Here is a 57,671-nt window from a genome sequence, read left to right as displayed (position 1 = left end):
GGTCTATCACGCATCTTATTTTACTATTATATGAAAATTATCCGTATCATGCAACATACGGATAACCTCCAAAAAATATTTTACATTAGAGTAAAGCTTTGAACTGGATATTTGAATCTTGCTCAAAACAGTCATCAAAACCACGTGGGTGATGGTATTCTACCAAGTGTTGGTCTTGAGGATAAGTGTACTTACCACCTACTTCCCAGATAAATGGATGAAAGTTGTACTGCAAACGGTCTTTTCTCATCTTCCACAATTCTAAGATTTCATTTGTAGAAGCCATAAAGTTAGACCAGATATCATAGTGAACTGGGATAATGACTTTGGCACGTAGATTTTCTGCCATACGAAGAAGATCGATAGAGGTCATTTTATCTTGGATACCAACTGGGTTTTCACCATAGTTATTCAAAGCAACATCAATTCTAAAGTCTTTACCATGTTTTGCAAAATAGTTTGAGAAGTGAGAGTCTGCACCGTGGTAGATGGTGCCACCAGGTGTTTCAAAGATATAGTTAACAGCTTTTTGAGCCATTTCTTCATCAGTGACAGCCAAACCTGCCAATTCTCCACCTGTCTCATCAGCGCCGTTGACTGGTAATGTTACCAAACAGGTACGGTCAAAGGATTCAACAGCATGAATCTTCATGTCTTTAAGTTCAATCGTGTCACCCGGTTTAACTACAATAATGCGTTCTTTTGGAACTCCCCATCCTTCCCAGATAAGTCCGCAATGGTAAGGTCCGATAAATTTAACATGCTCTAATTTTGGATTGTTTAAAATCGCTGCTGCTGTGTAAGGATCAATATGATCGCTATGGAAGTGAGAAACCAAGTAGTAGTCTAACTCATTGATTGCAAATGGGTCAATCACCATCGGCTGTACACGCAAGTTTGGTTGCAATTTACGTACCCCTGCCATATTTGCCATTTGGTGCCCACGAACCATATCTTTCACTTTTTTAGTAGATTTTCCACGGTTTGACCAAAGGTCCATCACAACGTTAGCTCCACCAGGTGTCTTGATCCAAGTTCCACAGTTACCAAGCCACCACATTGAAAAGTTTCCTTCAGGGACGACTTCTTCTTCGATTTCTTCGTTGAGCCATGTTCCCCACTCTGGAAAAGTTGCTAGAATCCATGATTCTCTTGTAATTTCTTTTACGTTTGGCATTATGATGTCCTCCATATTTTGTTCAAGTATTGTTTTCATCCTTAGTATACCATCCCCCATGAGATTAAAAAAGACCAAGAAAAACACAGGTTTGTGTTCATCATTGGACTGTGGTATTATCATTCTTCAAAAAAGGACTGGATAACCAATTCTTGGTTAATAAGTGCTTGAATTTCCTCTTGTAACTTCACCGCAGCATGCTTGTCGGGTATATAAGTTGATATAATGGTTGATAAATTTTCACTAAAACTTCTGCCGTCCTTTCGAAAAACCTTGTATTTCAGATAATCGACGATACGCAAGATATCTTCTGCCTCTAGTATAGGATTGACCTTTAAGACAGGAAAGCGACTCTCGAGTTCATCATTTGTTGTAATCACCAAATCCACCAAGGCAATATCTTCGACACTTTTAAACTGTTCTGTTGTGAAAACTGCTCCGATTTGCTCATTTGGAAGATAGAATCGACATTGTTTGAGCAAAAGTTTGGAAACTCCCACTCCTTCATCACAAACAAGATAGATTTTTTGGGTGGTATTCCGAGAAGAGGGGGTATATTTCAAAAATCCGCCAACGTGAATCGTCAGATAAGCGATCTCATCGTCCGTCAAATGCACAAACCAGGCTTCCTCTAAAATCTCTGCACACTTTTTAGTGATGATAAAGAGATCACTATACTTGGAGCGAATTTGTTTTGTGAGAGGATTCTTAGAAAAAATTCCATAGGTTTTTCTAAACAACAAAGCTTTACAATGGATCAGCAGGTTACGTAACAAGTCTTCCTTGTTTTCAATTTCCATCTTGGTCTGCGATTCAAAATGCCAGATAAACTCTTCCAGGCTATTCCTTAACTGATGAAAATCTTTGCTTTCTGCATGAATGTCCCTATCCTTTCTATAGGATAGAAGGAGAATTGCTAGTAGGGAAACTTCAAGTTCTGATAAAGAAATCTCAAAACTTTCAAAAAGACGTTTACTCAATTTTTTAGACACTCGGTACTCTATCCTTCTGCGAATCAAAGAAAATTCTTGTTCAATATCCTGATGTTTCTCTTGATAGCGAGTGATGTTATCACAACTTAAAAGCAGATAGGGAAGCACACGTAACATAAAGGTAACTTCGTGATGGTTAATCTTTTTCCCTAAGTCCTGTTCAACTAGAGGCACCTGCTCCTTGAGAAACTGATGCATTTGTCTGGATAAGAGCAACTCTCCTTGGAATCTATCCCTAATCTTATCTTCAAGAATAGTAACAAAAGCCTCATTTCCTTCCATAAAGAGGTGGTATAAGAGAGATTGAAGATGCTGAATTTTATTTAAAGGATGGGCACTAAGATAATAACCTTGTGATTTACTTACTTGCAAGGTCACCTGATACTGTTCCAAACTTAACTGATAACGAATAGTGTTGAGATCATTTAAAACGGTGTTGCGCGAAACTTCTGTTAATTCCATAAGCTTTTCGATAGTGATGCGTTCTTTAGCAATTCCAATCCAAAACAACATCATCTGCATGCGTTCTTCCCCACTCATCACATAGTCGTAGGAGTCAACTTCGGATAAAAGTTGCTGACAAGCAAGTCTCTGCTCCTCTGTCAAATAGACACCGATACGAGGAAGACTAACAAGATGATATTCAGGATTGCCCAGCGCATCATTAATTTTATCAATATGATAGTAGATCTTTCTCCTTGATTGCCTCAAATCTTTGGAAATGGTCATAATCGTTTTGGGAGATTCTTGATCCATGAGGTACAGCAATAGCTCACAACTCGTTTTATCTAATACCATCTTCTCCTCCTATTATTCGGGACTAATCAATCAAACAGTCTCCCCATCATAACACTTTAATAAAAATATTTCAATGATAATATTTATCATTAGCTGGTTTGCTTTTCGGTTTCATTGCAAAGGGAGGCTTAGATATCTCCAAGCCTCTTTTCAATTGCTCGTTTTTTATTTTTGACCATAGTAGGCATTTGGTCCGTGCTTTCTTTGGTAATGTTTTTCCAGTATGTACTGTGGAGCTGGTTCAACTCTTGGATTGATTTGCTCTGTGAAGCGGTTCATCTTTGATACTTCCTCTAATACGACAGAGTGATAAACAGCATTCTCTGGATTTTTACCCCAGGTGAATGGACCGTGATTGCGTACAACAATTCCTGGTACTTCAACCGGATTGAGCCCACGACGGTCAAATTCTTCTAGAATGACTAAGCCTGTATCCTTTTCATAAGCTACTTCAACTTCGTCCTTAGTCAAGCTACGAGCACAAGGAATTGGTCCGTAAAAATAGTCGGCATGTGTTGTCCCATAAAATGGGATATCGCGTCCCGCCTGTGCCCAACCAACTGCCTCTGTCGAATGAGTGTGGACCACACTACCAATAGCAGGCCAAGCCTTGTATAACTCTACGTGGGTTGGCAGGTCAGAAGATGGTCTCAAATCGCCTTCAAGAACCTTCCCATCCAAATCTGTCACCACCATGTTTTCAGGAGTCAATTTATCGTAATCCACGCCAGACGGTTTGATAACAATCACACCTAGTTCACGATTCACTTCTGAGACATTGCCCCATGTGAATTTAACCAAGCCATGCTTAGGAAGAGATTGATTGGCTTCGCAGACACGCTTTCTCATATCATTGATTACTTGATTCATCTTACATCAAACCCGCTTTCTTTATTAATGGGTAGAGGAAATCTTGAGCTGCTTTGATAGCTGCTTTGGTTTCTTCTACTGTTTCACAGTTTTCAGACCACATCTCGATTAGGAAAGGACCATTATAGTTGGTCTTCTTCAAAATATCAAAAGCTGCTTCCCAGTTGACACAACCAGTCCCAAAAGGAACATCTCGGAATTGTCCTTTTGAAGTCTCGGTTACAGGATAGGTATCCTTAAGATGGAGGGCTGCAAGGGCATGGTGCCCGATATAAAATTCACTATAAACGTCATTATGCCAAGCTGAAACATTGCCAATATCTGGATAGACAAAGAGATAAGGTGAATCAATCTCTTTTTCAACAGCTAAGTACTTCTCAATGCTATTGATAAAAGGATCGTCCATAATCTCAATAGCCAAAATCACCTGAGCCTCCTCCGCCCAATCACAGGCTTGTCGGAGGTTTTTGATAAAGCGTTCATGCGTTTGAGGGGATTTCTCCTCATAATAAACATCATAGCCAGCTAGTTGAATGGTACGAACTCCCAAATCCTGAGCCAGTTCGATACATTTTTTCATCAGTTCTAGCGATTTTTTTTCTAAAACAGGATCGTTTGACCCCATTGGATAGCGACGATGGCCTGAGAAACAGATGGATGGGATTCGGATACCTGTTTCATAGATAGCTTTCACAATCTCCAAACGTTCTTCCTTGCTCCAATCTAGACGGACCAAACGTTCATCACGCTCATCAATCGACATCTCAACGAAGTCGAAGCCTAACTCTTTGGCAAAATTCAAGCGTTCTAACCAAGTAAAATGCTTGGGTGTAGCTTTTTCATAGATTCCAATTGGACGTGCCATGGTTTACCCCCAAATTCGTTTGATTTCATCCTTAAAGGCACGCGCTGCTCCTGCTGGATCCGCAGCCTCTGTAATTCCACGACCTGCGATAAAGGTAAAGACATCAACGCCTTCAAAGAGTTTGAGTGTATCCACATCCAGTCCACCTGTAACAGACACACGGAAGCCCATGTCAATGAGTTTTTTAACCTTATTAAGGTCTTTTTCACCCCAAGTTTCACCTGCAAGAAGGGCATCACGAGACTGGTGATAAATTGCTTGTGAGATACCTGCATCCAGCCAAAGCTGAGCTTGTTCAAAAGTCCAATCACCATAAAGCTCGATCTGAATTTCTCCTCGATCTCCACGTTCAGCCTTGATAGCCTTTAGAGCCGCTTCCATAGTAGGGATGGTTGCACAACAGATACAAGTCATCCAGTCCGCTCCACGAACGGCATTATTTTTGGCAACTGTTCCACCAGCATCGGCACATTTTGTGTCTGCTACAATAATCTTATCTGGGAAAAGGCTTCGCAAGACTTCAACCAGTTCACTTCCAACTTGTAATAAGCAAACAGTTCCAGCTTCGATAATATCTACTTCCTGACCAACAGAAACAGCTGCTTTAATCGCTCCTTGCAAGTCTGAATGATCTAATGCAACTTGTAAATTAGGTATTCTTTTTGTCATCTCTTTTTTCCTCTTTCTAACTTTCCAAATCCAATCCTTCGAGATAAGGGCTATCCTTAGATTCTTCAATCATCGCCAAGACATCTTCTTTAGTCTGGCAAGCCTGTAAACGTGCAATAGAATCTTCTAATTCAAATAAGGCAATGATCTGTGGAATGGCTACACTTGTGTGAATTTTTGAGCTTGTTGCTGCTAGTGCCAACAAAACAGATACCTCTTTCCCATCTGAAAATACAACCGGATTTTGTAAGGTAATCAGTGAAAAAGCATCACTTTGCACACCCGCTTCAGGTCTAGCATGGGGCATAGCCATACCTGGCATTAAAATATAGTAAGGGCCATACTCTTCAGTCGATTCAATGATAGCATCGTAATACTCTGGCAAAATTGCCCCACTTTCAATCAAGGGATCTACTGCTACCTTGACTGCCTCTTTCCAATCCTTAGCCTCTAAACCTAGTCGGATCGAGTCATTGTCAATTAAAGCTTGTTTTAAATTCATATCTGCCTCCTTTATTTAAAGAGGGAGAAGGACAGAAACGATAACTCTCAGTTTCTGTCCAGCCCCCTCCAACCTTTTACTGTAGTGCTTGACTGAGTTTTTCAGTGATTTCTTTATCATCCATCAAGTTGTCAAGCCCAATTAACTTCCCATTAGTTCGCCCTTCCAATTCTCGAATCAAATGAAGAGAAGCGATTACGATGTCATATCCTGCTGCTAAACCTTTAGCTTCACCGACACTGCATGAATTGACTGTAAAATCTGTTTGATTAAGCTTACGGAGAGCATTTTCAACCTTCATCTTGATAACCATAGATGAACCCATTCCATTTCCACACGCTGCTAATACTTTAACCATTTTATTTTCTCCTTTTCTAGAAACTATGCTTCTTCTTGAACTTCACCGTTGTAGTATTTTTCTTTATCTTTTGCTTTGGCAAATTGAAGTTGAGGAATAACAAGCAAGAAGAGACATACAAGTACATAACCAACAATACCGAGGTATTTGAAGATGTAGCCAAATCCAAGCCATGGGAATTCAAAGTCGATATTTCCATGGTAACCACCGTAAGATGCCAAGTCAAGAAGGGCTACACAGAGAGCACCGAGGGCAACTTGAAGCACACCTGAGATAAATGATAAGATAACTGCTGCTTTCCAACCACCACGTTTGTCAGCGTAAACAGCGATGGCTGCATTATCAAAGAATACCGGTATAAATCCTGTGATGATAAGGATAGGGTTTTTGAAGACAATAAGTAGAACGATTGTAATCAATTGACCAATCAAACCAAAGGCAAATCCAGACAAGACAGCGTTTGGAGATCCAAATCCATAAGAAGCTGCAACGTCGACCGCTGGGAATGAACCTGGCAACAATTTGTTTGAAATACCTTGGAAGGCATTTGTCAACTCAGATACGAACATGCGGACACCTTGCATCAAGATAAACAAGTAAACTGAAAAGGTGAAGGCTGTTTGAATAATGTACATGAAGAAGTCTTGCTTAGCAGGATTGAACAAAGTTCCTGAAGTGATGACTTCTTTATTTGACATGATTTCTGGTCCCAAGATTAAGAGAATAGCACCAAAGAAGACCAGCATCAAAGTTGCAGAGGCAACTACTGTATCGTGGAAGATAGAGAGGAACTTAGGTAATTTAAGATTGTCTAGACTTTCTTCCTTCTTACCAAAACGTCCTGCGATTTTATCTACAAACCAGATTGCAAATTGCTGTTGGTGACCAATCGCAAATCCGCCACCACCAGTCAAGCGTTGAGTCGCCTCAACAGTCATATTTGAACTAACTGCCCAGTAAAGTCCACAGATGATACCGATTGCTGCTGTACCGTAAGCATTGCGCAATTGTGGAACTAAGAATAGAACCATAAGAGATACAGTCGCAGCTTGTTGTACCATGATGTGACCAGTAATAAAGAGGGTTCTTACTTTCGTAATCTTGCGTAGAGCTACAAGCAAGATATTTACTCCAAAACCGATCAATAGAGCTGTAGTTGCAGTTCCAACAAAATCTGGAAACTCAGCTGCAATTTTGTTGTTTGCTGCAGCAAGTCCAAAGTAAGGGTCGATAACTGCCGCACCAATTTGGAATTTAAAGTTGAGTGCTGCCAAGATTGGACGGAAAGTTGTAACCAAACCACCAGCACCCACGTTAAGCAACATATACCCTACTGTTGCTTTAACAAACCCTGAAAAAACGTCATGGGCAGGTTTTTTCAAAAGTGCATATCCTATCAACACCAATAAACCTACGAAAAATGCGGGATTCTGCAAAATATTGCTAGAAAACCAATTTAGAACACTTGAAACGACTTCCATAATTGTTCTCCTTTTGAATTGTTTTTGTAAGTTTATTATATAATTTGAAAACGATAACAAAAAGACCAAGAATTACACAGCGGACTGTTCACTCTTGGACTGTACGATTTATGATATTTTTTGAGAAAGTTTACTTCCTCGTTCCCTCATAATAAGGAAGTAGGCGAATATAGGCTTCTTCTAATTTTTCCGATATCGCTTCTACTGACTGATTTTCAATGAGGGAAACATCTGACTTGACCAAAACTTTTCGGGCTTCCTGACTTCTCACCTTCTCGCATAAAGTATGACGATTCTCCTCAGTAGCCTCCACCTTATGACTTTCCCCATTTGAATAAACTAGATAATAAATTCCTTCTAGCACTGGAATTTCTAAAACCTTGGCTTGCTTGTCTAAGGTCTGCTCGTCTTTCTTACGCTCGATGAAACTGACCTCTAAAGAAATCCCATAATCAGCAGGTGTTCCACACAAACGTAAGGCCATCATAGGTTCTGTCACTTGTCCATCTCTCTGTAGATAGGCCCAGAAATGCGGTCGCAAACGCTGCGCTTGGTTCATCCACTGACTAGTCTGTTGCAGTTGCCATTCTGGATGACTAGCTTGAAAAGTTTTAGCCAATTCTGTAAAAGACCTCCGAGCCTCTTGACCTTTTTGCCGCAAGGCCAACATCTTTTCTCTTTCATCACCAGCTTTATCAGGATTACGGTACTGGACTCCTGCAAATGATAGGTATTCTCTAACTGCTTTCAGCATATCTGAATCTTTCCTTTCCTAGCAAAAAATCAGGATGAACCTGATTTTACTTTGCTTATTCTGCATCTACGACAACATAGCGATTTGGCTCGTCACCTTCAGAGTAACTCGTCACGCCATCCATGCGTGAAATAATGCGATGGATAATCTTGCGTTCGCTATTTGACATTGGATCTGTTTGTTGGCTACGTCCTTCTTCTAAAACGCGAGTCGCCAATTTTTGAGCGTAGGTTTGCAAGACTTCTGCACGGTGTTCAACGTAATCATTGACATTGATTGTGATGTAGAAGGTTCTTGAATAGCGATTGTAAAGGTAATTTTGCGCTAACAGTTGAAGAGCTTTCAAGACTTTTCCGTGGTAGCCGATAATCCGGCCTGGTTCATTAGTGTCAATTTGAAGATTGATGGTGCGGCGATTGTAGTCGCTTGAAATCGTACCTTCAACATCCATATCATCCACAATGGTTTGAACGTAGCTAGCTACTTCTGTTGCCACTTGTTCGGTATCATAACTTGGCTCTACTTTCAAGCCCAAGTCTTCCAACGATTGGCTCGCTACTTCTTGCGTTTCAACTTCTTTTTCTGGAGCAGCCTCAACTTCCTCAGTAGCATCTTCTGCTTGCAGTTCATTTAAAATTGAAATATGACCTGTTTCTTCCAAAATCGTGCTGGCATGCTTTTCATTTTTCAAGATTTCAGCCTTGACCTCTTCAGAGACACCTTTACCTTCTTCTTCAATCTTCTTAATCGCTTCAACTACATGCCCCAAATCAACCGTTGCTTCACTGACGGTTCTCACTGGTTCATTCTTTTCATTGACTTCTTTTGGAACACCCTTGACAGCCTGTTGATTGGCTTTAATCACTGTTGTTTCACTGATTGCTTCGATATCAACTTGAGCTGGCTTCTTACCAAACAAGCCCAAGAAACCTTTTTTCTCTTTTGAAACAACCTTGATGTGGGTCTTCATTCTTGGAATGTCTAATTCTTTCAACCCTTTTTGGATTGCTTCTTCAACCGTTGAACCTGTAAATAATACCATTACCAGATTCCTCCTTATTTTTTCTTTTTCTGTGCTTTCTTCAAGGCTCTTCTCTTCTTGCCTTCTAAATCTCTTTCTGCTTGGACTACCGCTTCTCTTTCAGCAATAATCTTGAAAGGATTGTTCAAGAAATAGGTTTGCAAAACTTGATAAGCATTGGATACTGCCCAGTACAAGGCGACTCCACTAGGCGCAGAGATGGCAAAGATAAAGATCAGTACCGGCATCCCGTACATCATCCCTGTCATAGCTCCACTTCTTTCAGGCAAAGCCTTATTTGATAACCAACTGCTCAAGAAGGTAAAGACTGCCGCCAAAATCGGAAGGATAAAGCTTGTATCTACTCCCCCTAGGTTCACCCATAAGAAATGCCCTGTTTTTAAAAATTCCACTCGACTCAAGGCTTGGAACAAAGCCAAGAGGACCGGCATTTGTATTAAAATTGGCCAGAGAGAGGATGAATGCTTGATCCCTAACTCTTTATAAACCTTGCGCATCCCCTGGTCTAGCTTGGTTCTACTTTCCATATCACGACCCGGATATTGCTCTCGCAAAGCCTTGATGCGTGGTTGAGCCTCTTGCATTTTTCTAGAGGCAACCATCTGTGTCTGAAAGACTGGTAATAGAATCGTCCGAATCAAGATCGTAAAGAGGATAATCCCCACTCCGATACTAATGTCAAAGGACAAAAAGCGGATAATTTCAGCAAAAAAATAGACGAATTTACTCCAAAAATCTGTCGAGTCTGCTGTTATATCGCTAGCTGTACTATTTGTTGCACAGGCCGTCATGATAAACAAGGACAAGCCCAACAAACTAGTCAACTGTAGTTTCTTTTTCACTCCCATTTCCTTCCTGGTAAATCTTTGATAACTTTAATACGTGGAGTAGATTTTTCTCCATCTCTGCATATTCCAAGGTTTCCACCCCTTTTCGGGCAATCACGACAAAATCGACATGCTCTACCAGACTCCCTTTTACACTTTGTAGAATGTGTCGGATCCGTCTCTTAATTTGATTTCTGGTAACTGCATTCCCCAGCTTTTTGCTGACGGACAGTCCTACTCGAAAATGGTTTTGCTGGTTTTCCAATTGGTAGACAACAAATTTTCGATTGGCAAAACTCGTTCCGTCCTTGAAAATCGCCTTAAAATCTTTCTCTCTTTTTACACGAAAGCTTTTCTTCAAAACTCAACTCCATCTATTAAATTACTACTATTATACCATATTTTTTAAAAAAGCCAATAACAGCAAGGTTTTAGACATTTTCTGCATAAAAAAAGCCGGAAAATCTCTTTCCCAACTTCTTTTCACAATCAAATTTTACGTGTATTTACTTATTTTTTCAAGCGTTCAACGTCACGGGCAATAACTAATTCCTCATCTGTTGGAATAACCAAGACACGGATTTTCGCTGCATCCGTTGAGATGTCTCCAGTCACACCAAAGACATTCTTTTCATCATCAACATCACAACCAAACCACGAAATTCCTGAGATTACATTACGACGGAAATTTGCTGCATTTTCACCAACACCTGCTGTGAAAACAATGGCATCTGCCCCATTTAAGACTGCAAGGTACTGACCGATATGTTTTTGGATACGGTCAACATACATTTCATAAGCCAAGCTGGCGTCGTGATTCCCTTCTGCTACAGCTACTTCTATATCGCGCATATCGCTAGAATTAGCAGAAACTCCCAAAAGACCTGATTCACGATTGAGAATGCGACTAATATCTTCTGGAGTATTGAAATCCTCTGTATATTGCATGAGATAAGGGATGATGGCAGGGTCAATATCTCCTGTACGAGTTCCCATCATCACACCGCCAAGTGGTGTGAATCCCATAGAAGTATCTACAGACTTCCCACCCTTAACAGCTGTGATAGAAGCCCCATTACCAATATGGCAGGTAATCAGTTTCAAATCTTCTAATGGACGTCCCAAGAGTTTTGCTGCTTCTCCTGCTACAAACTGGTGACTTGTACCATGAGCACCGTATTTACGAACCTTGTTTTCTGTGTAATATTTTGTTGGTAGAGGGTAGCGATAAGCTTTCTCTGGCATACTTGTGTGGAAGGAAGTATCAAAAACAACTACACTGGTAATGTCGGGCAACAATTCCTTGAAGGCACGAACACCTGCTGCATTGGCCGGGTTGTGTAGAGGAGCCAAGAGTCCCAACTCCTCAACTTTTTCTATCACATCTCCCTCAACAACTGTTGATTCTTTGAAATATTCTCCACCAGCAACAACACGATGTCCAACACCTGTAATCTCGTCATAAGCCTTGATAATATCGAAACGAATCAAGTCATCCAATAAAATTTTAACGGCTTGTGTATGATTTTCAATATCAAGAATTTGTTGTTCAGAACGGCCGTCAAATTTTACAGTTGAAATTGAATCTTTCAAACCGATACGTTCAATCAAACCTTTCGCCAATACTTTTTCTTCTGGCATTAAGTATAATTGCCATTTCAAACTTGAACTTCCTGCATTGATTGCAATTGTTTTTGTCATAAGATGATACCTCTTTTTTAAGCGTTTTCAACTATTATAACAAAATCTATTTTATATTTCAGTACCTTGAGTCCATTTTTGAAAATTTTCTTTAAAGGTCAACAATACTGACGGATCTTGCAAGCTAGTAAGAGGGTAAACAAAGGATTCTATTTCCTTGTCTCTTTTCTTCTGTAAGACAAAAATACTTTTAGCTTGGCTTGCAGTTGAGAAAATATCCTCTGGCAGAGTGATGATAGCAGCCAGACTCACTTCATCTTTGAGCCACCCTTTTAATAAGTCACTTTGAGGGCTGGTCAATAAATCACTCGGAGCTAGAAAAATAGCATAACCATCTGACTTAAGGTACTTGAGGCCTTGTTCCATGAGCAAATGGTGGGCATAGGTATGCTCTTGACTAGAAGCAACTTGATAGCGCGAAGCGGTGGCATCGTCTGGGTAATAGCCAACAGGCAAGTCGCTAATGACCACATCACTTTCTTTAAGCATTTGTGGACGAACGGCGTCGCCTTGGGCAAAACCAGCCTGCAAACCGATTACATCTGCCATACTAGCTGCCAAATCAATCAACAAGTCATCCACTTCGATTCCCAAGTAATCTACTTTTTTAGCAAGAGAAGTCAAGAAAGTAGCACCCAGAATTCCCATTCCAGAACCTATTTCAAGGATGCTAATTTCCTCTTGTTTAAACAACTCTTCTACAACAAGTACCAAGAGGAGGGAAATGGCATCTGGTGTAAACTGGTGATTGACCTGTAAGGGCTCCGTTTGGCCTGCCTTCATCAAGAGAAACTGGTAGGTCTTGAGCCATTCTTCTTTGCGTAGTGCTAAACGCTTAAGATCCTGATTGTTCTCCTTGATCTGATTTAGCTCAGTCTCACCATCCAAATAGATGCTGTTTTGCTCCACCAAGGCGTCATAAAAGTTGGTCGCCAAATCACTTTGGATGACTCGGATATTCTCTAGTAAATACATATAAGCTTGTTCAATTTTTTCAAAATCCATATTCCTATCTTATCAAATTTCCTTCCTTTTTTCCATCTGAAGAGAAAAAATCACTGCTTTAGTCAGCGAGTGATTTTTGGGCTACAGTTAAAAAGAGTTCTGAATAATTTCCTTGAAACAAGTCTTCGGCACTATAGAGAATCTGACTATGCAAAGATGAAAAACCATGCTCAATTAGCTTGTTTTCCAGTTCAGGCAATTCAAATCCATGATGGTTGGCCTCCGTCTTGGTAAAATCAGCAAGTAGGAGTTGTCCATCTTCCTTCAAATGTTGATGAAACAGTGAGATAGCCGCATCCAAATCAGGCATATGGTGAAGAACCCGACTGACAACAATCAGGTCAAATTGTTACTCCAAGGGATTTGCCAGTAAATCTTGCTCCAGAAACTGGATATTCTTGATTTCTTGTCGCTCCGCTTTCAAACGAGCTTGCCCCAGCATTTTCTCAGAAATGTCTACAAGAGTGACGAACTTGGCTTGTTTGGTCAGAGGTAAGGATAATAGCCCCGTCCCTCCACCGAAATCCAAAATTTCTTTGTCTGATAGAAGAGCAATCTGTTTCTCGACCGCTTGATAAACCAAGTTTGCTAGGAAGATGTTTTTAGGGGAATCAAAAGTTTCTGCTTTGTGGTTAAAATCATGTTTCATATTTTTAGTTTAGCACAAAGTAGCTTGGTTGGCTAGGGATTCTCTTTCTTTTCTGATTTTTTCTTCTCCACTTTTTCGCTTGAATCAGTCGCTACCTCTTCCTTTTTATCCGTTTTCTCTTCTTTGATTTTGACTGAAGGAAAGATGAAATCATATTGTCTCTTAGGCGTACGAACCGTCGTCACTAAGCTTGTTTTCGTATTTTGATACCTGACTTTTCCTAAGTTAAAGACTTGTTCTCCACTTTCTTGATCAGCCTTATCCTTACTTCGTTTGGCCATGGCAAAAGCTGCCAACTTTTCTTTGTTTAGGGCAAAGTCTTTGTAATGGGCTACTTGCCGATTCAAATAAAACTGCAACAAAAGACTAAAGATAGCTGCCATGGTAACTGCATATAAGAGAACGCCTGCCTTAACTTTTTGCTTTTTCCACACGATAGATGAACTCCCTTTCTAAGCCTTTTTGAAATTGGAAACGAAAGTGAACCAATTGATTTTCCTCTGTAATTTGAGCTGATTTGAGTCCATAAATCATAGGTTGATAGCCCCGTCCACTGGCATCGGTTTTCCGAAAATCATCCGATTTAGACTGACCTATAGAGATATCCTTTCCATCCTGTCTCATGTAGAGACGATTGCCTTCTACCTTGTCAAACTGCGAACGCTCTAACTCTGCCTCTAGCTGATCCACAAATAAGAGCCACTCCTTTTGCTCGCTTTGTTGCTGGTAGCGAACTTCTGAAATGAGGAGCTGACTCATAGCCTGAAAGAGGAGCAAGCCTCCGCTAATGACGATAAGGGCAATCAGAGATTCTAAAAGAGTGAACGCTCTTACCTTACTGCTCTTTAAGGTCGAGTAACTTCTCTGAACCATGATAAACCTCCACTCCTTTTTCACTAGCAAACACCTGAATCTCAACTCCGTTTATGTTTACCTGATTTTGACCTGTCTGCAGAGCCATCTTCGCCACACGTGAGACTTCTTCCTTTTGCAAGATTTCTGCCTCTTCTTGTCTCTTTTTTTGAATTTGTCCCAAAAGGAGGGTTGCAATGCTGGAAAACACAGCCAAAGCTACTACTGCTTCTAGTAAGATTACTGCCTTAATTTTTTGTTTCCTTAGTGCGTTTAATTTTTCCATTTCCTAGATATAATTGATAGCGAATCGCTCCTTTGCTGGTCTGAAATTCAACCTTAGCCAGGGACGAATTGCCCCCAGCTCGGTCAAATGCAATACTTTGACCTGATGGTGCCTGAATCCCTTTAGGAACTGTCAATTTTTGACTGCCATTGCTGATCGTCTGCCCATCTAAGTTTAGACTAGTCTTTTGCTGACTGGCTAGACTGCGTTTTTGGGTTTCCCGATAGAGTTCTTCAAACTCCATAAAGAAAATCTGCTCCTCTACCACCGCAAAAGTGGACTGGACAGAGTCAGACAAGCCCAAGGCAACAATACTCACAAGACCCAAAACCAAGAGACTTTCCAGCATGGTAAAAGCCTTAATCATTGACTTTACGATTTTTTCCTCCATTTTTTGTATAATATTCATTATAGGCTTTAGCCTGTTCTTTTGTGATTCGCCCATCGTCTTGTAACTTGCTCAGAGTAGCATCTTTATTTTTATCTAAGCTATAAAGTTCTGCCTGGCTTTCCACCACCTTAACAACAGCAGCTTTTCCTTTGTCGTTGACTGCTTCTTTTTGCTTGGTCAGATTAGGTACAAAGAGCAAGAGAAGTACGCTGATAATGAGCAAGACCACCAACATCTCCACAAGCGTGAAAGCCTTCACTTTCGCTTTTTTCAAGAATGTCATCATTTTTTTCATGTTAAAAATTCACCTCCATATTTTGATACATGGGCATGAGCATTGCCGCATAAAGTAAAACGATAATCAGTGCCACAAAGATAAAAACCAGTGGCTGCACCAAATTCATGGTGCGGTTGACTCGGGTAAAAAAGGCTTCCCAAGTTTTTTCAGCATAGATTTCCAACTCACTACCCAGCTTGGACTTAACTTCCCCATACTCGATAATGAGACTCAACTCCTTTTTAAAGAAAGAATATGTTGCTATGGTTTGAGAAAATTCACGGCCATTTTGCAGGGCTTGAGCCAAATCTTGACCGATTTCTTTAAAGAACTGGGAACCTTGTTCCTGCATGATTTGAAAAATCTGCGTCAGCTCCATTCCCTGTGAAATCATATTGCCCCATTCACGCGCGTAATAAGCTGTCAGATAGGTCTGGACAAAGATTCCCAGAAAGGGAATCCGTGCCAACATCGAGAAGAACCGCATCTTGGAACTTCTTTTGTAGAAAGTGAGGGCTAAAAGTAAAGATAGAGAGCAAACCAGCACTAGTCCCAGAAAAATTTGTGGCAGATTGCCGATAATTTGAGTGGCAATATTGCTACTATCCAGTTGTGGTAATAGATAGTTACGGAGTCCCAGCATAATTAAGAGAAGAAAACCCAGCAAAATCAAGGGATAGGTCGCTACTTCAATTAGTTTTTTCTTGACCTTGGCCAGATTATCCAGATATTCTTCTATCTTTCCCAAACTCAGGTGAAGATTTCCATGCACTTCAGCTAGAGATAATTGGGTCACAATAGCACTTGAAAAGCCCAAGCTGTTCATCATTTCTGAGAAAGATTTCCCCTGAGACAAGCCCTGGTGCATCTGGGCTACATAGTCCTTTTCCAGCAAGGCACTTCTCCCCAAGAAAGAAATAATTTCCACCAAATGAAAGCCACTGGAAAAGAGGTTGTTAAACAAGGTGATGATTTTCTTCTGCTTAGCTGTAGCTAATTTTTTCCGTTTCAGCCTGAAGACTTGTGATATGTCCATCTTTAAGAAGCTGGTCAATCTGCTCATTCCAGCTAGTTGGCTGGTGTTCTTGATAGTCTTTGTTTGCAAAGTCAACGATTCCTCCTCCCCCGATTAATCTCTGGTAGCAGACTCCTTGCAGAACAACTGCTAATTCATCCTCCGTCACACCCAACTCCAGAAGGCGTTCATAAACTCCTCGGATACTCTTGGCATGAATGGTTGAAAAGACTGTCGCACCTGTCAAACTGGCTCTGACAACTGCACGCGCTGTCTCGCTATCACGAATTTCACCGATAATCAAGAGATCAGGACGATGCCGTAAGGAAAGCTTGATCAGATTTTCATAGGTTAGTCCAATTGCTTCGTTCAACTGCAACTGGAGCATGTCGTCCTGCTTGATTTCAACAGGATCTTCGATGGACATGACCTGCTGTCCTTTAAAGAGGGACTTGGCCAATTCATGCATCAAGGTTGTCTTGCCACTGCCGACTGGTCCAGCAAAAAGATAAAGACCACGTTGCCTGTACCGCTCACCCAGTTCGTTCATATCCTGAAACCAGAAATGCAGTTCCTGCTCCTCATCGTGCAACAAACGAATGACCAAACTCTCATGTCCCCGATAATCTCCCACGGTAGACAAGCGCAGAGAAGACGCCTTCTCCCCATGCTGATAGTCACAAGACCCTAGCTGACTACGCCTCTTCTCTCCTACATTCATACCCGCCACAAACTTAAAATGACTAATCACAGCAGCTAAAACATCAAACTCATAGGAATCAACTAGACACCGCTCATCTCCAACCCTCATGTGAAGTTCATAGGACTTTTCCTTGGGGATAAAATAGATATCCTGAGCCTTCTTTTCTTTCGCAGTAGCAATAATTTTCTGTGCAATTTCTTGTACCATACCGCCCTCCTTATCTAACTATTCGCAAAAAATAAAAAAAGCAACTTAAAAAGTTACTTTTTTATCTCCATTTCATGCGGCAAGAACGGTGTTTTTCTTGACCTGTTTGTTTTTCATAACCTGGACGTAGCTTTTCATCGGGGATGACTTGCCCATCTTGTAAAAGAGCCAAAGAATGGTACTGCTGCAAATACTCATCACACTCATCACACCAGCGTTGGTCTGCAGGATCCCAAAAAATGGTCATCAAGTCACTTCTACTTTTATAAAGAGGGGATTCTTGTTCCAATCTAAACCAGCAAGTTTTATAGTATTTGAGAGCATCATAATACTTATCAAAAGATTGACTCATGAGGACATCTTCTTTCCAACCTTCTATGAACCACCACGGTTCAAAGTCCCCATACATTTCTATAACACGATACATTCTTACTACTTCCTTTGTACCGTATATTATATCTAATTTTTTAATACAAGAAAAGGATTTTGCTTATTTCCCCCATTAGAAACTTCTTTAAGCCTATTATTTTCATCTGATATTAAAAATAGGAGTCCTTTATTGACCCCTATTTTATCTTCTTATGCTTGATAACGTTTCACACCATCCAGGTAGGTTGCTACCAATTCCAAATCTTTATCTAGTACGATAAAGTCAGCATCGTAGCCTTCACGGATTTGGCCACAGACATCATCGATGTGAACAGATTTAGCTGGGTTGAGGCTGGCCATCATGACTGCTTCATGCGGATTCGCAATTCCCCATTCAACCACATTCTTCAAACCATCCTTGAGTTTGAGGATAGAACCTGCCAAGTTACCTGTCGATTTGAGGCGTGCAGTTCCATTGGCAACTACTACTGGGAATTCTCCCAACATGTAGTCACCGTCTTCCAAACCACCAGCTGTCATACAGTCTGTGATAAGGGCAATATTTTCAGTTCCCTTTTGTTTGAGCAAGATATCACAAGCCTTTGGATCTACGTGGTGACCATCACAGATCAACTCTGCATAGGTGTGTGGCAATTGATACATGGCTCCAACCATACCCAATTCACGATGAGTCAAACCACGCATTCCATTGTAAGCATGTACCCAAACACTCGCTCCAGCATCGACTGCTTTTTTGGCTTCATCAAAAGTCGCGTTTGAATGTCCAAGAGCAACCGTCACACCTTCGCCCGTAACTGTACGAACAAAGTCTTCTACACCTTCACGTTCTGGCGCAAGGGCAATTTTATTAAGCAAGCCATTTGCCGCTTTTTGCCAAGCACGAAACTCATCCATACGAGGATCTTTCATGTAGGCAGGATTTTGAGCCCCCTTGTATTTCTCTGTAAAATAAGGCCCTTCAAAATAAATTCCCCGAATCTTGGCTCCACTTGCTTCTTGGTAACGAGCACCGATATTTTCAGTTACCGCAAGCAACTGCTCGTAAGAGGAAGTCAACGTCGTTGGCAAGAAGCTGGTAACACCCGTGCTAAGCAATCCTTCACTCATAGTATGAAGGGTTCCTTCGATGTTATTATCCATGACATCCACACCACCAAATCCATGAATGTGGGTATCCACAAGTCCTGGGGCAATGTTATAACCGGTATAGTCAATCACCTCAGCTCCTTCAGGAATCTGCTCTACATGTTTCCCAAACTTGCCGTCCACAAGTTCCAAGTAACCACCTCGACGAACTCCGTGTGGGTAGAAAAACTGATCCGCTTTAATATAGTTAGGCATAATGTTAACCTCCTTAAAAGATTGATTCTACAATTTATTATGTCAATTACATTATAAACCTTTCTTTTTTATTTGTAAATGGTATAGACCTATTTTTTGGAGATATTTTAAAAGAGCTGGATTTCTCCAACTCTTTAATCTTATTTTGATTTTACAGGCAGTTCTTGAGCAGCCTTAACAGCAGCTGCAATCGTTTCTGCGTAAAGCTTAGCACCTTCTTCAATCATGTTGCTATCATTCCCAAAGTGGACTTGGTCAGTTCCAGCCCAGATTTCAGGGTGTTCCTTAGCGACCTTATTCCAGTCAGCGATGCTCACATATGGATTCTTTTCAGCTAATTCCCGTGCATAAGCCGCATACTGCTCCACTGATGTATAAGTATCCTTGCTCTTGTCTCCCTCATAAGGTGTCACCAGTATCAGATGGTGTCCTTTCGGTAGATTGTTCACGATACTGTCCAAATCATTCTCATAGCCTTCAGGATTGTTGACCCCCGTTGCAATGACAACTGTTTTTAAAAGCGCCTTGTTCTGGCTATTAAGAAGCATAATGTCATTGGCTTGCTTGTTCGTTCGACTAACCTGGGCATTGATATTCGCTTCAGGAAGTGCCTCTTTTAAGGCTGTATTGGCACGTAAAGTCACTGAATCCCCAATCAGACTCGTTCCCTCAGAAATTCCTAGGCGACTCAGTTCAGCTTGTTCAGCAAGAGTCTTTGTTTGTCCTATATTGGTCTGAGCTTGCTTGAAACCATTGACCATCAAGTCTGTCTCAAAAGCTCCAACTTGGGGAGCCACAGCTATGATAATCAAAGTAAGGAAGGAAAGGGCGCCCACAACACTAGCACTAATAGGTTTGATATGATGCAGTTTAGTGATTTTTCTAACTAAAGCGTTAGTCTTACCAGCAATCAATGGCTCAATCATATAGAAGGATAGAATAGCGAAGAAATAGGAAAAGATAACGGTTAAAATAACAGCTGGCAGATTACTCATCAACTGAGAAAAGATAATATAGAAAGGCCAGTGGAAGAGGTAAACCGCGTAGCTGGTATCCGCTAAAAATGTGATTATATGAGGTTCTTGTATCTCAGGCGTTTTCTCATGCAAAACACGCGCAGCAAAAATCATGGTCACTGCCGCTAAACTTGCCATTAAGAAACCGAATAGATAAGCAAACAGGTAGGTGAACTTGACAAAGAAGGTCAAGAGTACTAATACCAAGAGACCTGCAGCAAACACCAGTAGATTCTGACGAAGATTCCACGTCCGATCAAACTGCTTGACTAAATCGCTCGTCTGACGAACCCCCACAACTGTCGCCAAAATACTTCCTAAAAAGAAGGGATAGACATGGGTTAAACTTGAAAAGTAGACAGATGAATGGGAACTAGCCATTAGACTACCAATAAACATGGAGAAAAAGCTAATGATGAAAGCTCCCGCAGAAAGGAGAAAGACCATCCCTCTCAATTGACTACTAGATTTTGAACGTTTCGATAAGAACCAAACTGCCAATCCCCAGAGAATATAGTAGTGAACCTCAACAGCTAGACTCCAGTTGTGAACAAAGAGATGCGGAATGAACTGGGATTCGTAACTTCCCCCTGTTAACATTTCATAGAAGTTGGTCATAAAACCAAAAACTCCCGCGATCTGACCGCCAATTCCAGCAACATAGTCTTGGCGAACTAAGAGGGTAAAGGGCATGGTCACCAAAACCATCAAAACCACAGGTGGTACAATCCGATAAAAGCGTCTTCTAAAAAATCCTATCAAATCAATCTCATGATTTTTAGAAAATTCTTCGATGAGTAGAGCCGTAATCAAGAAACCTGAAAAAGTGAAAAAGACATCTACCCCAAAGAAGCCTCCAGGAAAGATTGTTTGAAAGAAGTGGTACAAGAGCACCAAAAGTAAACCTGTAATCCTAATCAAGGAAAACCATTTAATACGCATACAAGTTTATTCCTCACTCAATTAGATCGTAAAAACATCTAATTTTTATTCCATAATACACCTTATTTTATCAAAAAAAGAAGAAAAATCCTAAGAGAAAACTTAGGATTTCAGCATTCTATTTTTACACTTTAGAAATTGCGTCCTGACTTGTTGTAGCCATATTTTTCCACAAAATACTCACGGAATTCCAAGAGATTATCATCCATGATAGCTTGGCGCACTTGCTTCATCAGGTTAAGCAAGAAGTAAAGATTGTGGTAGCTAGTCAAGCGGATACCGAAGGTTTCATCAGCCTTGAGCAGGTGACGAAGGTAAGCGCGTGTGTAGTTCTTACATGTATAGCAATCACATTCAGGATCCAGTGGCGTAAAGTCCTCAGCAAACTGAGCATTTTTCACAACCAAACGTCCTTGACTGGTCATACAAGTCCCGTTACGAGCAATACGAGTCGGTAAGACACAGTCAAACATATCCACACCACGAATAACTCCATCGATCAAGCTATCTGGTGCTCCCACTCCCATCAAATAGCGAGGTTTGTTTTCTGGAAGGAATTGGGTTGTGAAGTCCAAGACTGCATTCATCTCTTCGTGCGTTTCTCCTACTGCCAAACCACCGATAGAGTAGCCTGGGAAATCCATGCTGACAAGGTCGTGAGCTGACTGACGGCGAAGGTCTTCAAATCCTGCCCCTTGCACAATCCCAAATAGCCCTTGGTTATGTGGACGACGGTGAGCCTTCAAACCACGCTCAGCCCAACGGCTAGTACGCTCGATTGATTTCTTAACGTAGTCGTAAGGTTGGTAAAACTGAGGACATTCGTCAAAGGACATCATGATATCTGAACCTAGATTGTTCTGAATAGAGATAGCTTTTTCTGGCGATAAGAACATCTTGGAACCATTGAGATGGTTTTTAAAGGTTACCCCTTCTTCTGTGATATTTCGGCTATCTGCTAAGGAATAAACCTGGAAACCACCACTATCTGTCAAGATAGGCTGGCCCCAATTCATGAACTTGTGGAGACCTCCTGCGCATGCGATGAGTTCATCTCCAGGGCGAAGCCAGAGATGATAAGTATTAGATAGGATAATCCCTGATCCCATTTCCTTCAATTCTTCAGGTGACTGAGTTTTGACAGTGGCTTGAGTCCCAACCGGCATAAACATGGGTGTCGGGAAGGTGCCGTGGGGAGTGATGATTTCTCCCAAACGAGCTCCCGTGTGTTTTTCTTTCTTAATCAAACGATATTTGATTGGCGAATCTGACATTTTTTACCTCCGAAGCTGGGAAAGACAGTCCCAGTTCATACTTTGTGCCCAAGGGCATACTGTATGATTTTATCAAAAAAAGCTGGAACTGTCACGAACTATGGTATAATGAGAGAATGAAATACCCAAAAATTGATTTAAAAACCATTCGTCTGCAAGCTAGACAATTTCAGGCTGAAAATCCCCGCCTCTTTCTCGTCTATCTCTTACCTAGCATACTGGTCATCTTATCAGGCTTTCTCAACCCCTTGGCTCGTCTCCAAGAAAGTGTTTTAGAGCAATCCTTTTTCAGCATGCTGGCACAAGTGCTCCAAGCCTATCTCTTCCCGTTAGTGGTTTCTTTTATGAGCACGATTTTTCTAGCAGGTGCTGCTTTTGCGACACTCCGACTCCTCAAGGATCCTGATACAGAACTTTCAGTAAAATCAAGCCTGACCCTCTTTGCTGAAGAGCGCTTCTCGCAAACCTTCCTAACTCTGCTCCTCAAACGTTTCTACCTCTTTTTATGGAGTATTCCAAACTTAGTAGGCGTTTATTTCCTCTTTTATAGCAATCTCTTGGCTCGGAGATTTGTCGCCCTACATCCAGAATTTCCAAAACTAGACCTCTCATCCATTGAAACGGAGCAGTTCCTTCTGACATTTGGCCTCTACTTTTTCGCGAGTCTCATCTTGATGATTGTAGGGAACAGCCTCTACGTTCCGCAACATTATGCCTACTCGCAGGTAGAATTCCTCCTCTGCGACACTCTGGATTTAGGACAGGCTAAACCAAGCCAAATCCTGAAAACCAGCCGTTTCTTGATGAAGGGTTACAAATTTCAACGCTTTGTCCTCGACCTACAACTACTCCCTTGGTACTTCCTCAATTGGATCACTTTTGGAATTGCTAGTTTTTCAATCCTTCCCTATATCCAGAACAATCACATCTTCTTTTACAGAGTCCTACTAGCCCGTAAACGTCGAAATGGATAAGAACCTACAAAAATCAGCATCTTTCAGGACGCTGGTTTTCTTATTTCAAAAGCAACATACTCAGCAGAGTCAAAATAGCAGACCCACCTTGCTTCAGAAGAATCTTCTTATCTGCTGTTAGAGAACCATAGGTTGCTGTACAAAGCACGAATAAAACAAATATGGTCACCCTTTCCAAACTTTGTGAGAAATAAATCCCGTACAAGAGAAAGACACTCATCAAGGCATTATAAATCCCTTGATTTTTAAAGAGTGAACTCACTGACGAACGAGCCAGTTCTTCTTTATCTACATTAAACACGCGACTAGTAGTATCTGATTGCGTAGCCACACTTTCCAGATAAAAAAATATAAAAATGCTCCAAAGCAACAATGGTTGCTGAAACAATTGTAAAAATAGACATATTCTTCTCCCTAAATTTCTATCTCTTCTAAGCCAGATATCAACTTTTCTAACAAGCGACTGAACTCTTCTCGCTCTCCTTTTGTAAGCACACTCTCCATCTGATTTTCTACGTTTATATGTTGTTGAGGAGGATTGGTTACTAGTTGTTCTCTCGCAAAGTCTGTAACTTCCACCAAAACCTCCCTCTGGTTTTCAGGATTCCGACGGCGTTTGACCAAGCCTCCCTTTTCCAGAATTTTAAAGTGCCGTGTCAAGGCAGCCTGATCAATCTTCAAACGTTCCTGAACCGCTATTTGATTACACGGAGACTGATCGATTAAGAAACATAAGATTTGATAACGAGTGAGACTAATTCCCAATTGTCGTTCGAATAGTGGTGTCATAGACTGATCTGCTAATCGTAATTGATACAGTAAATCTTGGATTGCTACCATAAACCGTCCTCCTCTAACGTTGATTTATCAATATTTGACTTATCAAGTCTAGTATGGACTAAAAAACAAATCAAGTAATATACTTACATTCTCTTGATTTATTAATCACTTCCCCATCTTTGTTCCTCTTATCCTGAAGGAATGACACAAAAAAAGCCCTCTCGGGCCTATTTAATAGAACTGTCTATTCCTTGTAACAAACTCGATTACTTGAAATAGTTTTAAAGTGCACGAAAAAAGAGACACAATCTTTTTATCGCTCAGCCTCAAAAATACGGAAAATATCTGCCAACTCTTGAATCCTGTGATTGCCTTCAAAAGAAGATTCTAAAAAGTTGATACTCGGAATCCCACTATTCTGGGCAAATTCTACATCCAGAGTCCGATCCCCTATATAATAGGTGTTATCAGGATTCAGCTGATACTTGTCTAACAGATAGGTAGCCGCTTCTGGACTTGGCTTCCGCGCAAAGCCACTCTGACTGGTTAAAATCTCTGTGAAATAGGATTCCACCCCCAAGTCTCTGAGAATGGTAAAAGCATTGTCCCCCTTATGAGTATAGACAAACTGCTGAATCCCTGCTTGGTCTGCCCAAGCTAGCACTTCAAGCGCACCTGGCATTAAAACTACCTGGGCATTTTTCTCAGACAGGCTCTGGGCACGCACCTGGTTGAGCACTTCCGCATCCAGATTTCTCTCTTCTGCCACTTGCTCCAGCAAATCCTGCACCGAAAATTTGAGGATAAACTCTCTCACTTTTTCCTTATCATAAGGAATAGAAAATTGAACAAAGGTCTCCTCAATCCCTGACAAAATCACTTCGTAAGAATCCAATAAAGTCCCGTCTAAATCCCAAATAAAAGCTGTTTTTTGCATCTTCTATCCTTTCAACATCATATAACGCTGGTAACGGTAACGTAGAAATAACCAACGGAAACCATTATCCAAAAGGGTTCCGGCCCAAATACCGGGCAAGCCCCAACCAAGCACAATTCCCATCAGATATCCTGTTCCAATGCGGATACACCACATTCCTATACTTGTCGCATAAAAGGGAAGCCGAGCATTGCCCAAACCCTGCCAGACTGCTGTATAGATGACTGTTCCTATCGTCATAGGAGTACCAAGTAGTGAAAACAGTGTCACTAGAACACTAGCCTCAACCGCTAGAGGATCAGTCGTATAGAGATGAGTTAGTGGTACACCCAAAGCATAGATACTGAAGGTCAAGGGGAACATGAGGACCAGAGAAAGCCAAAAGACTTGTTTACTCAAACTTGCGACTCTTTTCCGATCATCCTCTCCAACCGCTCGGGCCACCAGCATGACCGTTGCCGTAGCGACGCCAAAGGCAGGCATGTAGTTAAACTGGGTCAAGACTTCTCCGACCGCATTTCCCGCCACCGCCTCCGTTCCAAAAGAAACGACCAAGGCAATGATAACGACATCACCAGCCCGCATCATAAGCCGCTCTCCAGCTGCTGGCAAAGCTAAGGTCAATAGTTCCTTATCTAAACCAAAAGTCGGTTTCTCAAAAGGTAGCTTTAATTGCGACCACAAAATCACAAGACCAACCAAGCGAGACAAGATGGTTCCCCAAGCAACACCAGATATCCCCATATCAAGAACAAAAATAGCTAGACTGGAAAAGAGAATATTCAAAGCATTTGACAAGAGGCTGACATAAAGAGGCAGGCGAGGATTATGCGTTGCACGAATCAAGGCACCCAGACTGGTCATGAATCCCAAAAGAACGATCGAACCACCAACTAAAGATAGGTAGAGACCTCCACTCTCAGCTACATCTCTCTCCGTCCCCAAAAGTCCAATCACCTCTTGCCCAGCGAAGATGGACAAAGTTCCTAAAAGGAAACTTAATAATAATGTAATCTTCAACGCCTCAGTCACATGATAGGCTAACTTAGACTGATCCTTCTGCCCTAAACTTTTTGAAATAACACTGGAAATAGCCGCTCCCAGAGCAATGAAAATCGCCTGATAAATCGTGATAATATTACTTGCTACTGATACGCCTGAAATGGCTATCAATCCTAAATGAGCAACCAAATAACTGTCCACCATCCCCATGAGCATCTGCAAAAAGTTTTCGCCCATAGCTGGCAAGGCAATATTAAGAATATCTTTATTTTTCTTAAACAATCCTTCCTCCTGATGAAAAGAAACTCAGTTGGTTTCCCAACCGAGTTTACTCCCTCTGTCTTAAAGTCCTAGATAAGCCTCAACCGCTGCTTGCATATCAGCAGCTGCTACCCTTGTCTTGTGACGAACAGGAGCTGTCTCAAGCCCATCAACTGCAGGTGGCACAGCCACTCCTGAAATTTCATGTAATTGAGCCAAGGCTTCAAAGTCAGTTAAGCCTGTTTTTCCTGTTACCGCTTCTACGGCAACTACTGGGAACTTGTATGGACTAGCTGTTGAAGCAATCACTGTCTTAGTCGCATCACCAGTAGCAGCTTGGTATTTTCTATACACTGCTGAAGCAACCGCTGTATGAGGGTCCTCGATATAAGAATCTGACTCATAAACACGCTTGATTTCTGCTGACGTTTCTTCCTCAGTCGCATATTCAGCTACAAAGAGCTCCAAAATCTCTGCATCAAAGTCTGTCAACTCATATTGTCCTTGCGTGTTCAAAGCATTCATAAGTTCAGCTGTCTTTTCAGCATTATTTCCCAAAAGATGGAAAATCAAACGCTCTAAGTTTGAAGACACCAGAATATCCATAGATGGACTAGTTGTTACCTTAAACTCACGTTTCTTGTCGTAAACTCGTGTTTTAAAGAAGTCTGTCAAGACATTGTTGTCATTTGAAGCACAGATTAATTTACCAACTGGTAGGCCAATTTGCTTAGCATAAAAGGCCGCCAAGATATTTCCAAAGTTTCCTGTTGGTACTGTGAAGTTAATCTGTTCACCAGCCACAATCTCACCAGCCTTGACCAACTGAGCGTAGGCATAAACATAATAGACAATTTGTGGGACCAAACGACCAATGTTCATAGAGTTAGCTGATGAAAATTGCAACTTGTTGCTGGCCAATTTTTCCCGAAGAGCCACGTCGTTAAACATGTGCTTCACATTTGTTTGAGCATCGTCAAAGTTACCGTCTATAGCGATAACATGAGTATTATCGCCAGTCTGAGTAGTCATTTGCAACTCTTGTACCTTGCTGACACCATCCTTTGGATAAAAGACGATGATCTCAGTACCAGGTACATCCGCAAATCCTGCCATAGCAGCTTTCCCAGTATCACCAGATGTCGCTGTCAAAATGACGATTTTGTTCTCCAAGCCATGTTTCTTAGCAGCAGTCGTCATAAAGTATGGCAAGATAGACAAGGCCATATCCTTAAAGGCAATCGTTGAACCATGGAAAAGTTCCAAGTTATATTGCCCGTCTAATTTCACTAATGGTGCGATAGCTGGAGTATCAAACTTGCTATCGTAAGCATTGTTGATACAGTAGTCCAACTCCTCGGCTGTAAAGTCATCTAAAAATGCTGATAAAACTAACTTAGCCACTTCTTGGTAAGAAGCATCTTTCAATTTGTCAAAGTCCAAATCTACCTTTGGATAAGTAAGCGGTGTAAACAAACCACCGTCCGTAGCCAAACCTTGCAAAATAGCTTGGCTGGCAGTTACTGTATTGTTGGCATCACGCGTTGATTGATAAACTAATGTCATTACTCTCTATCCTTTATCTATAGTCTCTTCCATTATATCATGATTTTTCAGAAAATTCTCCCTTTATAAAAGAAATTATAGTCCCAATTCTTCTTTCAAAGGCTGTAAATAGCTCATTTCTTGCTTATTTCTCATCTTCAGCCCTTCCTCAGCTAGCAGGACTAAGTCTTTGGAAAATTCAATAATCGCAGTTTTTTCCTCAGCTATAAGATTTTTTTTAGAAAATTGCCGTCTTAAAAACTTATAATTTCTCCCAAATGCTTTAAAGAAAGGTGCTGTTTCTAAGTAAGCTTCTAACTTGTCTAAATGAACCAACAATCCCAAGTGAAAAACTGCTGAAGCGAAGGTGCTATCTAGAGGTTGAGTACACACACTACGAAACTCAACCGTTCCGCGAGTCGTCAAGTCCTGGTACTGGTAACTACGATGAGTTTCAAAATCCTTCTCTTGAGGGTAAATAAGAATCTCATCCCCATTAAGAGCATATGCTTGGATTTCAGATGTAGACAAATATTCCCTAGCCTGAATCGGATAAAAATAATAGGTTTGCCCATCACGTTCCGCAGTAAAAATTACAGAATGATCTAGATAGTCAAAAAAATCATCTTCATCATCAAAGAGCCTAGCATTGACACCGACGTTCTCTGGATAGATACCATGCATCGATTCTTCCCAGAAAATATCCCTTGAAATTTTCGTATCCCAATCCTCACCTGTAAACTCAGAGTTTGCAAATAAATAAGCCTTAGCCCCTTCAATTTGGGTAAAAGCATTAATCACTCGTAAGTAGTTAGACTTTGAAACATCCAACTGAACCTGACTCCCACAGATAAAAGCAGCATATTCAGGGAAATGATGTAAATCTGACTTAGTAATATTTCTACTCAAATTCAAATAATCCATCAACATCTGATAGCGTGGGGAAGCCACTGGTTGATTCTCGTTCTCCTCCCAGTATGGATGGATACCAGAACCAACAATTACATGATTAGATTCAACCAACTTTTTCTGAATCATAGCCATATAGAAGTTAAAGCGTTCTTCAACCTCCTGGGTAGATTCAGCCTTTCCGAATGCAATCTCAATTGTCGTATAAGAACCTCGAATAAGATCGTATCTTGGCTGACTGGATCAAGTAACTGAATTGGATTTCCAAAATCATCCACTTTTTCGATGGTAAAGCCCAGTACTGATGGTAAATATCGCAACAGCTCCCTAACAACCTCGATATCCGTAGCATTGCCCTCTAAATTCACAACAGGATACTCCAGCTCAATTTCCACAAATAAATCAGGCTTCTTTTCTAAGTAACGTTTCTTTAGTAATTCAACAGGCCGAGACATTAATCACCAAACTTTTTCATAATCAAAATAAATTGTGAATAAGTAATATTATAGCAAAAATCTAAGCAAAAAAGATTGGAATGGCACTCAAAAAAGAAAGGACGAAATTCGTCCTTTCTCGATCTTAGCTGACTTCAACCCACTACAGTTTACAAAGAGCCGAATTCTGAATGTCAGATAACTCGTTTTGTTCGCTTTTTATATTTGAGGTTAGACTTTTGTCTCAGTCTCTTCATCTTCTGTATAGTCAGCGTTGACTTCTACACTACTATAAAATATACTGTAGCACTTTTCAACTACCCTTTTGTACCACCCTTGGTTAATCCAGATACAAAGTTCTTTTGTAGGAAGAAGAATAGGATGGAAATAGGGACAGCAATTAGGATAGCTCCAGCTGCAAAGAGAGTTATTTTTTGATTTTTAGCATCAATAATAAACGTTTGAAGCCCGACGGCTACTGTGTAATTTTCTTGTGAACGAAGTAAGAATTTTGCCAGTATGAAATCACCAAATGGTCCCATAAATGCCCATAAGGCCTGTACGGCAATCATAGGTTTTACCAGTGGGAGGACGATTTGGTAGAAGGTCTTGAAATGCCCAGCTCCGTCCAGTTTGGCAGATTCATCAAGATCATAAGGGACAGTGTCAAAATACCCTTTCATGAGCCAAGCATTCATCGGAATACCACCGCCTACGTAAATCAGAATTAGGAACCAGTAATGATTAAGGGCATTGAAGAGCCATGCCATAACGAAGTAAGCAGTCAAAGCAGCCATGGTAGGAACCATTTGAATAACCAAGAAGAACAGCAAACTTTTCTTACGGCCGACAAAGTTATATCTACTGTAGGCATAACCTGTTAATGTAATAACAGTTACTTGAATGAGCATCGTGAAGAAGGCAACAATCAAAGTGTTCATATACCAACGACCATATAGAGTTTCTGTAAACAGTCTTCGGAAATTCTCTACCGTCCAGTCACCATCCAGAGTGAAAGTGAAGGAAGTGATATTACTTGGTCGAAAGGCTGAACTAACAGTTACTAAAATTGGAAACAGGATAATAATTGCCAGTAGAACAAGATAAGCGTAGGTAAAGAATTGAGTGAGAAATCGATTACGCTTTAGGGAACTTTTTTGAAACTTTCCTGTCATTTATCGGTCCTCCATATCAAATGCATTGAATTTTTTAAAGGTGATGAGGGATACAGAGATGACAATCAGTGAAATAATCAAGGTGACAGCAGACGCCATTGAAAATTGAGGTGAAGTCTGAGTAGTCAACTTGTAAATCCAAGAAATCAAAATATCTGTAGAACCTGCACCGCCACCAACGCTACCAGGTCCACCGTTATTAAAGAGGTAGATGATAGAGAAGTTGTTAAAGTTGAAAGTATATTGTGAAATAAAGGTTGGAGCGGCTACAACTAAAATCATTGGAAGTGTAATTTTCCAGAATTTTTGCCAAGCGCTAGCACCATCAATAATAGCTGCTTCATATAAATCAGATGGAATTGATTGTAGTATACCAGATACCAAAATATAGATATAAGGGAAACCAAGCCACCCCTGCACCATTACAACAGCTATTTTTGTCCAAGTAGGATCTGTTTTCCAAGGAACAATCCCAAAGTCAAGGAATGGTAATATTTTCTCAATGAAAGGTAAAACTTGCACATTCATTGCACCAATAGAGTCATTGAAAAAGTTTCCAAAACTCATAATAGAAATAAAGGCAGGCACAGCCCAAGGTAGGAGGAAAATAACCCCGAAGATACGTTTGAACTTGATGAATGGCTGATTTGCAATGATAGCAGTAAATACACCTAATACAATTTGTAAGGTAGAAGCTGCCAACGTCCAAATAAATGTCCAAGATAAAACAGACGAGAAGGCACTACGGAAGGTGCTTAGCCCGACCATATTCACAAAATTTTCGAAGCCAACCCAATCCAGTAATTTTTGTGGAGGGATATGTCTAAAGTCGTAGTTTGTAAAAGCGATAAAGACTGTAACCAATACAGGAAAGACAATAGCAAATGTCATGGCTAAGTAAGCAGGAATTGTCAATAAATAAGGGAAACTGTTCTCGTAAATTGTTTGCAGAGTTTCCTTGGCTGTCATAGGAACTTTCATTCCTTGATTGAGCATTTCAGCGGTCTTTTTTGCATCCCTCATACAAATAATATGGACGATAATCATTACAAGGAAGAGAATCAGCTGCATTGCACCCTTGATTAATAGGAATAGGGAGTGATCAATGACAGGTGTATCCCCGAGAGTGATTAATCCTTGGATAGCAGGGATACCAAAGGTAACTATTTCAATTAATTCAAGAAAGAAGACAGTAAGGAGGAAAGCTCCCTTCGCCTTCTGTTTGTTATAGAATTGCCCCAGTCCTAGAATGAGGGAAAGCCACATGGCTACCCGAGGGTTATGTTGTTTTTGTTCCATCGCGTCTCCTTTCTGAAACTACGTATTTATTCTTTTAATGTAACGGTGGTAGCCTTATCTTCTGTTTTAAAGCTGTTGTAATCGCTTTTCCATGCAACATTGCCATTGCTATCTTTCTTGACAAATTGATATTGAATGTCTGTGTTGCTTGGAAGGCTAACATCGTAGAACCAGTTAGGGTAACTCGCTATTGATTGTGTTTGGTTAAAGAGAGGCCCAATTGCTTTATTGACATCCCCACCACCTAATTCAGGAACATTTCCGACTAGATATAGCTGTTCTCCCCATGATGTTGATAAGTTATTGATTTTCAAACGTACAGGAACTTGTTTGCCAGACAACACTTCAAAGTTTGCGAAAGCGTTGCTGTGTGTACCTTCACTAATTGTTGCTGAAATAGCATAAGAACCGGCGGTTAGTTGAGGAACTTTCACTTTGATTAAAGTATTGTTCCACTCAAGCACTTGTGCGTTCGTATCGTTGAAGGATACAGTTCCAGCTTGTGTACCAAAACCTTGTCCTGTTAATACGATTGTGTTGCCAGGTAAGCCCATTGAGGTGTCTACATCGGCTAAGTTTAATTCTTGCCCTTTACCCTCAAAGGTCCAGACAGCAACTTCACCAGGAGATAATTCAAAGTCTTGAACAGTTCCAGATGAAGAAACGACTAATTCGGAACCGCCTAGGATGCCATCCAATTTATCTGAGTATTTTCCATCTGGTAAATCCGTATGTGCGCCTGTAATTTGGTAAGAACGAGATTGGTTTTTATTAACAGCAACCAACGCAACATGGTCACCGAATTTTCTCTCGAAAACAAGGACATCTTGGTTAATCCAACGTTCTTGCGTATTTCCGTAAGCCAGACCTTGATTGCTCTTGCGGAGTGGTGCTAACTTGCTGATGACTTGGTAAGCTACCGAATTTTGATCAAAGCTAGTCATGTCTCCGCGATTAGCTGGGTCATCCTCACCTTGTGCGTACTGCTCACTACCGTAGTAAAGATTTGGAACGCCTCTTGAGGTCAGCAAGAGAGCATAAGCCTGATGTACAGCTGTTTGATTCCCGTTAACTATAGTTGAAAAACGCTTCATATCGTGATTATCAATGAAGGTAACTTGGTCACTGACTTCTTCGTAATCGTTCTCTGTTACTTTTAAGACGTTGTAGAAATCTGTCATTGAGGCTGAAAGATTAGTATACAGATTTCGAACGGCATTTGCAAATCGGAAGTCAAGTAGACTCATACCACTAGTATTAGCAAACTGTGACATTGCTGGATCATTGTCAGTTCCTCCGACAAACCATTCACCAAAAGCAAACACATTATGCTTTTCATAGATGCTACTCAACCAGTTTTTCTGCCAACCAAGAGACATATGTTTAACAGCATCTACTCGAATACCATCTACTCCCATGTCTAACCACAATTGAATAGCATCCTTCATATAGTTATCAACTGTTGGATTGAGATTATTCAAGTCTGCGAGACCATAGAGGCTGTGATAAATGCCATTCTCTAAATCAGGTTTGTCTGACCAAGATTCATGATTGAAGATATTTTCGCTGTCGCTACTAAATTTCCCAATTAATTGTCCATCTCGGTAAAGAGCTCCATCTTCTGGAAATGTGAACCCTTGATATTCAGCAGTTGATGTGTGGTTAGGTGCAAAATCGATGACAATTTTGATACCATTTTGATGTGCTACGGTCACTAATTCTTTGAAATCTTCCATGCTACCAAAGTGTTGGTTTGTACGAAAAAAATCTTTAGCCCAATAACCATGATAAGCAGCACTTTTTGAAGATGGGTCAATAACTTCAATATTTTCTACAGGTGAAGAAATCCAGATTGCTGAAATTCCCATTTTGGTCAAATAGCCATCTTTAATTTTTGAGATAATTCCCTGCCAGTCGCCTCCGTGATATTTACGAGGGTCAGCCTTATCGAATAACTCTCCTTGTGCATTGTTACTAGTATCGCCATCAGCAAATCGGTCTGTGACAATTTGGTAGATAGAATCAGTTGAGAAGTCTGCTTTATTTGTGACGGCATTTGCTTCATCAGCTTGTACAGTACTAAAGAGAGTGGATAGTGCAATAGTTGCTAGAGCAGAAATGATGTATCTCTTATTTTTTTTTATAGTTGTTTTCTCCTAGAGAGATGATGAGTGTATTAAGAAACCATTTTTCTTTAATTTATTATTAGAGAAACCATTTTCTACAATCACATTTTCTGCATATACCCCGACCTCCTCTTCCTCTCCATTGTTTATGAGTAGTTCTAAGGTGTGCTCCTTAGAAGTCCGTTTTAGCGACAGGAGATTGCTGTTAGCAGTGATTGCTATGTCTCCAATTTGGATAAGGCTATTTTGTTTTAAGGTGATAATCTGCTTCATTTTTGATAACAGTTCGCGGTTCCAACTGGTTTCATCCCAATTAAAACCTCTACGGCAGTCAGGGTCATAGCCCCCTTCCATTCCTAATTCAGTACCGTAATAGAGGCAGGGGATGCCTGTAAAAGTAAAAAGAAGAGCGGTAGCAGCCAACAGTTTATCAACTGATTTGTTAACTTGTGTGAAGAAGCGGTGTGTATCATGTGAATCTAAGAGATTGAGATTCATACGATTGACCGCATCAGTATTTCTCATGAGAATGTGATTTAGTCGTTCCGCCATACCTTGAGAGGATAAGTTGTTGTTTGCAAAATAATCTAGGCAAGCTTTGGTGAATGCATAATTCATAATGCTATCATATTGGTCACCTTGTAGATACGGGTACGCATCATGCCAGTTTTCACCAATAATAATGAGATTTGGATTAATTGCTTTGACAGTTTTTCTAAATTGTTTCCAAAAATCGTGTGAGACTTCATCCGATACATCTAGGCGCCATCCATCTAATTGGAATTCTTGTGTCCAATAGCGCGTGATTGCTAGTAGGTAATCTTGGACTTCAGGGTTAGAAGTGTTCAATTTAGGCATTTGTGCCACTGCTCCAAAGGTTTCATAATTGAGATTCTCTTGATCTATGTGGTCGCCGTGAATCATGAACCAATCAAAATAGACAGATTTCCTCCCTTTAGAAAGGACGTCCTGAAACTCTGGGAGTAAGTCACTACTATGGTTGAAGACAGCATCTAAAACAATTTTCATATCTAGGGCATGCAAGTCGTCAATCAGTTGTCTCAAACTGAATTTGCTACCAAAATGTTTGTCTACACTATAGTAATCGTTGATATCATATTTATGATTACTGTTGGATTGGAAGATAGGAGTCAAATAAATTGTATTAACCCCTAATTCTTTGAGGTAAGATAATTTTTGGCGAATCCCTTCCAAATCCCCCCCAGCCAAACTAGTTGGCAATGGTTTAGCTGTCCAGGCCATGTTGATGTATGTATCGTCTTTCTCCATATCGCCACGGAAAAAGCGGTCAACAAAGATTTGATAAAAGACGGCACCATCTGCCCAATCAACTACCCGATGGACATCGACTGGATTGATGTAAGGCATTTGGAAAAAGTCATAAAAGGCATAATCAAAGTCATAGGTCTCTGTGATCCCACTTTCGCTAAAATAGTAGATTTTTCCATCCTCTTCAAACTTAAACACATAAGCTAAACGCAAATCTCTCAAGGTTAATTTTACTTCATAATAGGCATGGAGATGATCTATGTATTTGAGTGTCAGTTTTTTTTCTTCTTGTTCAAGATGGTAACGGTATTTGTTGCCATAAACGAGAGAAAAACGAAGATGTTTGTCTTCTTTAGCGACTCGTAAACGAATGACTACTTCGTTGTCGGAAGTGGCAAAACAATATCTAGAGTCTGGAATATGCAAAAATCCTGCTTTGTTCATAGTAGCCTTTCTTTTGGAACTGTTCAATCTTTTCTCTCCTAACTAAGGTAGTTTAGCAAAGAGAAAAAGCTGAACAAAAATATATCTGAATCAGCTTTTTGTTGGTAATACAGAACACTTGACTAGTGCGATGTCTTTACGAACTTATTCGGCGTATTTTTGTTCAATCGTTTCTTTAATAGCCTTTATTGCTTCCTTAGCAGCGTCTTTAGCAGCTTTCTGACCTGAAGCTACATCAAAGAACATTGTAGCTGCAGGGTTCCAAACTTCCGCCATTTCAGGAATGTTTGGCATTGGCTGAGCATCAGCAAATTGTGCGATAACAGCTGAAGTCAACTCATTTCCTTTTTCTGAAGCATAAGTGCGAGCAAGTGTGTTTGCTGGAATTTCTTGAGTATTGTCGTAGAAGGCTTTTTGATTGTCTTTGTTTGTTACGTAATCAAGGAATTTTTGAGCAACTTCCATGTTTTTGCTGTAGTTTGAAACAACCCAAGCTTTACCACCACCGAAGGCTTTGTATTTACCGTTGTTTGGAAGTGTTGGAATAGTTGCTACACCATAATTGACCCCTGCTTCTTTCAATGAAGCAGCTGCCCAAGGTCCGTCAATAATAGCAGCTGTTTTGCCTTTTGTAAATTGTTCAGTAATAAAATCCCCTGCCTTGGTAGGATCTTGCATACCTTGAGGCCACACATCATACCAAGTTTTAGCGTATTCAAGTCCTTTGATAGCACCATCGTTGCCAAGACCGACATCTTTAGGATCTGTACCATCTTTACCAAAGACATATCCATCATAACCGGCTAGCAATCCGTATGCAAAGTAGAAGTCAGTCCACTTTGCAAGGAAACCAGTTGCTTTACCGTCTTCACCTGCAAATGCATATTTTGAATCTTTTTGAAGAGTTTCTAACTCAGAAAATGTTTTGGGCGCTGCAGAAATCAAGTCCTTGTTATAGTAGAGAACAAGCGTCTCAATAACAGCAGGAGCTCCGTATACTTTACCGCCTAAAGTTACCAAATTTTGAGTTGTTTTATCAAACTGTTCTTTGTTGCCGAGTGATACTTCAGCAATTTGTCCATCTTTACCAAGTCCCCCAACGCGGTCGTAAGGAGCAATAAAGACATCCGGAGCTGCACCAGTTGGTCCATCAGTAGACAATTTGTCTAGAGTATCAATCATACCTTCTTCTTTTACGTTGATGGTTACACCATTGTCTTTTTCAAATTTTTCTTTGATACTCTTGATGTACTCAACGTATCCTTTGTCAACAGAAACTGTCAGAGTCTTAGAATCTGACTCAGCTTTTTTATTAGAAGAACTACCACATGCAGCAAGAGTTGCTACAGAAGCAAGAGATAGAGTGCCGACAGCTAATTTTTTCCAATTCATAATAATTGGACCTCCTATTATTATTAGAAATGCTTGAGCGGTAGCGCAAACATTTTCTTTAGATGACAATAGTATATCACAAGGAGAAAACGTTTGCAAGTGTTTTCTGATATTTTTGAAAATATTTTTTATAGCTACTGTCTTATTTCTTTTTTACTTAAAGCCCTTGATATACTTGACAAAGAGCCTTTTATTTTTATTTCACAGTTTCTTTCAAAGCATCTACTTTATCCAAACGTTCCCATGGAAGGTCAATATCTGTACGTCCCATGTGTCCATAAGCCGCTGTTTGACGGTAAATTGGACGTTTAAGATCCAGCATTTGGATAATTCCTGCAGGGCGAAGGTCGAAGATTTGACGCGCTGCTTTTTCAAGTTGGCTTTCAGCTACAGTTCCTGTACCGAAAGTATCGATGCGAACAGAGACAGGCTGCGCCACACCGATGGCATAGGCCAATTGTACTTCTACTTTCTTAGCAAGACCTGCTGCCACGATATTCTTGGCAATGTAGCGAGCCGCATAAGAGGCTGAACGATCCACCTTCGTCGCATCCTTACCAGAAAAGGCTCCGCCACCATGACGAGAATAGCCACCATACGTATCCACGATGATCTTACGACCAGTCAAACCTGAGTCTCCTTGAGGTCCACCGATTACAAAGCGGCCAGTCGGATTGATGAAGAATTTTGTTTGCTCATCTAAATAAGAAGCTGGAATAACCTCTTTGATGACCTTGTCAATCACATCTTTGTGGATTTGTTCATTAGTAGCTTCTGGGTCGTGCTGAGTTGAAATAACGACTGTGTCCACACGTACTGGACGATCATTTTCATCGTACTCAACCGTAACTTGTGATTTGGCATCTGGGCGAAGATAGCTGATTTCACCAGACTTACGAAGTTCTGCCAAACGACGAACCAGCTTGTGGCTGAGTGAGATTGGCAATGGCATGAGTTCTTCTGTTTCATCCACTGCAAATCCAAACATGAGACCTTGATCTCCAGCTCCAATCAAATCAAGCGGATCTTGATCCGCATTTCCACGGACTTCCAAGGCTTCGTTAACACCTTGGGCAATATCCGGCGACTGCTCAACAAGCGATGGATGAACTCCAACTGTTTCCGCAGAAAAACCATATTCTGCATTCGTATAACCAATCTCTGCAATGGTATCACGAACCACACGGTTGATATCTACATAAGCATTTGTAGAAATTTCACCAAAAACGTGGACAGAACCAGTGTATACAGCTGTCTCAGCAGCAACATGCGCCTCTGGATCCTTTGCTAAAATAGCATCCAAAATCGCATCTGAAATTTGGTCTGCAATCTTATCTGGATGCCCCTCAGATACAGATTCAGACGTGAATAATTTACGTTCTGACATAAAAATGTCCCCCCTTAAAAAATATTGTTATAGAGTTACAAAGTACTGATAGAAATTTCTACCATCTTATCGGGACTATATAACCTTATCATTATACCACTTTTTACTCATTTTTGCATTCTTTTCGATAACTTATAAAATAACGTTACAAAAAGGAGCCATTCAGCTCCAATTTTGTTCTTAAAATGTTTGGCGTTTAGCTTTTCGCTCTGCACGACCGCGAGCACGATTTTCCGCACGCTTTGTTTTACGACGTTTTTCATCAACCGCCCATTGAATCTTCTTCTTATAGCCCGGTTTGACTTTTTTCTTTTTCTTTTTGACCAAGCCAATCATTTCAATATCAAGTTTATCCTGCTTCTTTTCACGATTAGCACGACGATCACGGTCGTAGGTATCTTGAAACTCTCCGTCTTTGACCATCTTAGGATTAAACTTGATCCCTAATTTCTCCAACTCACGGATATCCGAGTCATCACTTGGCTGGTAAAGGGTAATAGCTGTACCAGGTAGACCGTTGCGCCCAGTCCGTCCAACTCGGTGTACAAAGAAGGACAAGTCTTGCGGAATGGCATCATTGATAACATGGCTGACACCTTCAATGTCAATTCCACGCGCTGCCAAGTCCGTTGCGACAATGTACTCAAAATCCAGATTTTTCACCTGATTCATGATCCGCTTGCGTTCACGAGGAGCAATCTCTCCATGAATCTTTGCTACCTTCAATCCTTGAGCAGTCAAGTAGGCATGCAATTCATCAGCACGTGTCTTAGTATTGACGAAAATCATTGCCAAATAAGGCTGCATCAATTGAGTCAATTCATAAATCTGAGTATTCTTGTCACGACCCTTAGTCGAAATCAACCAATTATCAATCGTATCTGAGATGACTGTCTTGGTCTTGATTTTCTCCATGACAGGATTTGACAAGTATTTTTTCAAGAATGGTTGCAACTTTTGTGGAATAGTCGCTGAGAAGACCATGAATTGCAGGTCTTTTGGAAGGCTGCCAGCAATCTTATCAACCGTCTCCAAGAATCCCATATCCAAGGTCATGTCTGCCTCATCGACCACAAAGGTCTTGGCCTTGTGAATAGCCAAATCACCGGATTTAACCAAGTCGTAGATACGGCCTGGTGTTCCAATAACAATATGAGGCTGATTGCTTGCCAATTTCTCAATCTGGCGCGCCTTATCCGTACCACCCACATAATTAACCACACGAACTTCCACTTCAGAGTGGGCAGCGATTTGACGGACTGCTTGGTAGATCTGAGTAGCCAACTCACGACTTGGAGCAGTAATGATCGCTTGCACACTATCGCTAGCTTCATCTAATTGTTGAAAAATCGGTAACAAGAAAGTATGAGTCTTACCCGAACCTGTTTTTGATTCACCGACTAGGTCACGACCTGCCAAAACAATAGGAATCAACTTATCCTGCACCTCTGTTGGAGCTGTAAATTTTAACTCCTCCAAGGCTTCTCTAATATAGTTCTTAAATTGAAATTTCGTAAATGACATAATATCCTCGATTCTATCTATCCTATCGATTATACCATATTTTATTTCATTTCAGTAGTCTCACTTATTTAGGCTATTTCCAATACCTTTTCTAGTCAGAAAAAGGCTGGACCTTCGCGATTCCAACCTCTTTTCAATCTTTATTTCCAGTTTAAAAGAGCATTCAAGCCATAGTGATCACTCACTTGTGGACTCTTATTACCATCAAATACGACATGTAAACTTTCCACCGCTAACTCCTTGGTAGTAAAAACATAGTCAATTCGAAGGGGTTCTGTATTCCCCTTCCAGCCATCAATTTCTGGTGGAACCGTATAGCTACCACTTTTCTCTTGAGCAACTTCAAAGGCGTCTTGTAAGCCTAATGGACTAGCTAAAATAGCTTGGTAGCCTTCCTGTCCAGCCGGATTGTTGAAATCTCCAGCTAGTAAAAGTGGCTTGCTCAATTCTTTCAAGACAGCCTCAAATCGTGCCCATTCTTCTTGGAACCCTTTATCCCACCAAGAAAGGTGAACACTAGCAACTGCAAGCTCCTTACCAGCAACTACAGTTTCAGCCAAGGCAACACGGCGAGTATGATAGTCTGTTGGATCATCCACATCTGAAACCAAAATTTCTCTGGCTTCAATCGGTGTTTTAGACAAGATAGCAACACCTTCATGGTAACGGTCATAACCGATATGGTTATAGGCCCAAGTCCAGTAGTAATCTTTCCCTTTCTCAGACAACTTTTCAACCAAGAGTCTAACATAATGGTCTTGATGAATAGGCTCTGCTGCTGGCAATACTTGATAAAAGTCGTTAACCTCCACCTCTGGCGAAGTGTTCTCCTGATTGATTTCTTGGAAACAAATCAAATCATAGTCCTTTTCAAGAATATCTTCAAGTAAAAGCTGGAATTTTTTCTCAGCTTCTTTTTCCATCCAGCTATGAGTATTGAGTGTTAAAAATTTCATGCTTTTCTCCTAAAACAAGAGGTTGGAAAACAGTTTCCAACCTCAAGTATATTACAATTCTACTTTAGCAACTGCTGTTTTAGCTGCAAGAGAACCTGTTTGTTCTAATTTAACTGATTTAATTGCGTCACCATTTGTGAAGACAACGACTGTTGAAGTTTCACGACCCGCTGCACGAATAGCATCCAAGTCAGCTGTAACAAGAAGATTACCTGCTGCAACTTTTTGTCCTTCCGCAACATGAACGGTAAATGGTTTTCCTTCAAGACTTACTGTGTCCAAACCAATGTGAACAAGCACTTCAAGACCTGCTTCAGTCACTAGACCAAGAGCATGTTTTGTAGGGAAGATGCTTGATACAGTACCTGTAACTGGAGATACAATATTTCCATTTGCAGGCTCTACTGCAAATCCATCACCCATCATTTTTTGAGCAAATACTGGATCTTTTACTTGTTCCAAAGCAACAACTTGACCGTCTGCTACTGAGTAAACTTCCTCAGTAAGACCTTTGAAGTGAACCGTGTTTTGTTGTGCTTCTGTCATTTGGCTTGGAAGAGTTTCAGGAATGATTTCACCTGAGTCAAGAATATCTTGGATATCAGATTTCAATACGTCAGCTTTTGGTCCGTAGATAGCTTGGACACCTTGTCCTTTCATAACAAGACCCATAGCTCCTTCAGCTTTCCATTGTTCCTCAGTACCAACGCAATCTGCATCTTTAACAGTTACACGAAGACGAGTCATACATGCGTCAACATCAACGATGTTTGCACGTCCACCAAGAAGGTTGATAATATTTACAGCTTGAGAACCTGCTGCAACTTTCACTTCACTGCTAGCTTCTTCTGAACCTTCAGCAGTTTCGTAGTTTCCGTTACGCCCTGGAGTTGCGTAGTTGAATTTTTGAATCATGAAGTTTGCAATAAAGTACATGATTACGGCAAAGAGAACAGTTACCCAAACGAAGTTAATGATATCCATACCGATACCAGCACTGATTGCAATAGGTGTCCGAGTCAAGAACTCGATTGAACCGAATGAGTGCATACGTAGGTTTACAACGTCAGCCATAGCGAAGGCAGCACCTTGAACAAGTGAGTAAACAAGATACATAGGTGTTGCGATGAACATGAACATGTATTCGATTGGTTCAGTAACCCCTGTCAAGAATGTTGCAAGAGCTGTTGCAATCATCATACCTTTGTATTTGTGTTTCTTGTCAGCATCGACATTACGGTAGATAGCCACAATCACACCCATCAAGATACCGAATGAACCGATCATTTGTCCAACTTTGAAACGAGCTGGATGTACTGTATCTAACAAGTGTTGGTATTGACTAGCATCAGTACCTTTAAGGTTTACAAGGTCTGTTACCCATGCAAGCCATAGTGGGTCTTGACCGAATACTTGAGTACCTTTAGCTGCACCAGTTAAAATGTCATAAGTACCACCAAGAGCTGTGTAGTTCATTGGGATTGTCAACATGTGGTGAAGACCAAATGGCAAGAGCAACCGTTCCAAAGTACCATACAAGAATGGTGCAAGGATTGGAGCAGTTTCTTGTGAGTTGGCAATCCAGATACCAAAGTTATTGATACCTGTTTGAACTACTGGCCAGAAGGCAGCAAGTAGAATCGCAGCAATCGCTGAACGAAGAATAACTACAAATGGTACGAAACGTTTCCCGTTGAAGAATGAAAGTGCATCAGGAAGTTTACGGAAGTTGTAGTATTTGTTGTAAGCAGTTGCCCCTACAAAACCTGAGATGATCCCTACGAATACACCCATGTTCAAGGCTGGAGCCTCAAGAACACTGATAAAGTAATCAGCAACTTTGATTGAACCACCAAAGAGAGTAGTTACCATAGCATCTGGATTTTTCAACATATCGCCTGATACACCAAAGATTGTACCAGTGATACGGTTAATCAATATGAAGGCAAGACCAGCGGCAAAAGCACCACCAGCACGTTCTTTAGCCCAGCTTCCTCCAATGGCTAGGGCAAACAAAATGTGAAGGTTACCGATAACCCCCCAACCGATTTGCTCAAGAATTCCACCTGTGATTACAAGTGGTGCAAAGGTTGGGTTAATCATCACGATAGACTTACCGATTGAAATCATCAAACCAGCAGCCGGCATAACCGCGATAACCACCATCAAAGCCTTACCGAATTTCTGCCAAAACTCGAAAGACAAGACATTTTTGAATGTATCTTTCATCATTCAAATCTCCTTTATTTTTATTTAGGCAAACGTTTTACGAAAACGTTTGTCTTTACTTGTTTATTAATTATACCACTTTTTTTTTTTGTAAAGGCTTTTATAAAAAATGCTCGTTTTTCTTAAATTGGTAATTTCTCAAAGTAACTTCCACTTTCTTGACCGAAGTGGAACTTAGTTTGGGAATTTAGCCAAGTCTTTGCTTTGACAGCATTAGGAGGATATGTCTCGCTGTTTTCGGATATAGTAATAAAGCTTTAGAATCACTGTTCCACTTGCCATCCCGATAGAAATGACCAGAGCCAACATAACTACTAGCGTTGCACTGGTAAGGGCATGGCTGTAATCGCCTGTCACAAAGAAAGCTGTCGTTCTATAGGATAGATAGCCGGGCACCAAGGGGGCAAGAATGGCCAAGACAAAGACCACTGCTGGCGTCTTATAGACAATACTTAAAATTTGGCTGATGCAAGAACCAACCACTGCTGCAATAAAGGTTGCAACAATAACATTGGTTGGTTCTTTGAGCACGAGGTAGAGGAGCCAGACACCCATTCCCAGAACACCACCAGGTAGGAGCATGGAGCGTTGAACATTCAGTACGATTAGAAAGGTGATAATGGCGAGTAAACTCGCTACTGCTTGGAGTAAAATACTTGTTAGAGTCATCTTATGTCATCAAAACTAGAGCGACGGAGGTACCGGCCCCTAAAGCGAGGGTAATGAGCAGGGATTCAAACATCTTGCTCATACCAGAGTTGATATGGTTGGTCATAATATCCCGAACTGCATTTGTCAGAGCAATCCCCGGAACAAAGGGCATGACGGCTCCCGCTATGATCAAGTCTGCCGTCGAAGGAAATCCTGTATAGCGGACCCAGAACTGGGCAATCAAGCCAAAAACAAAGGCCCCTGCAAAGGCGGTTACAAAAGGAATGCGGACAAACTTCTCCACATAGAGAGAGAAAGCAAAGCCAAGCAAGGTCGCAATGGCTGCACCAAAAGCATCATAGGTATTCCCCCCGAACATAATTGAGAAAAAAGGGGCACTGAGAGTTGCTGCAATAGTCACTTGGAACTTGGTATAAGGAAGAGCTTGATTTCTGATTTCCTTTAGCCTTTCAAAGGCTGTAGAGAGATCAATCTGCCCTCCGACAAACTCCCGTGATACTTGGTTCACATCGCAGACTTTTTCGATGTTGTAGGAGGAAGAAGTTACCCGTTTCATACGAGAAATATTGGTATTCTCAATAGAAAAGAAAATAGCTGCTGGCATGGCAAGAACGTTGCAATCCACTATTCCCTGTGAATGAGCGATACGGATCATGGTGTCCTCAACCCGATAAATCTCCGAACCGCTTTTTAAGAGAATGGTTCCAGCTAACATAATGACATCAATAACAGCATTCAACTCTCTTGATTCGTCCATTTTCTCCTCCTTTTCTGCTTCCTATATTTTATCACAAAAATCAATGAAAAAAACTAGGACAATAGTCTCTTATCCCAAAAAAGCAACGGATTTGCCGTTGCTTTTTTGCATGGTTACGATAGTCTTGGTAAAATAGAATTGCACAATACACCATTTAGAAAGGCTATCTCATGCATATTCACTATAACACAAATCAAACAACTTTACCACTAGAAATCCGTTTTTTCTTGCCACAAGACCATCTCGTCTTTGATATTGAAAAAGTGCTGAATACCTTGGAAGATAGTCCTTTCCCTCCTTCTATCATGCCTCTGCTCGCCCGTCTTAGCACCCTAAAATGCTTGTATCTACTCTTTTATTTGCCTCTTCACAAGGGATTTTCTCTGCTCGAAAAATTGAAAAAATGATGATTGAAAATCTCGCCATGCAGTACCTAACAGGGCAGTTGGTTGTTAGCTATCGCACCATCAAGCGTTTTCGTGTCGCCGAAGGGATGGAAGAACTCATTCGTGATCTTTTCATCGACCTCAATCTTCGTTTAAAAATGGAAGAGTTAGTGACCTTAGATTGTTTGTGTATTGACGGGACTAAGATTGAAGCCAATGCCAACAAGTATCGTTTCGTGTGGAAAAAGGCAAGGGACAAGTTTTCCGTCAAACTGCAAGAACAGATCCAGATGCCACTTTTATACGGATGAAAGAAGACCATATGAAAAATGGCCCACTCAAGGCTGCTTATCATCTTCAAATCGCTACTGAAAACCAATTTCTTCTTCACTATGATGTCTTCTCAAATCCGACAGATACCAAGACTCTTCTCCCCTTCCTTGAAACCTATCCACATGACCTAAAGACAGTTGTCGTAGATGCTGGATATGGAAGTGAAGAGAACCTCCTTCGTTTAGATGAAAAGGAGGTGAACCATCTGATGAAATATGCCATGTTTGATAAGGGACAGAAGAGAGGGGATACACAGTCAGCTAGAAACTTAGGGAATTGGTACTATAATGGCAAGGAGGATAGCTACACACATCCTGATGGCTGGTGTTATCGTTTTCGCCCTATCAAACATCAGAAAACAGAGACGGACTTTCAAGAGGAAATCAAGGTTTACTACGCTGATGAATCTGAATCAGCTCCTCAAAAGGGACTGTATATGAATGAAGGCTATCAGCACTTAAAAAATAAAGAATGCCAGGCGCTTTTATCTCCCCAAGGTAGACAGATTTTCGCTGTCTTTGGACAGATAAAGGCTTGTTTGGGGTACAAGAGAGGTAATCTGAGAGGGATGCGTCAAGTGAGAATTGACATGGGATTGGTACTTATGGCAAATAAGCTCCTAAAATACAATAAGAGAACGACTTAAAATGAAAAAGCTAGAGTTCTGCAATTGGGAATCTCTAGCTTTTTGTGGTTGAGAACTATTTTGTCCTAGGTTCTTCGTTTAATCTCGAGAACTCTCACGGGTTCCTTCACTATTTGATTGGCTAGTTGAAGGAGTATTCCCTTGTTGGTTCCCCTGATTTGGAGTTGTAGAAGAACCTTGGTTCCCACGCTGTGCAGAATTAGAAGATGAAATTGATGGTGGTGTTTTCGGTTTGTAGATGGAAAGTTTGATACGCGTGCTAGCAAGGTCAACCTTTTCACCCGCTTTTGGTGTTTGATCTACAACTGTACCTTCTGCTGTCCCTTCAGGAGCAGTCGAAACCTCGACAATCTCAATATTGGCCTCTTTTACACCGACAATCTGAGTCAAATTATTCTTTGTAAATTCGAGACTTGAACCAATATAACTTGGCATAGAAACGCTTGTTACTTTCTTAGCAACCGTTAAAGTAATTGTGCTGGCTTTTGAAAGTTCATAAGTCGTACCTGCCGCAGGACTTTGTCTGAGAATGGTTCCAGGTTCGCTTTCGCTGGATTCTTCCTCTTCCATCTTGATTAGATTTTCAGGAACCTTCTTCTCCTTGAGTTCAGCTACGACATCCGTATACTTGCGTCCAACATAATTGCTCAATTGGAAAGATTGCTTACCAGAAGAAACGATCAAATTAACCTTGGTTCCTTCTTTTCGGCTACTACCTGCTTCCGGATCGGTCCGAATAACGCGTCCTTCTGCTACAGTATCGCTGGCCTCTGACTTTTCTTCACCAGCTTCAAACTTGGATTTTTTAAGAGCTTCTTTTGCCTCTGCAACAGTTTGTCCACCCACGTCAGGAATAGCAATCGTTGCTGGTGTTCTGGACAAAATCCAGATTAAAGAGGCTGCAACTAATAGAAGACTAGCCAAAAGAATCATATAGCGAGCCTTAAACTTCCGCTTTTTAGTTGGCTTTTGCGTAGGCGCTTGCTCTGGGGTTAATTTCTTTGACTGAGGACGTTCTTCCTGCGCCGGAGCTTTTGGAATCGATGTCAGTGTACTTTGTGGAACTTTAGGTAAAGTCTTCGTATCCACCTTACTCGCATCGTCAAAGACCAGTTTCGGTTCATTCCGACGATTATAAGACAAGCTAGTTGACAAGTCTACATACATTTCGGAAACAGACTGATAGCGATCAGACAATTTCTTAGCAGTTGCCTTGATGACAACATTTTCCAAAGCCTGAGGGACAGATGGGTTTTCAGCAATGACCGACGGAAGTGGCTTCTGGAAATGCTGAAGGGCAATCGTAACCGCACTATCCCCATCATAAGGGATATGGCCTGTCAACATCTCATAGAAAATAATCCCCATGGCATAGATATCACTCTGCACAGTTGCCTTCGAACCACGCGCTTGCTCAGGTGACAAATAATGAACAGAACCTAACATTGAGTTTGTCTGGGTCAGACTGGTTTCCGCAAAGGCTACGGCAATCCCAAAGTCGGTAACTTTAGCAGTTCCATCTGGCGTCAAGAGGATATTTTGAGGTTTCAAATCTCGGTGAACAATTCCTCGAGCATGGGCTAAACGCATAGCCAAAAGAATCTGTCCCATAATCCGAACCGCCTCTTCATTTGAAAGAGGATAGTTTTCTTTGATATAACGCTTGAGGTCAAGTCCTGCTACGTATTCCATAGCTAGGTACTGTTGGCCATCTTCTTCACCGATATCTGTTATCCGAACGATATGAGGATGGTCTAGTTCTGCCATAGCTCTCGCTTCACGCTGAAAACGAGCTACAGCTATCGGGTCCGTCTGGTAGTTGGTTCTCAGGACCTTCACTGCCACTTCTTCTCCGTCTAGAATTAAATCCTTGGCCAAGTAAACATCTGCCATGCCTCCTCGACCAATCTGCTTGACAATCCGATACCGCCCGGCAAAATTCCTGCCGATTTGGATCATTCTGCCGCCTCCTCGTTCATGTAAACAAGGGCAACCGTAATGTTGTCTAAACCTCCTGCATTGTTAGCGAAACGAATGAGGGTGGCCGCCTTGTCTGCTAGGGAAATATCGCTGGTTACGATATCATAAATCTCGCTTGCCAAAATCATATTGGTCAAACCGTCACTATTGAGCAAGAGATAATCTCCTGACTCCAGTGTAATCATCCCAAAATCAGGCTGGATTTCATCTTTTTGTCCGATAGACTGTGTGATGATATTCTTTTGAGGGTGAGTTTCTGCCTCCTCTGGAGTCAATTGACCAGCCTTGAGCAATTCATTGACCAAGGAATGGTCACTCGTCAACTGGTGGTACTCTTCTCCACGAATCAAACCGATACGAGAATCTCCAATGTGAGCATAGATGGCTTGGTTATCAATAAACGCAACAGCTTCTAGCGTTGTTCCCATGCCTCTGTAGGCTTCGTCCTGACCTAGTTGATGAATTTTTTGATTTTCAATCTCCAGGTAGTGGGCAAACCACTCACGAACTTCATTGACTGAGTCAATTTGGGTATCCACCCAAGCTACACCGAGGTCTGTTACCGCCATCTCACTAGCGATATTTCCTGCACGGTGTCCTCCCATCCCGTCAGCCAAGATGATCATAGTGCGTCCTGCACGGTTGACAAAGTGATTGACATAGTCCTGATTATTTGTCCGTTTCTGACCAACATCTGTTAATAATGCTATTTCCATTGTGTCAGTTCCTTCCTATTCTGATATCTTGCGAAATTGGCTGATAAAGAATCCATCGCTTCCATACAATTCCGGAGTGATCAGGATACAGCCGTCTTTCAGGATATCTTTGCATTCGTGTTCTAGTTTAACCTGCTCGAACTCAGGATGACTTTCTAAAAACGCCTCAACGACTTGAAAATTCTCCTCTGAGACAATAGTACAGGTACTATACGTTATTATACCACCTTTGCGTAGTGTTTGACAAACACTACCTAATATTTCTAGCTGAATTTCTTGTAAGGACGCGAAATCTGCTGTTTCTTTATTGTATTTGATATCTGGTTTGCGGCGCAAAAGACCAATTCCTGAACAAGGAGCATCTACTAAAATCTTATCAAAAGAAGCCTGACCAAAAAACTCATGCACCTTTCTAGCGTCCAATTTTTGCCTTTGAACCCGATCTGCAACTCCCAGACGTTGAGCATTTTCTTGAATCAAGTCCAACTTGTGATCGTAAAGGTCCAGAGCAGTAACCTGACCTGTCGTGAGATAGGAAGCAATATGTACTGCTTTCCCACCTGGAGCCGCACAGGTATCAAGCACTCGCTCTTCACCTTGTAAATCAAGCGTCGGAGCAACCAACTGACTGGACTCGTCTTGGATGGTAATGGCTCCCTCCGCAAACAAATCATGAGCTGCAAAATGCCCCTGCTCCTTAATAAGACCAGAAGGAGACAAGCTTGAATCACTCGCCTCTAACAAGGCTTGAATTTCCTCTTTTCGGCTTAAGTCAGTCACACGAATACTAGCCTTGTTGCGCACCAAAAGGCTTTCAAAGATGGCTTGTGCTCGCTCTTCACCATATTCTTCCTTAAGTTTAGACACGAGCCAAACTGGGAGAGAATAGGCAATGGAGTCACGTTTATTTTTTCGTTTGATGCTGGCAATATCTGGCCACCCTTCACGCAAAATACGGCGTAGGACAGCGTTGACCAATTTTTCGCTGCCCTTTTTACGGAATTTGGCTAATTCAACTGCTTCATTAACCACAGCATGGTCTGGAATCTTATCCAGATAGCGGAGTTGGTAGGCGCTCATGAGAAGAAGGACATAGAGCCAGCTGTCTAACTGGTCTCTGTCTTCGATAAAGTGGGACAGGTACCATTCCAGAGTCAATTTACGGGTTACCGTTCCATAGACCAGCTCGGTTACCAAGCCCTTGTTTGCTGCTGAGAGTTGACTTCCCTTGAGATGCTTATTTAAGGCAATATTTGAGTATGCTTGATTGACAAAAACATCCTCTAGCACTGCTAGAGCTAGACTTCTAGCCGTTTCTACTTTAGTCACCAAATCCTTCTCCTACAGTTAATGTCCGTCCAACTCCGTTGAGGAAAGAAGCGATATCCATCTTAGGTTTACCTGCTGGCTGCACTTGCTTGAGAGACAAAGCTCCTTCTGCCGTTGCGACAATCAATTCTTTCTTACCGATAGAGAGGATTTCGCCTGGAGCTCCCTGACCTTCTACTGGTAGAGTTTCGTAAATCTTAAAGCGGTCTCCCTTGAGAAAAGTATGGGCCACAGGCCATGGATTCATGCCACGTATTTGGTTGAAGAGTTGGCGATTAGTCTTATTCCAATCCAACTTTTCTTCCTCTGGTTTGATATTTGGGGAGAAAGTGACTTGGCTTGGGTCCTGAGGCACAGGTTTGATCTCCCCAGCAATATAGGCAGGAAGGGTGTCCAAAAGCAAGTCACGACCAACAATCGCTAATTTCTCAAACAAGGTGCCGACATTGTCCTCATCTGTGATGGGAAGACTGCGACGAGAAATCATATCTCCTGCATCCATTTCCTTGACCATCTCCATAATGGTCACACCAGCTTCCTCATCCCCTTGAATCAAGGCATAATGAATGGGGGCGCCACCACGGTGTTTGGGAAGAAGGGAAGCATGAACGTTGACCGCAAAATCCATGCTATCAAGGAGTTTACTTGGAAGAAATTGCCCAAAAGCAGCAGTGATAATTCCATCTACTCCTAAATTCATAATGGCTTCCATCTCTGGACTTCCAGATAAGTTTTCAGGCTGGTAAATGGGAAGTCCTGCTTCTTTGGCAGCCTGCTTGACTGGGGTTTCTTGGATTACTTTTTTACGGCCGACAGCACGGTCTGGCTGGGTCACAACAGCTAGAATCTCATAACGGCCATCTGATAACAACCCCTTCAAAACTGTTGCTGAAAAATCGGGAGTCCCCATAAAGATTAGTTTTGTCATATCTTCTCCTTCTTATAAAAATTGCTGTGGCTCATGGTCAATGCTGAGACGGAGCTCACTATTTTCCCGTTCTTGAGTCAAGGCCAAGACCTGGTTGAGGGTCGCCCCCAGCTCATCTTCTAAACGGTATTTAATTAAAATCTGGTAATGATAGAGGTTGTGGGTACGGGCAATGGGTTTGGGCGTCGGTCCAAGGATATTACTGATTTCAGACAAACCTGACCGCAAAATGTTCATAACTTCATAGGCACGTTTAACCACCTCTTCTTCTTTCTTGTGAGAAAGGGTAATGCCAATCGTAAAATAGTAAGGTGGGTAACCAAGTTGTCGTCTGATTCCCATTTCATAGGCATAAAAGCCTTCGTAATCCTGATCCTTGGCAAATCTTATAGCATAGTGCTGAGGATTGTAAGACTGGATCAAGACCTGACCAGCTTTTTCAGCCCGGCCTGCCCGGCCTGCAACCTGAGTCAAGAGCTGGAAGGTTCTCTCAGAAGAACGGAAATCTGGTAGATTCAAGGCCGTATCCGCATTGAGCACTCCGACTAAAGTCACATTTGGAAAATCCAATCCCTTAGCAATCATCTGAGTTCCCAGCAAGATATCTGCTTCCCCTAGCCCAAACTGGTCAAGCAGAGCTTGGTGACTACCTTTCTTGCGGGTCGTATCCACATCCATGCGCAGAATGCGAGCCTGAGGAAAGAGCTCTGCCAGCTCATCATAGGCCTTTTGAGTCCCTGTTCCATAGTAACGAATACTGCGACTCTTACAGTTAGGACAGACCTGAGGAATGTCCTTCGAGAAACCACAATAATGGCAGTTCATGGTCTTGGTATCCATGTGCAAGGTCAAGGAAATGTCACAGTTAGGACAAGTATCCACCGTTCCACATTCCCGACACATGACAAAGCTAGAATAACCACGGCGATTGAGCATGAGGACTACCTGTTCTTTCTTATCCAGGTGATCTTGGATGGCCTCTAGTAAAGGAGGCGTAAAGTTTGACGTCTCATTCTGCCCGATATAGTCTCGAAAGTCAATCACTTGAACCTCAGGAATCGTGGCTAGAGGATTAGCACGTTGGGTCAGACGTAAATGTTGATAGACACCTTTTCCAGCCCGCGCACGGCTTTCTAAGCTCGGTGTCGCTGAGCCGAGAACTAGGGCTGCTTGATTGTACTGGGCCCGTAAAATGGCGACCTCTCTAGCATGGTACCGGGGATTGCTGTCTTGTTTGTAGCTAGCTTCATGCTCTTCGTCGATAATCATAACACCTAGATTTTTCAGAGGAGCAAAGATGGCTGATCTAGCACCAACAACAACTTGAGCGTCCCCACGCTCAACCTTGCGCCATTCGTCATACTTTTCACCATTGGATAGGCCTGAGTGAAGAATGGCCACTTGCTCACCAAAGCGAGCAATAAAACGCTCTGTCATTTGTGGAGTCAAGGAAATCTCAGGTACCAGCAAAATAGCTGTCTTGCCCTTGTCCAAGGCTCCTTGGATAATCTGCAAGTAAACCTCTGTCTTCCCACTTCCTGTAATCCCTTGAAGGAGGAAGGGAGGTTGATGACTACCAATAGCAAAGACAACCGCATCACGCGCCTGTCTTTGCTCTGGATTTAGTTCCAAAGGTGTACTAGCTTCAATGCCTTCAAAATAAGCAGCTGAGCGTTGCACTTCCTTTCGAACTATGGACACAGCTCCTTGCTTCACAAAGAAGTTGACTTGTTCCCGCGAGTAGGACTCTAACAAACTAGCCAAGGAAGCACTCTCTGGATGAGACAGCAAATAATCTCTCAATTCCAACTTTTTCTTGGCGCGCGCAGAAATCTCTACACCTTCTAACTGAACAAGGTCTACCTCATACCAAGACTGGGTCTTGACCTTCTTTTGATCAATCGCCTGATATTCTAGACCAAGCAGGCCTTTTCTAGTCAAACGCATCATTTCAGCTTGCTTACCTAAATCCAGAGAAGAAAAGGCAAGCGAATCTTCTGAACCAAACAAACGCTCTCGCTCTTCCTGACTCAAGCCTTCCAGAGGATAGAGAATTTTGTCATAGCTAGAATTCAGAAATCCCGGTAGCATGGCCTTGAGGATGGAGATTTTATAGGAAAAGACGGACTTGCGTAACTCCTCAGCCAGCCAGAGTTGTTCTTGCGTGAGAACAGGTGAAAAATCCAGCACTTCAGCAATATCTTTTAAATCTTGACTTGCCCCTTCTTCATCTGGTTGGAACTCCAAACCAAGAACAATCCCTTGAATCAGGCGATTCCCCTTACCAAAAGGTACATGGACCCGCATCCCAACTTCCAGCATTCCCTCAAATTCCTCAGGAATCCTATAACTATAGGGTTGGTCCGTCTGCATCAAAGGCACATCCACAATAATCTTGGCTATAGCCATCTTCTCACCTCCTCCTTGTCAGTATATTCTTGCAATAGAAAAAATAAGATTGAGTCCCCCCAACCTTAAATTTTTTCACCATCTTCTTTTTCTTTAGCGATTTGCTCTTTGATTTTCTTTTCTTCTTCTTCTTTGCGACGTTTTTCTTCTTCGATACGGCGACGCACTGCTTCACGTTTTCCTTCTGGATCTGGGTGAATTGTAACGTTTCCTGATTCGATTTCTTCTAAAGCGCGAAGAGTTGATTTTTCAGACTTGAAACCTTGAGTTGCTGGCGCACCTGCTTCCAATTCGTGGGCACGTTTTGCTTCCAAGATTACGAGTGAATATTTTGAAGGAACCTTGTCGAGCAAGGTATCAATAGAGGGTTTTAACATCATTTGCTTGTACCTATTTTCTAAATTTTATTGGGTAGTTGGAGATTTTGGTAACATCTCCTGATAGTGACCAATGACACGATCCACACGGAAGTGCTCTGCTTCGATCACACGTTTGACACGCTCAGCAGCTAGGGGCACCTGATCGTTGACAATCGCATAGTCATACTCTCGCATGAGGGCAATTTCTTCCTTGGCTTTTTCGATTCGTTGGGCAATCACTTCAGCGCTATCTGTTCCACGACCTACCAAACGATCTTGTAATTCATCCAAATCTGGTGGTGTCAGAAAGATAAAGACAGCATCTGGAACCTTTTTCTTGACCTGAAGAGCGCCTTGAACTTCAATTTCAAGGAACACATCAATTCCCTTGTCCAAGGTTTCATTGACATAGGTCAGAGGCGTTCCATAGTAGTTGCCGACATATTCTGCGTATTCCAACATCTGACCTTGACGAATCAGCTCTTCAAACTCTTCACAAGTACGGAAGAAATAGTCAACACCGTCCACTTCTCCAGGACGTTGTGCGCGTGTCGTCATCGATACAGAGTATTGAAATTGGTTTTCAGAACTCTCAAAAATCTCTCTTCTAACCGTTCCTTTTCCAACCCCTGAAGGACCAGAAAAAACGATTAGTAAGCCTCGGTCTGCCATTGTATCTCCTTTTAGTCAGTCTGTAAAAATAAAATAAGATTTCCCTTCAGGTAGTAGCATTTTGCGCAAACTATCCTTCTACAGTCTTTCTATCTAGTGTAACAAAAAAGCAGTAATTTTTCAACTGCTCTTTCTTATTTATTTAGCATAATCTACTGCACGAAGTTCACGAATCACGGTTACCTTGATATTTCCTGGGTAATCGAGATTATTTTCAATTTTCTCACGAACTTTGTGAGCCAAGATTGTGACTTTATCGTCCTTGATTTGTCCTGGATTGACCATGATACGGATTTCACGTCCTGCTTGAAGGGCAAAGCTAGTTTGTACTCCTTCAAAGCCGTTAGCAATTTCTTCCAAATCATGAAGACGCTTGATGTAGCTTTCAAGAGACTCACTACGAGCACCTGGACGCGCTGCACTCAAGGCATCTGCTGCAGCGACGATTACTGCAATCACGCTTTCCGCTTCGACGTCACCGTGGTGGCTAGCAATGGTATTCACCACAACTGGATGTTCCTTGTACTTGCGTGCCAATTCCATACCGATTTCAACGTGGCTACCTTCAACTTCACGGTCAATGGCTTTTCCGATATCGTGAAGGAATCCTGCACGACGGGCAAGGGCCGCATTTTCTCCAAGCTCGCTGGCCATAATACCAGCCAATTTAGCAACCTCAATCGAATGACGCAAGACATTTTGTCCATAAGAAGTACGGAACTGCAAACGTCCCATAATTTTCATCAAGTCTGGATGAAGGTTTGGCGCACCGATTTCATAGGCAGCAGCCTCACCGTATTCACGGATCTTATTGTCAATCTCTTGACGGTTTTTCTCAACCAAGTCTTCAATACGAGCTGGGTGAATACGACCATCTTTGAGCAACATTTCCATAGTCATACGGGCAATCTCACGACGAATCGGATCAAATCCTGACAAGGTCACTACTTCTGGCGTATCGTCGATAATCACATCGACCCCTGTCAAACTTTCAAAGGTACGAATGTTACGACCTTCACGACCAATAATGCGTCCCTTCATAGTATCGTCTGGCAGATGGACTGTTGAGTTGGTTGACTCCGCCACATATTCACCAGCGATACGTTGCATGGCTTGAACTAGGATGTCCTTGGCCATTTTGTCAGAACGTTCCTTGACCTCTTGCTCAGCTTCGCGAATGCGGCTAGCAATCTCCTTGGTCAAGTTTTCCTCTGTCTGAGCCAAGATGATATCTCGTGCTTCTGCCTGAGACAGAGCACCAATACACTCTAGTTCTGCTTCTTTTTGTCTTTCGACTTCCTCTAATTGCTCTTCACGCGCATCAAGGTTTTTCGCTCTATCAGAAATACTTTGTTCTTTTTGTTCAAGTGTTTGTTCTTTACTCGTCAAATTGTCGTCCTTACGGTCGAGGCTAGTAGCTCTCTCTGTCAAACGACTTTCGATTTGTTTGAGTTCTTGACGTTCTGATTTGAATTCAGCGTCCACTTCTTCACGGTATTTTCTGGCTTCTTCTTTGGCCTCCAATAGTGCTTCTTTTTTAAGAGACTTGCTTTCACGTTTGGCTTCATTAACAAGTAAATCCGCTTCACGTTCAGCTTGTCCACGTAAATTAGTTGCTTCTTGTTCAGCATTTAAAAGCATCAACTCTGCAGCTTCCTGAGATGATTTCATCTTGGCTGAGATGCTGACATATCCAATGACTAAACCAATGATGACGGCAAAAACAGCAATCGCAAGTGTCATGATTTCCATGTTTTTACCTCATTAAATTTGTTTATCGAATGACACACATTCTTTAATATTCTATCATAAAAAACCGATTTCCACAAACCCAAATTGAAGAGTTTTGTGTGATTTCTTGAAGAAATTCCTTGGATTTTCAAGCAAAATTAAGAATCTTTTAAAATTTACATTTCCACGAAAAACGAAGCAAAAAAGCCCACCTTTCAGTAGACTTAGTTTGATTCTATTCTAATCGGTACTCTGCCGAAATTCTGCTCTGCTATACTTGGATTTCCTAGTTGGTAAATCTGGTCTGCCTTTTGACTCATGGCATCCCAAGGTTCTTTACCAATTCGGCTGACTAGATTGACCTGCCCTTTCAGAGACTTGAGATGTTGTCTGCCTTTTTCGGTAAAACCAAGGACATGAATGCCTGCTGGTAAGTCACTTTCTCTGGTCTGCACCAAGATATAGGTCAAGAGACGTCTGACACGCGCCTTGGTGTACCGCTTGGTCGCAACCACCTCGATCAATTCTTCTACCGATTGGGCTGTCTTAATAGCATCCTTAATACGCACAGCCATTTCTTGATTGACCTGATAGATGGTGGTTAGGCCTGGATTTGACAAGATTTGATAGCGGAGTAAGGAAAAATAATCATCCCAGCTCACCTTACTAGCCTGCTCAAAATGGATAATAGAAGGCATAAAACGTTCTAAGAAATCTTTGTCATTCTGATGCTGACGGAGGGCTGTCGCCGAGGCAAAGTCCACATCTTTATCCACAGAATGGTAACCAGCCCCCTGACGCTGAATCGGATGGAGTTTGATGTTTCGTCCAGCAACTGCCTTAGCATAAGCAAGAGCAAGGACATGATTGGGCGTATTTCCTGAAAAATCAAGCCCTGCAAATTCCTTCCACATGACTTGGGTCTTCTGGGGATAAGAGAGGGAATCAGGCAGATTATCCACAAATTTCTCCATCTCAGCACCTTGCTCTGTGCATAAGTCAGCGATTTTCTGGTAATCAAGAGCTTCCTCTGTCCCAAAAGTTAGGGTATTAATACCCAACCGAGCCAAGATATCCACAGATCCTTGACCAAAGAAATCAGCCGCCTGAACACTGACTAAAAAGGGCAATTCCACTACTAAATCCGCTCCGTTTTCCAACGCCATCTGGGTCCGTATCCACTTGTCCACGATAGCAGGCTCTCCACGCTGCATGAAATTCCCTGACATGGCAACGATTTTCAGTCCCTCTGCCTGATCCAGCAGGTATTTATGGCCATTATGAAAAGGATTGAACTCCGCGATAATACCTGTGATGGTCATCTGTATTGCCTCCGTTAATAATAGCTAATAATTTCTTCCACTATACGGATAACGTTTAGGTTTTCTACTTGCAACACCTTTATTTATAGTGGTTAGAAATTTTATAATAATTCTTGAACAAGTCATACATCCTGCAATAAATATAGGAATTATTGTATACGAATCAATCTGACTATTGTTTAAATCTTCCAATAAAAGAAAATACGCTCCAACTATTAAAATAAACAAAAGCATAATTGTAATAAATTGAAGCCATTTAGAAAAATAATTGAAAACATCTTTTGTTATCTTAGGTTCTCTCTTTGTAATAAATTTCAACAGATAGGGTGAAACAAATAAAAATAAGATCATAATTAATATTATTAATTGATAATCCGATATTG

The 57,671-nt window shown here is 41.5% G+C and carries 53 protein-coding genes and 3 pseudogenes; 3 read left to right on the top strand and 53 right to left on the bottom strand.

Annotated features, from left to right (window positions below; all coding sequences use genetic code 11):
* Positions 1–85: 85 nt before the first annotated feature.
* The 26 genes and pseudogenes from ulaG to tgt form a co-directional block, all read right to left on the bottom strand.
* Complete coding sequence (gene ulaG, locus OVN21_RS00280; RefSeq protein WP_267246827.1) at positions 86–1,177, bottom strand: L-ascorbate 6-phosphate lactonase; 1,092 nt, start codon at positions 1,175–1,177, stop codon at positions 86–88.
* Between the two features lie 119 nt (positions 1,178–1,296).
* Positions 1,297–2,967, bottom strand: coding sequence for a BglG family transcription antiterminator (locus OVN21_RS00275; RefSeq protein WP_267246826.1), 1,671 nt, complete (start codon positions 2,965–2,967; stop codon positions 1,297–1,299).
* A 165-nt stretch (positions 2,968–3,132) separates the two neighbouring features.
* Positions 3,133–3,837: an L-ribulose-5-phosphate 4-epimerase gene (locus OVN21_RS00270; protein WP_267246825.1), complete on the bottom strand. Its 705-nt coding sequence runs from the start codon at positions 3,835–3,837 to the stop codon at positions 3,133–3,135.
* 1 nt (position 3,838) lies between these two features.
* Positions 3,839–4,702, bottom strand: coding sequence for an L-ribulose-5-phosphate 3-epimerase (locus OVN21_RS00265; RefSeq protein WP_267246824.1), 864 nt, complete (start codon positions 4,700–4,702; stop codon positions 3,839–3,841).
* A gap of 3 nt (positions 4,703–4,705) precedes the next feature.
* Entirely contained in the window at positions 4,706–5,371 is a 666-nt protein-coding gene (locus OVN21_RS00260; RefSeq protein ID WP_049548839.1) for a 3-keto-L-gulonate-6-phosphate decarboxylase UlaD, read from the bottom strand.
* 16 nt (positions 5,372–5,387) lie between these two features.
* Positions 5,388–5,873 carry a PTS sugar transporter subunit IIA gene (locus OVN21_RS00255; RefSeq protein ID WP_023939875.1) on the bottom strand — a complete coding sequence of 162 codons (486 nt, stop codon included), beginning with the start codon at positions 5,871–5,873 and terminating at the stop codon, positions 5,388–5,390.
* Between the two features lie 76 nt (positions 5,874–5,949).
* Entirely contained in the window at positions 5,950–6,231 is a 282-nt protein-coding gene (locus tag OVN21_RS00250; RefSeq protein WP_267246823.1) for a PTS sugar transporter subunit IIB, read from the bottom strand.
* Between the two features lie 23 nt (positions 6,232–6,254).
* A complete protein-coding gene (locus OVN21_RS00245; RefSeq protein ID WP_267246822.1) occupies positions 6,255–7,712 on the bottom strand; it encodes a PTS ascorbate transporter subunit IIC in 1,458 nt (485 codons plus the stop codon).
* 130 nt (positions 7,713–7,842) lie between these two features.
* Positions 7,843–8,466 (bottom strand): HI_0552 family protein, encoded by a 624-nt coding sequence (locus OVN21_RS00240; RefSeq protein ID WP_267246821.1) that lies wholly within the window; start codon positions 8,464–8,466, stop codon positions 7,843–7,845.
* 55 nt (positions 8,467–8,521) lie between these two features.
* Positions 8,522–9,508 (bottom strand): RNA-binding cell elongation regulator Jag/EloR, encoded by a 987-nt coding sequence (gene jag / locus OVN21_RS00235; protein ID WP_267246820.1) that lies wholly within the window; start codon positions 9,506–9,508, stop codon positions 8,522–8,524.
* A 14-nt stretch (positions 9,509–9,522) separates the two neighbouring features.
* Complete coding sequence (locus tag OVN21_RS00230; RefSeq protein ID WP_267246819.1) at positions 9,523–10,350, bottom strand: membrane protein insertase YidC; 828 nt, start codon at positions 10,348–10,350, stop codon at positions 9,523–9,525.
* Positions 10,325–10,696, bottom strand: a complete 372-nt coding sequence (gene rnpA, locus OVN21_RS00225; RefSeq protein WP_000748120.1) for a ribonuclease P protein component — start codon at positions 10,694–10,696, stop codon at positions 10,325–10,327. Before rnpA ends, OVN21_RS00230 begins: the two co-directional genes overlap by 26 nt.
* A gap of 149 nt (positions 10,697–10,845) precedes the next feature.
* Positions 10,846–12,036, bottom strand: a complete 1,191-nt coding sequence (locus OVN21_RS00220) for an acetate kinase (RefSeq protein ID WP_267246818.1) — start codon at positions 12,034–12,036, stop codon at positions 10,846–10,848.
* 51 nt (positions 12,037–12,087) lie between these two features.
* Positions 12,088–13,041: a class I SAM-dependent methyltransferase gene (locus OVN21_RS00215; protein ID WP_267246817.1), complete on the bottom strand. Its 954-nt coding sequence runs from the start codon at positions 13,039–13,041 to the stop codon at positions 12,088–12,090.
* Between the two features lie 58 nt (positions 13,042–13,099).
* Positions 13,100–13,690: pseudogene (locus tag OVN21_RS00210) on the bottom strand (class I SAM-dependent methyltransferase).
* Between the two features lie 32 nt (positions 13,691–13,722).
* Positions 13,723–14,124 (bottom strand): competence type IV pilus minor pilin ComGG, encoded by a 402-nt coding sequence (comGG, locus tag OVN21_RS00205; protein ID WP_267246816.1) that lies wholly within the window; start codon positions 14,122–14,124, stop codon positions 13,723–13,725.
* Entirely contained in the window at positions 14,102–14,563 is a 462-nt protein-coding gene (gene comGF, locus OVN21_RS00200; protein ID WP_267246815.1) for a competence type IV pilus minor pilin ComGF, read from the bottom strand. Before comGF ends, comGG begins: the two co-directional genes overlap by 23 nt.
* Positions 14,526–14,828, bottom strand: coding sequence for a competence type IV pilus minor pilin ComGE (comGE, locus tag OVN21_RS00195; RefSeq protein ID WP_267246814.1), 303 nt, complete (start codon positions 14,826–14,828; stop codon positions 14,526–14,528). The genes comGF and comGE overlap by 38 nt, the downstream gene beginning before the upstream one ends.
* Positions 14,791–15,195, bottom strand: coding sequence for a competence type IV pilus minor pilin ComGD (gene comGD, locus OVN21_RS00190; RefSeq protein WP_267246813.1), 405 nt, complete (start codon positions 15,193–15,195; stop codon positions 14,791–14,793). The genes comGE and comGD overlap by 38 nt, the downstream gene beginning before the upstream one ends.
* Complete coding sequence (gene comGC / locus OVN21_RS00185; protein WP_267246812.1) at positions 15,188–15,514, bottom strand: competence type IV pilus major pilin ComGC; 327 nt, start codon at positions 15,512–15,514, stop codon at positions 15,188–15,190. Before comGC ends, comGD begins: the two co-directional genes overlap by 8 nt.
* A 1-nt stretch (position 15,515) precedes the next feature.
* Entirely contained in the window at positions 15,516–16,532 is a 1,017-nt protein-coding gene (gene comGB / locus OVN21_RS00180) for a competence type IV pilus assembly protein ComGB (RefSeq protein WP_267247277.1), read from the bottom strand.
* Positions 16,480–17,421 carry a competence type IV pilus ATPase ComGA gene (gene comGA / locus OVN21_RS00175; protein ID WP_267246811.1) on the bottom strand — a complete coding sequence of 314 codons (942 nt, stop codon included), beginning with the start codon at positions 17,419–17,421 and terminating at the stop codon, positions 16,480–16,482. Before comGA ends, comGB begins: the two co-directional genes overlap by 53 nt.
* Positions 17,422–17,482: 61 nt before the next feature.
* Positions 17,483–17,848, bottom strand: coding sequence for a DUF1033 family protein (locus OVN21_RS00170; protein WP_267246810.1), 366 nt, complete (start codon positions 17,846–17,848; stop codon positions 17,483–17,485).
* Between the two features lie 152 nt (positions 17,849–18,000).
* Positions 18,001–19,152, bottom strand: coding sequence for an N-acetylglucosamine-6-phosphate deacetylase (nagA, locus tag OVN21_RS00165; protein WP_267246809.1), 1,152 nt, complete (start codon positions 19,150–19,152; stop codon positions 18,001–18,003).
* Positions 19,153–19,292: 140 nt separating this feature from the next.
* A complete protein-coding gene (locus tag OVN21_RS00160; protein ID WP_267246808.1) occupies positions 19,293–21,110 on the bottom strand; it encodes an acyltransferase family protein in 1,818 nt (605 codons plus the stop codon).
* A gap of 131 nt (positions 21,111–21,241) precedes the next feature.
* Positions 21,242–22,384, bottom strand: coding sequence for a tRNA guanosine(34) transglycosylase Tgt (tgt, locus tag OVN21_RS00155; RefSeq protein WP_267246807.1), 1,143 nt, complete (start codon positions 22,382–22,384; stop codon positions 21,242–21,244).
* 116 nt (positions 22,385–22,500) lie between these two features.
* On the opposite strand from tgt, the gene OVN21_RS00150 reads away from it, so the two are divergent.
* Complete coding sequence (locus OVN21_RS00150) at positions 22,501–23,358, top strand: DUF975 family protein (RefSeq protein ID WP_267246806.1); 858 nt, start codon at positions 22,501–22,503, stop codon at positions 23,356–23,358.
* 40 nt (positions 23,359–23,398) lie between these two features.
* Here OVN21_RS00150 and OVN21_RS00145 read toward each other — a convergent pair.
* The 17 genes and pseudogenes from OVN21_RS00145 to OVN21_RS00065 all read right to left on the bottom strand — a co-directional run bounded on the left by OVN21_RS00145 (position 23,399) and on the right by OVN21_RS00065 (position 44,477).
* Positions 23,399–23,762, bottom strand: a pseudogene (locus tag OVN21_RS00145) (DUF1304 domain-containing protein).
* Positions 23,763–23,772: 10 nt separating this feature from the next.
* Positions 23,773–24,198 carry a MarR family winged helix-turn-helix transcriptional regulator gene (locus OVN21_RS00140; RefSeq protein ID WP_267246805.1) on the bottom strand — a complete coding sequence of 142 codons (426 nt, stop codon included), beginning with the start codon at positions 24,196–24,198 and terminating at the stop codon, positions 23,773–23,775.
* Positions 24,199–24,451: 253 nt separating this feature from the next.
* Complete coding sequence (locus OVN21_RS00135) at positions 24,452–25,075, bottom strand: HAD family hydrolase (RefSeq protein ID WP_267246804.1); 624 nt, start codon at positions 25,073–25,075, stop codon at positions 24,452–24,454.
* 3 nt (positions 25,076–25,078) lie between these two features.
* The gene (locus tag OVN21_RS00130; RefSeq protein ID WP_267246803.1) at positions 25,079–26,359 is read right to left on the bottom strand and encodes an MATE family efflux transporter; all 1,281 of its coding nucleotides are present in this window, start codon (positions 26,357–26,359) and stop codon (positions 25,079–25,081) included.
* Positions 26,360–26,419: 60 nt separating this feature from the next.
* Positions 26,420–27,904 carry a threonine synthase gene (gene thrC / locus OVN21_RS00125; RefSeq protein ID WP_267246802.1) on the bottom strand — a complete coding sequence of 495 codons (1,485 nt, stop codon included), beginning with the start codon at positions 27,902–27,904 and terminating at the stop codon, positions 26,420–26,422.
* A 75-nt stretch (positions 27,905–27,979) separates the two neighbouring features.
* A pseudogene (locus OVN21_RS00120) lies at positions 27,980–29,247 on the bottom strand (gamma-glutamylcysteine synthetase).
* A gap of 296 nt (positions 29,248–29,543) precedes the next feature.
* Complete coding sequence (locus tag OVN21_RS00115) at positions 29,544–30,401, bottom strand: sugar ABC transporter permease (RefSeq protein WP_138338528.1); 858 nt, start codon at positions 30,399–30,401, stop codon at positions 29,544–29,546.
* The gene (locus OVN21_RS00110) at positions 30,402–31,700 is read right to left on the bottom strand and encodes a sugar ABC transporter permease (RefSeq protein ID WP_267246801.1); all 1,299 of its coding nucleotides are present in this window, start codon (positions 31,698–31,700) and stop codon (positions 30,402–30,404) included.
* 26 nt (positions 31,701–31,726) lie between these two features.
* The gene (locus OVN21_RS00105) at positions 31,727–33,802 is read right to left on the bottom strand and encodes an alpha-amylase family glycosyl hydrolase (protein ID WP_267247276.1); all 2,076 of its coding nucleotides are present in this window, start codon (positions 33,800–33,802) and stop codon (positions 31,727–31,729) included.
* Positions 33,803–33,856: 54 nt separating this feature from the next.
* Complete coding sequence (locus tag OVN21_RS00100; protein WP_267247275.1) at positions 33,857–35,560, bottom strand: glycoside hydrolase family 13 protein; 1,704 nt, start codon at positions 35,558–35,560, stop codon at positions 33,857–33,859.
* Between the two features lie 144 nt (positions 35,561–35,704).
* Positions 35,705–36,958 carry an extracellular solute-binding protein gene (locus OVN21_RS00095; protein WP_275543852.1) on the bottom strand — a complete coding sequence of 418 codons (1,254 nt, stop codon included), beginning with the start codon at positions 36,956–36,958 and terminating at the stop codon, positions 35,705–35,707.
* Between the two features lie 190 nt (positions 36,959–37,148).
* A complete protein-coding gene (metK, locus tag OVN21_RS00090) occupies positions 37,149–38,339 on the bottom strand; it encodes a methionine adenosyltransferase (protein WP_267246800.1) in 1,191 nt (396 codons plus the stop codon).
* A gap of 180 nt (positions 38,340–38,519) precedes the next feature.
* Positions 38,520–39,863, bottom strand: a complete 1,344-nt coding sequence (locus OVN21_RS00085; RefSeq protein WP_267246799.1) for a DEAD/DEAH box helicase — start codon at positions 39,861–39,863, stop codon at positions 38,520–38,522.
* Between the two features lie 140 nt (positions 39,864–40,003).
* Positions 40,004–40,819, bottom strand: a complete 816-nt coding sequence (locus tag OVN21_RS00080; RefSeq protein ID WP_267246798.1) for an endonuclease/exonuclease/phosphatase family protein — start codon at positions 40,817–40,819, stop codon at positions 40,004–40,006.
* A 51-nt stretch (positions 40,820–40,870) separates the two neighbouring features.
* Positions 40,871–43,051 carry a PTS transporter subunit IIBC gene (locus tag OVN21_RS00075; protein WP_267246797.1) on the bottom strand — a complete coding sequence of 727 codons (2,181 nt, stop codon included), beginning with the start codon at positions 43,049–43,051 and terminating at the stop codon, positions 40,871–40,873.
* 210 nt (positions 43,052–43,261) lie between these two features.
* Positions 43,262–43,717 carry a threonine/serine exporter family protein gene (locus OVN21_RS00070; RefSeq protein ID WP_267246796.1) on the bottom strand — a complete coding sequence of 152 codons (456 nt, stop codon included), beginning with the start codon at positions 43,715–43,717 and terminating at the stop codon, positions 43,262–43,264.
* 1 nt (position 43,718) lies between these two features.
* Entirely contained in the window at positions 43,719–44,477 is a 759-nt protein-coding gene (locus OVN21_RS00065) for a threonine/serine exporter family protein (RefSeq protein ID WP_267246795.1), read from the bottom strand.
* Between the two features lie 337 nt (positions 44,478–44,814).
* On the opposite strand from OVN21_RS00065, the gene OVN21_RS00060 reads away from it, so the two are divergent.
* On the top strand, positions 44,815–45,174 hold the full coding sequence (locus OVN21_RS00060; RefSeq protein ID WP_267246794.1) for a transposase: 360 nt from the start codon (positions 44,815–44,817) through the stop codon (positions 45,172–45,174).
* An 11-nt stretch (positions 45,175–45,185) separates the two neighbouring features.
* Positions 45,186–45,842: a transposase gene (locus OVN21_RS00055; protein WP_267246793.1), complete on the top strand. Its 657-nt coding sequence runs from the start codon at positions 45,186–45,188 to the stop codon at positions 45,840–45,842.
* A gap of 78 nt (positions 45,843–45,920) precedes the next feature.
* Here OVN21_RS00055 and pknB read toward each other — a convergent pair whose 3' ends face one another.
* The 10 genes from pknB to OVN21_RS00005 all read right to left on the bottom strand — a co-directional run.
* Complete coding sequence (pknB, locus tag OVN21_RS00050) at positions 45,921–47,801, bottom strand: Stk1 family PASTA domain-containing Ser/Thr kinase (RefSeq protein WP_267246792.1); 1,881 nt, start codon at positions 47,799–47,801, stop codon at positions 45,921–45,923.
* Positions 47,798–48,538 carry a Stp1/IreP family PP2C-type Ser/Thr phosphatase gene (locus OVN21_RS00045; RefSeq protein ID WP_267246791.1) on the bottom strand — a complete coding sequence of 247 codons (741 nt, stop codon included), beginning with the start codon at positions 48,536–48,538 and terminating at the stop codon, positions 47,798–47,800. Before OVN21_RS00045 ends, pknB begins: the two co-directional genes overlap by 4 nt.
* A 15-nt stretch (positions 48,539–48,553) precedes the next feature.
* Positions 48,554–49,867, bottom strand: coding sequence for a 16S rRNA (cytosine(967)-C(5))-methyltransferase RsmB (rsmB, locus tag OVN21_RS00040; protein ID WP_267246790.1), 1,314 nt, complete (start codon positions 49,865–49,867; stop codon positions 48,554–48,556).
* The gene (gene fmt, locus OVN21_RS00035) at positions 49,860–50,795 is read right to left on the bottom strand and encodes a methionyl-tRNA formyltransferase (protein WP_267246789.1); all 936 of its coding nucleotides are present in this window, start codon (positions 50,793–50,795) and stop codon (positions 49,860–49,862) included. Before fmt ends, rsmB begins: the two co-directional genes overlap by 8 nt.
* Positions 50,796–50,807: 12 nt before the next feature.
* Positions 50,808–53,204: a primosomal protein N' gene (locus OVN21_RS00030; protein ID WP_267246788.1), complete on the bottom strand. Its 2,397-nt coding sequence runs from the start codon at positions 53,202–53,204 to the stop codon at positions 50,808–50,810.
* A 65-nt stretch (positions 53,205–53,269) separates the two neighbouring features.
* On the bottom strand, positions 53,270–53,584 hold the full coding sequence (rpoZ, locus tag OVN21_RS00025) for a DNA-directed RNA polymerase subunit omega (protein WP_000979235.1): 315 nt from the start codon (positions 53,582–53,584) through the stop codon (positions 53,270–53,272).
* A 24-nt stretch (positions 53,585–53,608) separates the two neighbouring features.
* Positions 53,609–54,235, bottom strand: a complete 627-nt coding sequence (gene gmk / locus OVN21_RS00020) for a guanylate kinase (protein WP_267246787.1) — start codon at positions 54,233–54,235, stop codon at positions 53,609–53,611.
* 138 nt (positions 54,236–54,373) lie between these two features.
* On the bottom strand, positions 54,374–55,987 hold the full coding sequence (locus tag OVN21_RS00015; RefSeq protein ID WP_267246786.1) for a ribonuclease Y: 1,614 nt from the start codon (positions 55,985–55,987) through the stop codon (positions 54,374–54,376).
* 203 nt (positions 55,988–56,190) lie between these two features.
* Positions 56,191–57,288: a nucleotidyltransferase gene (locus tag OVN21_RS00010; RefSeq protein WP_267246785.1), complete on the bottom strand. Its 1,098-nt coding sequence runs from the start codon at positions 57,286–57,288 to the stop codon at positions 56,191–56,193.
* Between the two features lie 24 nt (positions 57,289–57,312).
* Positions 57,313–57,671 (bottom strand): hypothetical protein (locus tag OVN21_RS00005; protein ID WP_267246784.1); only part of this gene is annotated, 359 nt, incomplete at its 5' end.

It is taken from the genome of Streptococcus sp. Marseille-Q5986 (assembly GCF_946902915.1).
Taxonomy (GTDB): Bacteria; Bacillota; Bacilli; order Lactobacillales; family Streptococcaceae; genus Streptococcus.
The sequence above is the reverse complement of the archived record's forward strand: the minus strand, read 5'-3'. Positions and strand labels throughout refer to the sequence as shown.

Coding starts and splice junctions, on each gene's coding strand:
- ulaG (WP_267246827.1), bottom strand. CDS start 1,177: ATGCCAAACGTAAAAGAAATTACAAGAGAATCATGGATTCTAGCAACT.
- OVN21_RS00275 (WP_267246826.1), bottom strand. CDS start 2,967: ATGGTATTAGATAAAACGAGTTGTGAGCTATTGCTGTACCTCATGGAT.
- OVN21_RS00270 (WP_267246825.1), bottom strand. CDS start 3,837: ATGAATCAAGTAATCAATGATATGAGAAAGCGTGTCTGCGAAGCCAAT.
- OVN21_RS00265 (WP_267246824.1), bottom strand. CDS start 4,702: ATGGCACGTCCAATTGGAATCTATGAAAAAGCTACACCCAAGCATTTT.
- OVN21_RS00260 (WP_049548839.1), bottom strand. CDS start 5,371: ATGACAAAAAGAATACCTAATTTACAAGTTGCATTAGATCATTCAGAC.
- OVN21_RS00255 (WP_023939875.1), bottom strand. CDS start 5,873: ATGAATTTAAAACAAGCTTTAATTGACAATGACTCGATCCGACTAGGT.
- OVN21_RS00250 (WP_267246823.1), bottom strand. CDS start 6,231: ATGGTTAAAGTATTAGCAGCGTGTGGAAATGGAATGGGTTCATCTATG.
- OVN21_RS00245 (WP_267246822.1), bottom strand. CDS start 7,712: ATGGAAGTCGTTTCAAGTGTTCTAAATTGGTTTTCTAGCAATATTTTG.
- OVN21_RS00240 (WP_267246821.1), bottom strand. CDS start 8,466: ATGCTGAAAGCAGTTAGAGAATACCTATCATTTGCAGGAGTCCAGTAC.
- jag (WP_267246820.1), bottom strand. CDS start 9,508: ATGGTATTATTTACAGGTTCAACGGTTGAAGAAGCAATCCAAAAAGGG.
- OVN21_RS00220 (WP_267246818.1), bottom strand. CDS start 12,036: ATGACAAAAACAATTGCAATCAATGCAGGAAGTTCAAGTTTGAAATGG.
- OVN21_RS00215 (WP_267246817.1), bottom strand. CDS start 13,041: ATGGATTTTGAAAAAATTGAACAAGCTTATATGTATTTACTAGAGAAT.
- comGF (WP_267246815.1), bottom strand. CDS start 14,563: ATGGTTCAGAGAAGTTACTCGACCTTAAAGAGCAGTAAGGTAAGAGCG.
- comGE (WP_267246814.1), bottom strand. CDS start 14,828: ATGGAAAAATTAAACGCACTAAGGAAACAAAAAATTAAGGCAGTAATC.
- comGD (WP_267246813.1), bottom strand. CDS start 15,195: ATGATTAAGGCTTTTACCATGCTGGAAAGTCTCTTGGTTTTGGGTCTT.
- comGC (WP_267246812.1), bottom strand. CDS start 15,514: ATGAAAAAAATGATGACATTCTTGAAAAAAGCGAAAGTGAAGGCTTTC.
- comGB (WP_267247277.1), bottom strand. CDS start 16,532: ATGGACATATCACAAGTCTTCAGGCTGAAACGGAAAAAATTAGCTACA.
- comGA (WP_267246811.1), bottom strand. CDS start 17,421: ATGGTACAAGAAATTGCACAGAAAATTATTGCTACTGCGAAAGAAAAG.
- OVN21_RS00170 (WP_267246810.1), bottom strand. CDS start 17,848: ATGTATCGTGTTATAGAAATGTATGGGGACTTTGAACCGTGGTGGTTC.
- nagA (WP_267246809.1), bottom strand. CDS start 19,152: ATGCCTAACTATATTAAAGCGGATCAGTTTTTCTACCCACACGGAGTT.
- OVN21_RS00160 (WP_267246808.1), bottom strand. CDS start 21,110: ATGCGTATTAAATGGTTTTCCTTGATTAGGATTACAGGTTTACTTTTG.
- tgt (WP_267246807.1), bottom strand. CDS start 22,384: ATGTCAGATTCGCCAATCAAATATCGTTTGATTAAGAAAGAAAAACAC.
- OVN21_RS00150 (WP_267246806.1), top strand. CDS start 22,501: ATGAAATACCCAAAAATTGATTTAAAAACCATTCGTCTGCAAGCTAGA.
- OVN21_RS00140 (WP_267246805.1), bottom strand. CDS start 24,198: ATGGTAGCAATCCAAGATTTACTGTATCAATTACGATTAGCAGATCAG.
- OVN21_RS00135 (WP_267246804.1), bottom strand. CDS start 25,075: ATGCAAAAAACAGCTTTTATTTGGGATTTAGACGGGACTTTATTGGAT.
- thrC (WP_267246802.1), bottom strand. CDS start 27,904: ATGACATTAGTTTATCAATCAACGCGTGATGCCAACAATACAGTAACT.
- OVN21_RS00115 (WP_138338528.1), bottom strand. CDS start 30,401: ATGACAGGAAAGTTTCAAAAAAGTTCCCTAAAGCGTAATCGATTTCTC.
- OVN21_RS00110 (WP_267246801.1), bottom strand. CDS start 31,700: ATGGAACAAAAACAACATAACCCTCGGGTAGCCATGTGGCTTTCCCTC.
- OVN21_RS00100 (WP_267247275.1), bottom strand. CDS start 35,560: ATGAACAAAGCAGGATTTTTGCATATTCCAGACTCTAGATATTGTTTT.
- metK (WP_267246800.1), bottom strand. CDS start 38,339: ATGTCAGAACGTAAATTATTCACGTCTGAATCTGTATCTGAGGGGCAT.
- OVN21_RS00085 (WP_267246799.1), bottom strand. CDS start 39,863: ATGTCATTTACGAAATTTCAATTTAAGAACTATATTAGAGAAGCCTTG.
- OVN21_RS00080 (WP_267246798.1), bottom strand. CDS start 40,819: ATGAAATTTTTAACACTCAATACTCATAGCTGGATGGAAAAAGAAGCT.
- OVN21_RS00075 (WP_267246797.1), bottom strand. CDS start 43,051: ATGATGAAAGATACATTCAAAAATGTCTTGTCTTTCGAGTTTTGGCAG.
- OVN21_RS00070 (WP_267246796.1), bottom strand. CDS start 43,717: ATGACTCTAACAAGTATTTTACTCCAAGCAGTAGCGAGTTTACTCGCC.
- OVN21_RS00065 (WP_267246795.1), bottom strand. CDS start 44,477: ATGGACGAATCAAGAGAGTTGAATGCTGTTATTGATGTCATTATGTTA.
- OVN21_RS00060 (WP_267246794.1), top strand. CDS start 44,815: ATGCTTGTATCTACTCTTTTATTTGCCTCTTCACAAGGGATTTTCTCT.
- OVN21_RS00055 (WP_267246793.1), top strand. CDS start 45,186: ATGAAAAATGGCCCACTCAAGGCTGCTTATCATCTTCAAATCGCTACT.
- pknB (WP_267246792.1), bottom strand. CDS start 47,801: ATGATCCAAATCGGCAGGAATTTTGCCGGGCGGTATCGGATTGTCAAG.
- OVN21_RS00045 (WP_267246791.1), bottom strand. CDS start 48,538: ATGGAAATAGCATTATTAACAGATGTTGGTCAGAAACGGACAAATAAT.
- fmt (WP_267246789.1), bottom strand. CDS start 50,795: ATGACAAAACTAATCTTTATGGGGACTCCCGATTTTTCAGCAACAGTT.
- OVN21_RS00030 (WP_267246788.1), bottom strand. CDS start 53,204: ATGGCTATAGCCAAGATTATTGTGGATGTGCCTTTGATGCAGACGGAC.
- rpoZ (WP_000979235.1), bottom strand. CDS start 53,584: ATGATGTTAAAACCCTCTATTGATACCTTGCTCGACAAGGTTCCTTCA.
- gmk (WP_267246787.1), bottom strand. CDS start 54,235: ATGGCAGACCGAGGCTTACTAATCGTTTTTTCTGGTCCTTCAGGGGTT.
- OVN21_RS00015 (WP_267246786.1), bottom strand. CDS start 55,987: ATGGAAATCATGACACTTGCGATTGCTGTTTTTGCCGTCATCATTGGT.
- OVN21_RS00010 (WP_267246785.1), bottom strand. CDS start 57,288: ATGACCATCACAGGTATTATCGCGGAGTTCAATCCTTTTCATAATGGC.